Raw genomic sequence first — 57408 nt, 5'->3', positions numbered from 1 at the left:
CGACGCCGACGTCGACGCGCTGGCCAACTCCGCCACCGTCGCGACGCTGCTGCCCGGCGCGGAGTTCTCCACCCGCGCCACCTGGCCCGACGCGCGCCGCCTGCTGGACGCCGGGGCGACCGTCGCGCTCTCCACGGACTGCAACCCCGGCTCGTCCTTCACCTCGTCGATGCCGTTCTGCATCGCCCTCGCCGTACGGGACATGCGGATGACGCCCGACGAGGCGGTGTGGGCGGCCACGGCGGGCGGTGCGCAGGCGCTGCGCCGCACCGACGTGGGCCGGATCACCCCCGGTGCCCGCGCCGACCTCACGCTGCTGGACGCACCCTCCCACGTCCACCTCGCCTACCGGCCCGGCGTCCCGCTGGTGTCGGGCGTCTGGCGCAAGGGCGTCCGGGTGGCCTGAGACGCCGCACAGGGGCCTCTACGGGCCTCACACACGAAGGAGGGCCCGCCCCGAGTCGCCCGGGGCAGGCCCTCCTTCGCGCGGGCGGGCACCGGCCGGTGGACCGGTGGCGACCGCGGAATGTCACTCGTCGATCATCAGACCCTTGCGCAATCGCACCAGGGTGCGCGAGAGCAGCCTGGAGACGTGCATCTGGGAGATGCCCAACTCCTCGCCGATCTCGGACTGGGTCATGTTGGCGACGAAACGGAGCGACAGGATCTTGCGGTCGCGCGGCGGGAGTTCGGCGATCAGCGGCTTGAGGGATTCGACGTACTCGATGCCTTCGAGTCCGTGGTCCTCGTAGCCGATGCGGTCCGCCAGCGCGCCTTCGCTGTCGTCCTCCTCGGGCTGGGCGTCGAGCGAACTCGCGGTGTACGCGTTGCTCGCCGCCATGCCCTCCACGACCTCGTCCCGGCTGATGCCGAGACGCTCGGCCAGTTCGCCGACCGTGGGTGCACGGTCCAGCTTCTGGGCCAGTTCGTCCCCGGCCTTGGCGAGGTCGAGGCGGAGCTCCTGCAGCCGCCGCGGCACACGCACCGACCAGCTGGTGTCGCGGAAGAAACGCTTGATCTCGCCGACGATCGTCGGCATCGCGAACGTCGGGAACTCGACGCCGCGGCTCAGTTCGAACCGGTCGATCGCCTTGATCAGACCGATCGTGCCGACCTGGACGATGTCCTCCATCGGTTCGCTGCGGGAGCGGAACCGGGAGGCCGCGAACTTGACCAGGGCGAGGTTGAGTTCGACCAGGGTGTTACGGACGTAGGCGTATTCGTGGGTGCCTTCCTCAAGCGATTCGAGCCGCTCGAAGAGGGTTTTGGACAGGGCCCTCGCGTCGACCGGACCCACCTCGTCGAACGGCGGGATCTCGGGCAGCCCGTCAATTTCGGGCACCACCGGCAATTCGGGTTCGGCGGCGGCCGGCTGGGAAGGGATCTGTCCGGTCGGGTCGGACGGGGGTGTCGACGAGGTGTGCTGCCGGGTGTCGTCGGTGCGCATTTCGTCGAGCCGGGGTGACATGGTCTCCTCCATCGTTCTCGGCATATGGCTGCCGATGCCTCTACGTGAAGCTGCGGTGTGCGGCGCCTCCAAAGCCGGCCGTGGCGAATGTGTCTGCATCTACGCCTACCTGCCTTTGCCGGAAGATGGCAAGTGTGCGATGTCCGTATTTGGTGTTATATGCGGATTGTTCAGCTACCCCTGTGTGAAGCGAAGGCGTAGGGTTCGATGAGCGCAGTCATAGGCAAAACGACGTCGAGACAGCAAGAGGGGTGCGCGCGCATGGACCGCGGGACGGTCGGCAGTGCGAGCCGGGGCCGGCTTCACGTCGCGATCCGGCATCACGGCGCCAGCGCGGTCGTGACGGCGGCGGGCGAGCTGGATCACCACACCGCCGATCTGTTGCGTGACGCGTTGGAGGGGTGCGTGGCGGAGGGGCGCGCCCGCCTGGTGGTCGACTGCGAGCCCCTGGAATTCATGGACTCCACCGGACTCAACGTCCTGCTCGGCGCCCGGCTCAAGGCGGAGGCCGCCGGGGGCGGGGTCCATCTCGTCGCGATGCAGCCCGTGGTGGCTCGCGTCTTCGAGATCACCGGCGCGGAGGCGGTTTTCACGGTGCACGACTCACTCGACGCGGCACTGGCCGACGAGGGGTGACGGAGGGTGCTCCGGGGGATGGTGTTCCGGGCGCGTAGTCCGCGTCACATCTTCCGTTCCCAAGAAGTGGGTGTTCTCACGGTCCGGTCGGGCAGGAGACATCTGAATCCGTTGAATCTGTCAGTTATCCGTTTTCCGTGAAAAGGCGAATCGGTGAGGTGAAGCGCTGATGAGCACCACCCGGCCGTACCCGCCGGGCGACCTCGGCCCGGAGTCGGGCAGCGCCGGTGCTTCCGCCGCGGCCCCCGCCGCCGCCCCGGTCGGCCAGGTCCGCAGGCTGCGCCTGAGCGGCACCCGGGGAGCCGTCGCGCGCGCCCGGGACTTCGCCCGTGAGGCCCTCCAGGACTGGGGCTGGCTGCCGGCCGCCACCGCCGATCAGCGTGCGGCCGCCGAGGACGTCCTGCTGGTCGTCTCCGAGCTGGTCACCAACGCCTGCCTGCACGCCGAGGGCCCCGAGGAGCTGCGGCTGCGCTGCACCGCCAAGGTGCTGCGCCTGGAGGTCGGCGACCTCGGCGCGGGATCGCCCGCCCCGCGCACCCCGCACCGCGCCGGACGCCCCGGTGGGCACGGCATGTTCATCGTGCAGCGGCTCTGCCTGGACTGGGGCGTCGTCCGTAACGCCGACGGCCCGGGCAAGACCGTCTGGGCCGAACTGGCCGCTCCGTCCTGAGCGGTGACGGGCGGCGCGCGCCGCCCGGGCGCCCGGTGCGGCCGGGAGATGAGGGCGTGGACCGATGGGTCCGCGCCCTCCGTGCATCGCGCCCCGATCCGCCCCGCGCAGTGCCTTCCCCCTTCGCGGTCCCCGGCGTACCTTGAGCCACCCATCTGATGTGCCGTCAGCAAAACGGACGGCGCCCAGGGACGGTACGGGGCCGCCGGGCCCGCGGCCCGCACGGGCCCCGCCGCGCCCCTGGACCGGGAGAAGGGAACGAGAGGTGGCCCGCTTCCACGCACCGCAGATCCGCCGCCCCCGCCGCGCGGCCCGGCCCGCCGTCGCCGTGGCGCTGACCGGAGCGGTCGTGCTGCTGTCCGCACCGGCCGCGCACGCCGAGGTCGTCGACGTCAACTACCAGTGCAAGACCCCGATCGGCAACAAGGGCGCCGTCTCGCCCATCGACATCAAGTCCACCCCGAGCGGGGGCGGGTACCGGCTCGTCATGTCGTTCCAGAAGGGTGTCTCGTCCAGCCCCGTCGAGCTGGGCAAGGGCGCCATGAAACCGTCCGCCGTCATCGAGCTGGGCGGCGCGGACAAGGGGACGGTGCCGGTGACGGGGCCGCCCAACGACCAGGCCATCCCCGCCAACAGCCCGATCAAGATCAGCGACCTGAGCGGTACGTACACGCCCAAGGCGAGCGGCAAGGTGACGTTCACGGCGGGCGTGCTCACCATCAAGGCGCTCGGCACCACGACCACCTGCACCCCCGCCAACAGTCCCAAGCCGTCGCTCAGCCTGGACGTCAAGGGCGGCTCCGGAGGAGCGGGCGGCGCGTCCGGATCCTCCTCCGGCGGCGCCTCGGGCGGGGGTGCGTCCGGCTCCGGCGGGCAGCTGCCGCAGACCGGACCCGCGGACTCCGCCGTCGCCCTCGGCACCTTCGGCGGCACCGTTCTGCTCGCCGGTGCGGCCGGCGCCCTCTGGCTCGGCCGCCGCCGCACCGCCTGACCCGCCGCCCCGGGGCGCGCGCCCGCACCGCGCCGCCCCATCCGTACGCGTACGAGCACCAGGAGCAGCCGATGCCGTTCCGTACCCGCGGCGCGTCCGTGGCACTCGCGACGGTCGCCGCGCTGACGTGCTGGCCCCCGGGCGCCGCGGCGGCCGACGCCAGGACCGGCTGGTCGGCCGCGCCCGCGCCCGGCGCCGGGAGCCGCCCGACCGGCGACGACCGGCCGTTCTTCTACCTGGAGGGCGCGCCCGGCACCGTCCTGGCCGACCGGCTCGCGGTGACCAACCCGGCCCGACACCCCGTCACCGTCCGGCTGCGCGCCGCCCCGGCACCGGGCGGTACGGACGCCTCCGCCTGGCTCGCGCCCGGCGAGGCGCAGGTCCGCGTCCCGGCGCGGACCCGGGCGGCGGTGCCGTTCACCGTCCGGGTGCCCCGGGACGCCGCACCGGGGGAGCGCACCGCCGTACTCCGTGCCGACGGCCCCGGGGGCGGGCGGAGCGTCCCCGTCCATCTGCGGGTGACCGGGCCCGCGCTCGCCGCGCTGACCGTCGAGGAGGTCGCGGTGGTCCGGGGCGGCGGCGGTGCGGAGATCCGCTACACGCTGGTCAACCGCGGCACCACGGTGCTCCGGCCGCGCCTCGCGGTACGCGCCGACGGCGTCCTCGGGACCGCGCTGCGGCGCCCGGCCCGCGCGCTGCCGGTCGCGCTCGCCCCCGGACAGCGCGTCCGGCGCACCGAGACCTGGTCCGATCCGCCCGCCCTGGACCCCGTCGACGTGACCCTCACCGTCACCGCCGCCGGGGGCGCACACGCCTTCGCGCGCGCCGGGTATGCACCCCTCTCCCGGGGCGCGCTCGGCGCCGGGGCGCTCGCCGTCGCCGCGGGCGCGGGCGGCGCACTGTGGCGACGGCGGCGCCGCGCCGGACGCACCGCCCCACCGGACCGACCCGCCTCCGACACAAGGGAGTTGACACGCGTGGGAGACCGACCGTGACCCGGGGAGCGGCCTGCCGCACCGTACGGGCCCGGCTGCGCCGCGCGGCCGCCGCCGTCCTCGTCCTGGGCGCGGTGCTGCTGCCCTGCGCGGCGACCGCGGCCGCCGCACCGGGCAGCAGCGCCGCCGGGGCGCCCACCGCCGAGGTCGGCACCGCGCAGGCCGGGACCGGCGGCACGGTGACCGTCTCCGGGCACGGCTGGCGCCCCAAGGCGCTGCTCACCCTGCTGATCTGCGGCCAGAACATGATCGGCGGCACCAACTCCTGCGCCAACGGCGACGGACGGGCGGTCACCACCGACGCCCACGGCGCGTTCCGGACCGCGCTGCCGGTGGCCGAGCCGCCCAAGCCCTGCCCCTGTGTGGTGCACGTGGCGACGGTGACCGGCCCGGCGGCCGCCGACGACGTCCCGTTCGCGGTCGCCGGGCACCCGGTCGCCCCGCTGCCGAAGCAGCGGACCGGCGCCCGTCTCGCCGTGGTCTCCGGGCCCGAACTGACCGGCGGCGACAACCTGCTGACCTGGTTCGGCGCGCCCCCGCGGCGGCGGCTGACCTTCACGGTCGGCAACACCGGGGCGGTACCGGCGAAGGACCCGGTCTTCTCGGTGGGCACCGCGCACGGCGTGTTCGCGCCCCGGTGGGAGGACCGGCAGTGGCACGGCACCGTGCCCGCCGGGAAGAAGGCCCGCGTCGCACTGGACGTGGAGCTGGCGGCCGGCGCCCACGGCGACTACCAGGTCTCGGCCAGGTACGGCGGCAAGCTGCTGGTCGAACAGGCGTGGGGCGTCGGGCGGCCCTGGGGCGTGACGCTCTTCTGGGTGCTGCTCTGCCTGGTGGTGTCCGCCGCCGTCTTCCGCGCCGGGATGGCCGTCGTCGACCGGGTACGGCCGCGGACCGCACCGGTGCCGCGCGCCGCGCCGTCCGCCCGCCGGGCCACCGGGCTCCGGGCGCCGGGCCGGTTCCGCGGCCCGCCCCGCACTCGTCGTGGCAGCCCGGACGGGGGGACCGCGGCGGCGGACCGCCCGGCCGCGCTGCCCTGGTACACCCCGGACACCGCACCGTCCGCGACCACATCCACCGCACCACCGACAGCGGAAGGGCCATCGTGATGAGGAAACGGAGGGGCGTGATGAGGCAACGCAGGAGAGCGGGGGTGGCTGCCGGGGCGGCGCTGCTGCTCGCGGGCGCGGGGCTGGTGGCCACGGCCCCGAGCGCGCAGGCGGCGGACACCGCGTACCGCACGGAGTGCACCCCGCCACCGATCTCGGGGCTGCCGCCGGTCGAGGGCACCACCACGGTGGCGCTGAGCGCACCGGCCACCGCGAAGGTCGGCGAGGAGATCGAGGTGGTGTGGAAGACGGTCACCGCCGCCTCGAAGAATCCGGACATCCTCGACCTGGACAAGGACACCGTGCAGCCCTCCGGCGTGGTGCAGCTGGCCGGGGCGCAGGCCGGTGAGCTGGCGATGAAGGGGCCGCGGAGCAATCCGCCGATCCCGAAGAACAGCCCGATGGTGCTGCCGGACATGAAGGGCACGCTGAAGCTGGAGAAGCCGGGGGAGGTGACGCTGACCCCCGGCGCGTACACGATCAACGTCAACAAGCCGATCTCCACGGACACCAAGTGCGTCCCGAAGGAGCAGGTGAAACCGGCCGTCACGATCAAGGTGACCGACGGCGGCGGTACGACCGGGGGCGGCGATTCAGGCGGGGCGGCGGCGGGCGGGACCTCGTCCGGCGGCTCCGGCGATACGGCCGCGGGCGGGACGTCCGCCGGCGGTACGTCCTCCGGCGGGACCGGTACCGGAGGCTCCGATTCCGGAGGAAGCGGCGGAAGCACGGGTGGCAGCGGCAGCACAGGCGGCACCGGCGGCTCGGGCGGCTCCGGCGGTGAACCCGACGGCACCGCGCACCAGGGCAAGCAGGTGCAGGTCCCGTACGCCTGCAAGACGCCGATCGGGGACAAGAAGGCCACCTCGCCGGTGCGGATCGACGCGGTGGCGAAGGGCGGTGGCTACGACCTGACGGTGAAGTTCGCCAAGTCCGTGATGGACAGCCCGGCGGACATCCCCAAGGGCTCCGTCAAGCCGTCGATGGCGGTCGCGCTGGGCGGTGCGGACAAGGGCTCCGTCAAGGTCGAGGGCCCGCCCAACGCCGCGCCCATCAAGTCCGGGCAGCCCATCGAGATCCCCGACCTCAAGGGCGTCTACACCCCGGGCGCCACCGGCCGGACGACGCTGACCCCCGGCGTCCTGACCGTCAACGCCCTGGGCACGACCACCACCTGCACCCCGGAGAAGGACCCGGGCGCCTCCCTGACCCTCGACACCGCGGCCCGGCCCGGCGGCGCCTCCGGCGGTACGGCCGCGGCGGGCGGCACGTCCGGCTCCGCGGGCGGCGCGGCCACGGCGGGCGGTACCTCCGGCTCCGCGGGCGGTCTCGCCGACACCGGCGCGAGCGACCACGGCGGGCTGACCGCGCTCGGCCTCTTCGCCGGCACCGTGCTGCTGCTCGGCGGCGCCCTGTTGCTCGGCACCCCCTGGCGCCGGGCCCGCCGCTGACCGGCCCCGTACGCACGAGGGCCCGGCACACCGAACGTGGTGTGCCGGGCCCTCGCGGTGGGCCGGGGGACGCGTCAGCGCACGTCGCCCATCAGCCCGAGGATCTTCTTGCGGTTCAGCCAGATCGCCAGACCCGCCAGGACCGCCAGGGTGGCCTCCGCGGCGAGGACGCCCACACCGCTCAGGTCGGCACCGGCCGTGGAGAGCAGGCTGACGATGCAGTCGCCCGCGGTGACGGCGAGGAACCAGACACCCAGCATCTGGCTGGCGTACTTCTCCGGCGCCAGCTTGGTGGTGACCGACAGGCCGACGGGGGAGAGGCACAGCTCACCCATGGTCTGGATCATGTAGACCATGAGCAGCCACATCGGGCTGACCTTCGTGCCGTCGGACGACATCCCCATCGGGACGATGAAGACGAAGTACGAGATGCCGATCATCACCATCGCGATGGCGAACTTGATCGTGGTGCTCGGCTCCTTGAGGCGCTTGGCCAGCGCCAGCCACATCCAGGCGAAGACCGGGGCCAGCGCCATCACCCAGAGCGGGTTGACGGACTGGAACCACGTCGACGGGAAGTGCAGACCGAAGATGGTGTCGGCGGTGTTCTTCTCGGCGAAGCCGCTCAGCGTGGAGCCGGCCTGGTCGAAGATCATCCAGAAGACGGCGGCGGCGACGAAGAACCAGATGTAGCCGCTGACCTTCGTCTGCTCCTCGTCGGTCAGGTCCTTGTCGCGCTTGATCCGCGCCAGCACGGAGATCGGGATGATCAGGCCGAGCAGCGCGATCGGGATGAGCGCCCAGTTCAGGGTGAAGGTGCCGGTGCCGATGACGATGCCGTAGAAGACCGCGGCGATGGCCAGCCAGATCAGGCCCTTGCGCAGCCAGGAGTTGCGCTCCTGGACGGAGAGCGGGGTCGGCACGGTGCTGCTGATCGGCGAGAGGTGACGGGTGCCGATGGTGAACTGGATCAGACCCAGACCCATACCGACCGCGGCGGTCGCGAAGCCGAGGTGCCAGTTGACGCTCTGGCCGATGGTGCCGACGACCAGCGGGGCGAGGAAGCCACCGAGGTTGATGCCGATGTAGAAGATCGTGAAGCCACCGTCACGGCGCGGGTCCTGCGGACCGTCGTAGAGGTGGCCGACCATCGTCGAGATGTTGGCCTTCAACAGGCCGGAACCGAGCGCGACCAGTGCCATACCGGCGAAGAACATCGCCGTGCCGGGCACCGCCAGCGTGAGGTGACCGAGGATCACGACGCAACCGCCGATGATCACGGTCTTGCGCGGGCCCCAGACGCGGTCGGCGAACCAACCGCCGGGCATGGCCAGCAGGTAGACCATCGCGAGATAGACCGCGTAGATCGCCGAAGCCGTGGCCATCGTCATCGCGAGACCGCCGCCCTGGGCCCCGGGCTTGGCATCCGTGCCGCCGGAGATCAGGTACAGCACGAGAAGGGCCCGCATGCCGTAGAAGCTGAAACGCTCCCACATCTCGGTCATGAAGAGAGTGGCCAGTCCGCGGGGGTGGCCGAAGAAGGTCTTGCCGCCGGATGCAGGGTTCCCCTGCGCGGCGGTGTCCTTCGTCAGGCTGGACGCCATGGGTGCTTCCTTGGTCTGCTCGGGACGCGAGGGTCGAACGTCACGCCCGGTGGGAGTCGATGACCGGCGTCGGCGTAGACCTGCCCGCGCACCCCACGTCCGAGGGGATCGACGCCACCCGAGGGGGAGCCGGCGGGACGGTCGTACACCGCCTTCCACGCCCCCCGTCATTCTTGGCGCGGCGGAGACCCGGTCGACAGGTCAATCGCTGTGCACCGGGCGCGGTGTACCGCACCCTGTACACAACTGGGGACCGCGGACACCCGTGAGGTGCCGAGGGCCCCGGCGGTTGTGCGATGGACGTTCGGCCCACCATACGTCCCGTTCGACCGGCGTTGGGAGGGGTGAGACAACGCTCACATTCCCCATGGGGAACCATTCCTGCGTGTCGACGTACCGCGCCGTCCCTTGTCGCATATGTCGTCCCGCCCGCCCCGCTCGCCCCCTGGCCACGGTGCATCGGACTACCATCGGGCCATGACCCGTGTACTGCTCGCCGAGGATGACGCGTCCATCTCGGAGCCGCTCGCCCGCGCACTGCGCCGCGAGGGTTACGAAGTCGAGGTGCGCGAGGACGGCCCCACGGCGCTCGACGCCGGCCTACAGGACCACATCGATCTGGTCGTACTCGACCTGGGACTGCCCGGCATGGACGGCCTGGAGGTCGCCCGCAGGCTGCGCAACGAAGGTCATTCCTTCCCCATCCTGGTGCTGACCGCCCGCGCCGACGAGGTGGACACCGTCGTCGGTCTGGACGCCGGCGCCGACGACTACGTCACCAAGCCCTTCCGCCTCGCCGAGCTGCTCGCCCGCGTCCGGGCGCTGCTGCGGCGCGGCTCCTCCGCCGAACCGCAGCAGCCGCCGGCCACCCACGGCGTGCGGATCGACGTCGAATCGCACCGCGCGTGGATGGGCGACGAGGAGCTGCAGCTCACCGCCAAGGAGTTCGACCTGCTGCGGGTGCTGGTGCGGGACGCGGGCCGGGTCGTCACCCGCGACCAACTGATGCGCGAGGTCTGGGACACCACCTGGTGGTCGTCGACGAAGACCCTCGACATGCACATCTCCTGGCTCCGCAAGAAGCTCGGTGACGACGCCGCCAACCCGCGCTACATCGCCACCGTCCGGGGCGTCGGCTTCCGCTTCGAGAAGAGCTGACGCACCCGGGGCCCGGCCGCGGCCGCGGGCAGGCTCTGCCGGGCGGGACGCCGAGACAGACCACCGCAACCCCGCCCGGAGGGCACCGTGCGCCGCCGCCTGATCAACTCCACCCTCGCGGTGGTGCTCGTCGTGATCGCCGTCTTCGGCCTCTCGCTCGTCGTCGTCGAGACCCGCACCATCCAGGCGGGCGCCCAGGAGAGCGTGGCGTCCGAGGCGGTGCGGCTGGTCGGCATCGTCGAGAGCCGGATCGGCAGCGGCGAGAAGGTCACCCCGGACGCCCTCTCCGAACAGATCACCGTCCACCGCTACGCCCGGATCAAGGTGCCCGGCAAGGCGCCGATCGAGATCGGCACCCGGCCCACCGGTGACGTCATCCAATCGCAGGTCTCGGGCGACCGCGGGGAGCAGGTCACCGTCCAGGAGTCACGCGCCGCCGTCAACGAGGAGATCGGCCGCACGCTGCTGGTCATCCTGGCGGTGGCGCTGCTGGCGATCGTCGCCGCGGTGGGGCTCGCGATCCGCCAGGCCCGCCGGCTCACCGCGCCGCTCACCGACCTCGCCGAGACCGCCGAACGCCTCGGCTCCGGCGACCCCCGCCCCCGCCACCGCCGCTACGGCGTCCAGGAGCTGGACCGGGTCGCCGATGTGCTGGACGCCAGCGCCGAGCGGATCGCCCGGATGCTCACCGCCGAGCGCCGCCTCGCCGCCGACGCCTCCCACCAGCTGCGCACCCCGCTGACCGCGCTCTCCATGCGGCTGGAGGAGATCACGCTCACCGACGACCCGGACACCGTCAAGGAAGAGGCCACCATCGCGCTGGGCCAGGTCGAGCGGCTGACCGACGTGGTGCAGCGGCTGCTCACCAACTCCCGCGACCCGCGCTCCGGCTCCGCCGTCGCCTTCGACCTCGACGAGATCGTCAAGCAGCAGGTCGAGGAGTGGCGGCCCGCCTACCGCAGCGCCGCCCGCTCCATCGTCCGCTCCGGGAAGAAGGGGCTGCGGGCCGTCGGCACGCCGGGTGCGGTGGCGCAGGTGCTCGCCACCCTCATCGAGAACTCGCTGATGCACGGCGACGGCACGGTCGCGCTGCGCACCCGGGTCACCGGCAACCAGGCGGTGGTGGAGGTGACCGACGCGGGGCCCGGCGTCTCCGCCGACCTCGGCTCGCGGGTCTTCGAGCGGACCGTCTCCGGCCGCAACTCCACGGGGCTCGGCCTCGCCGTCGCCCGCGATCTGGCGGAGGCGGACGGCGGTCGGCTGGAACTGCTCCAGCAGCGCCCGCCGGTCTTCGCCCTCTTCCTGGCCCGGGAGGCCGAGCCGTCCGAGGAGTGAGTGGGCGCTGTGTCGCGGGTTCGAGTCCCGTTACTCGCCGGGTCCGCTGCGTCAGCCGCGCGGGGCGCCCTGCGCCTGCGGCTGCCGCTCCCGCGGCTGCTCGGCTCCGTGGGGCCGGGCGTCCGGCAGCGGCTCGGCGCCGTCCGGGGTGCGGAAGACCCAGGTGCGGTACGACCAGAAGCGGAAGAGGGTGGCGACGCCGATGCCGAGGAACTTGAAGACGTTGCTCTGCAGCGGGGTGTCCCAGCCGAAGCCGTACGTCGCCGCGTAGAGCATGCCGTTCTCGATGATCAGTCCGGCGATGCTGAACAGCAGGAAGAGCGAGAGTTCGCGGGTGCGGCCCTGCTTGTCGCGGTCGCGGTAGGTGAAGTAGCGGTAGCCGAGGTAGTTGGTGCCGGTGGCCACGACCGTCGCGATGACGCTGGCCCGCACGACCGGCAGCTCCGTCAGATGCCGTACGAGGTTGAAGACCGCGAAGTTCACGATCACCCCGGCGCCGCCGACGGCCCCGAACTTGGCGACCTCCCGCAGGAGCTGCTCCAGCCGCGACCGCAGCGCGCTCCGTTCACTCATGGTGATCGTCTTGCTCCCTGTCGGTGGCGGCCGGCCCGGCCGGTCGTCCCGGACCGCCCCTCATGCTAACCAGCGTTTCCCAGGGCCCGCCGCCCGCGGGCGCGCGCAGCGACGCCCACCCGCAGTGGTACGGAAGATCACGCTCCGCACACCGGCCCCGCCGTACGGCCACCCTCGGATGATCCTCCAAACACCACCCGTCGGGGTGGCACGCCCGTACGGATACGCTGGGGGCGTGACGTTCCCGGTAGTCGGCATGGTCGGTGGCGGTCAGCTCGCCCGTATGACCCACGAGGCGGGCATCCCCCTCGGCATCAAGTTCAAGCTCCTCAGCGACACCCCGCAGGATTCGGCGGCCCAGGTGGTCAGCGAAGTCGTCATCGGCGACTACCGCGACCTGGACACGCTGCGTTCCTTCGCGCGTGGCTGCGATGTGATCACCTTCGATCACGAGCACGTACCCACCGAGCACCTGAAGGCGCTGGAGGCGGACGGCATCCCCGTACGCCCCGGCCCCGACGCGCTGGTGCACGCCCAGGACAAGGGGGTGATGCGGGCGAGACTGGACGCGCTGGGCGTGCCCTGCCCCAGGCACCGCATCGTCTCCGATCCGGAGGATGTGGAGGCGTTCGCCAACGAGGGCGAGGGGTTCCCGGTCATCCTCAAGACCGTCCGTGGCGGCTATGACGGCAAGGGTGTCTGGGTCGTACGTTCCTCCAAGGAGGCGGCCGAGCCGTTCCGGGCCGGGGTGCCCGTGCTGGCCGAGGAGAAGGTCCCCTTCACCCGCGAACTGGCCGCCAACGTCGTCCGCTCGCCGCACGGCCAGGCCGTCGCCTACCCCGTCGTGGAGTCGATCCAGGTCGACGGCGTCTGTGACACGGTCATCGCCCCGGCGCCCGGTCTGGACCCCGATCTCGCGGCGCGCGCCCAGGAGATGGCGCTGCGGATCGCAGCGGAGCTGGGCGTCGTCGGCCACCTCGCGGTCGAGCTGTTCGAGGTCCCCGGCCCCGACGGTGAGCCGCAGGTGCTCGTCAACGAACTGGCGATGCGCCCGCACAACTCCGGCCACTGGACCCAGGACGGCGCGATCACCTCGCAGTTCGCCAACCACGTCCGCGCCGTGCTCGACCTCCCGCTGGGCGATCCGCGTCCGCGCGCCCCGTGGACGGTGATGGCCAACGTCCTCGGCGGCGACTACCCGGACATGTATTCCGCGTACCTCCATTGCCTGGCACGGGATCCGCAGCTGAAGATCCACATGTACGGAAAGGACGTGAAGCCCGGCCGGAAGGTCGGTCACGTCAACACCTACGGCGACGACCTTGCCGACGTGCGCGAGCGCGCCGCGCACGCCGCCGGCTACCTGCGAGGAACGATCACCGAATGAGCAGTAGCTCCCCTCTTATCGGCATCGTCATGGGCTCCGACTCCGACTGGCCCGTCATGGAGGCCGCCGCCAAGGCGCTCGACGAGTTCGAGATCCCCTACGAGGTCGACGTCGTCTCCGCGCACCGGATGCCGCACGAGATGATCGCGTACGGCGAGGAGGCCGCCGGGCGCGGCCTCAAGGCGATCATCGCGGGCGCCGGGGGAGCCGCCCATCTGCCGGGCATGCTCGCCTCCGTCACGCCGCTGCCGGTGATCGGGGTGCCGGTGCCGCTGAAGTACCTCGACGGCATGGACTCGCTCCTCTCCATCGTGCAGATGCCCGCCGGGGTGCCGGTCGCGACCGTCTCCGTCGGCGGCGCCCGCAACGCCGGGCTGCTCGCCGCGCGGATGCTCGCCGCGCACGACGAGGAGCTGCTCGGCCGGATGCGGGAGTTCCAGCAGGAGCTGAACGACCAGGCCACCGAGAAGGGCAAGCGGCTGCGGAACAAGGTCGCCTCCCCGGCCGGCTTCGGCTTCGGGAGCAAGTGATGACGGCCGCCGCGGTGGACCCGCGCCTCGCCGCCCTGCTCGCCGAACACCCCGTCGTCGACGGCCACAACGACCTGCCGTGGGCGCTGCGCACCCAGGCCGACTACGACCTGGACCGCCGCGACCTCGCCGGGGACCAGTCGGAGTTCCTGCACACCGACATCCCGCGGCTGCGGGCCGGCGGCGTCGGCGCGCAGTTCTGGTCGGTCTACGTCCGCGCCGACTTCGCGGGCGACACGGCGGTCAGCGCCACCCTCGAACAGATCGACGTGGTGCGGCGGATGGTCGCGCGCCACCCCGAGGCGCTGCGGCTCGCCTTCACCGCCGACGACATGGAGGCGGCGCGCGCCGACGGCGTCATCGCCTCGCTGATGGGCGCCGAGGGCGGCCACTCCATCAACAATTCGCTGGCCACCCTGCGGGCCCTGCACCGGCTGGGCGTCCGTTATCTGACGCTCACCCACAACGACAGCCTGGCCTGGGCGGACTCTGCGACGGACGAGCCCTGGGCGGGCGGGCTCAGCGCCTTCGGCGAGGAGGTCGTGCGGGAGATGAACCGCCTCGGCATGCTCGTCGACCTCTCGCACGTCGCCGCCACGACCATGCGGGACGCGCTGCGGGTCTCCACCGCGCCGGTGATCTTCTCGCACTCCTCGTCCCGCGCGGTCTGCGACCACCCGCGGAACATCCCCGACGACGTCCTGGAGCGGCTGCCCGCCAACGGCGGCACCGCGATGGCCACCTTCGTGCCGAAGTTCGTGCACCAGGAGGTCGGCCCCTGGGTGCTGCGGGCCGACGAGAACATGCGGGCCCACGGCTTCCACCACCTGGACACCACGACCGAGGCGATGGCGGTGCAGCGGGAGTTCCGGGCGGCGAACCCGATGCCGGAGGCGACCGCGGCGACCGTCGCCGACCATCTCGACCACATGCGGGAGGTCGCCGGCGTCGACCACATCGGGCTCGGCGGCGACTACGACGGCACCGCCTTCACCCCGACCGACCTGGCGGATGTGGCGAGCTACCCGAACCTGCTCGGCGAGCTGCTGGACCGCAAGTGGTCCACCGCCGACCTCGCCAAGCTGACCTGGCGCAACGCGGTCCGCACGCTGCGGGACGCGGAGGACGTGGCCCGCGCCGAGCAGGCCCGCCGCCCGGAGTCGATCGCCACGATCGAGCAGCTGGACGGCTGAGCGGCACCCACTTCACGCACCGGCGGGCCCTGTCACGGGCGGGGCCCGCCGGTGCGTTCTCCGCGTCCGGGCGGCGGCCGGAGCGCCGGGTCAGTCGCGGAAGCAGAAGCAGAACGGGTGCCCGGCCGGGTCCAGGTAGACCCGCCAGCTCTGCCGGGCGTCGTCCTGCTGGACCAGCTTCGCGCCGAGTGCCAGGGCCTTCTCCTGCGCCGCCTCGGCGTCCGCGCGCCGTACGTCGAGGTCGAGATGGCACTGCTGCGGCTGCTCCTGCCCCGGCCACTGCGGCGGCCGGTACCCCGGCACCTCCTGGAACGCGAGCCGCCGCCCCTGCGGCCCGACGGCCTCGAACCAGTCGCCCTCGCCCGTCACCCGCCAGTCGAGCAGTTCGGCGTAGAAACCGGCGAGCGCCCGCGGATCGGGACAGTCCAGCGCGACGACACCCAGCTCGATCAGCGCCATGTCGTTACCTCCTGAAGCGGTGTACGGGTAACTGCGTTACTGCATGATGGCGGTCGGCCGGTAACGTGGCAAGGGTGGCGGACCGAACGGCGCCGGTGTCCCTCCTCCCGGTGCAGGACCTGGTGAACACCCTCGACATCGAGACCGGCGCGGACGCGCTGACCGCGGACGGAGGGCTCGACGCCTTCCTCGCCGCGCACGGCCTGCCCCCGCTCGCCCCGGCGGACGGCGGCCCGGCGGCCCTGCGCACCCTGACCGAGCTGCGGGAGGCGCTGCGCACCGTCTGCCTCGCGCACACCGCGGGCACCACGCCGGAACCGGCCGACGCCCGGGCCCTGGACCGGCTGCTGGCCCGCGGCCCGCTCGTCCTCGCCCTCGCCCCCGACGGCGCCCCCGCGCTCCGCCCGGCCGCCGGACTGCGCGGCGCCGACCGGCTCGTCGCGCTGGTGGCCGCCGGTGTCGCCACGGCCGCCGCCGACGGCACCTGGCCGCGCCTCAAGGCGTGCGAGGCCCACGACTGCCGGTGGGTGTTCTACGACCGGAGCCCGGCCGGGCGCAGCCGCTGGTGCTCCATGGCGGTCTGCGGCAGCCGGGCGAAGATGCGCAGCTACCGGGCCCGCCGCGCGGAATCCGGCTGAAACGCACGACCGCCCGGCCGGAACGGGCCCGGCCGGGCGGTATGCGGAGAAGAAGGGGCTACGCCTGCGGACGCCCCAGCGCCCGGTAGGTCCAGCCGGCCTTCCGCCACAGCTCCGGGTCGAGGGCGTTGCGGCCGTCCAGGATGCGGCGTTCGGCGGCCGCCTCGCCCAGCACCGCCGGGTCCAGCTCCCGGAACTCCCGCCACTCGGTCAGATGCAGCACCGCGTCCGCACCGCGCACCGCCTCCAGGGCGCCGGCCGCGTAGCCCAGCGTCGGGAACAGCCGCCGGGCGTTCTCCATGCCCTTCGGGTCGTAGACGGTGACCTGGCCGCCCTGGAGGTGGATCTGGCCGGCGACGTTGAGGGCGGGGGAGTCGCGGACGTCGTCGGAGTCCGGCTTGAAGGTGGCGCCGAGGACGGCGATCCGCTTGCCGAGGAAGCTGCCGCCGACCGCGTCCCGGGTCAGCTCGACCATGTGGCCGCGGCGCCGCATGTTGATCGAGTCGACCTCGCGCAGGAAGGTCAGCGCCTGGTCGGCGCCCAGCTCACCGGCGCGGGCCATGAACGCCCGGATGTCCTTGGGCAGGCAGCCGCCGCCGAAGCCGACGCCGGCGCGCAGGAACTTCTTGCCGATCCGCTCGTCGTGCCCGATCGCCTCGGCCAGCTTCATCACATCGCCGTCGGCCGCCTCGCACACCTCCGCCATGGCGTTGATGAACGAGATCTTCGTCGCCAGGAAGGAGTTGGCGGCGGTCTTCACCAGCTCGGCGGTCGGGTAGTCCATGACGACGAACGGCGAGCCCTCGGCGACCGGCTTCTCGTAGACCTCCCGCAGCAGCGCCTCGGCCCGCTCGCTCGCGACACCGACGACGATCCGGTCCGGGTGCAGGGTGTCGTTCACGGCGAACCCCTCGCGCAGGAACTCCGGGTTCCACGCCAGCTCCGCCGCCTCGCCCGCCGGTGCCTGCGCGGCCAGCAGCCGAGCCAGCCGCGCCGCGCTGCCCACCGGCACCGTCGACTTGCCGACGACCAGCGCCGGCCGGGTCAGATGCGGGGCGAGCGAGGCGAAGGCGCTCTCGACGTACGACATGTCACAGGCGTACTCGCCGTGCTTCTGCGGGGTGTTCACGCAGACGAAGTGCACATCGCCGAAGGCCCCGGCCTCCTCGTAGGAGGTGGTGAAGCGCAGCCGGCCGGTGGAGCCCTCGATGCCGTCGATGTGGCGGCGCAGCAGCTCCTCCAGTCCCGGTTCGTACATCGGGACCTCGCCGCGCCGCAGCATCTCGATCTTCTCGGGGACGACGTCCAGACCCAGGACCTCGAAGCCGAGCTCGGCCATGGCGGCGGCGTGGGTGGCGCCGAGGTAGCCGGTGCCGATCACGGTGATCTTGAGGGCCATGGGTGCTCCAAACCAGTTTTCGGCGCGGCGCGCCGGGGTGCGGTGTGCAGGTCGGTGACGGACGGGCGAAAAGGCGCTGACCGAGCATAGTCGGGCCCCCGCGGGCGGGCGTCGGCCACCGGCCACCGGGGAACGGATGGTCTGTCGGCAACCTCACGTATCCCGCCGGGCCCGGGGCGCCTAGAATCCGGAGCGAAACGGGTTACTTAACGGTAGTTAGCACAGCTCTCAGGGGAGTGAGAAACCTTGGCGGGAACCGCTGATTTCGATCTGTACCGGCCGTCGGAGGAGCACGACATGCTCCGGGAGTCGGTGCGTGCCCTCGCCGAGGCGAAGATCGCACCGTTCGCCGCCGCCGTCGACGAGGAGGCCCGCTTCCCGCAGGAGGCGCTCGACGCGCTGGTCGCCAACGACCTGCACGCCGTCCACGTACCGGAGACCTACGGCGGCGCCGGCGCCGACGCGCTCGCCACCGTCATCGTCATCGAGGAGGTCGCCCGGGTCTGCGGTTCGTCCTCGCTGATCCCGGCGGTCAACAAGCTCGGCTCGCTGCCGGTGATCCTCTCCGGCTCGGAGGAGCTGAAGGCGAAGTACCTCGGCCCGCTGGCCAAGGGCGACGCGATGTTCTCGTACTGCCTGAGCGAGCCGGACGCCGGTTCGGACGCGGCGGGCATGAAGACCAAGGCCGTCCGCGACGGCGACTTCTGGGTCCTCAACGGCGTGAAGCGCTGGATCACCAACGCCGGCGTCTCCGAGTACTACACGGTCATGGCCGTCACCGACCCGGAGAAGCGCTCCAAGGGCATCTCCGCCTTCGTCGTCGAGAAGGGCGACGAGGGTGTCTCCTTCGGCGCTCCCGAGAAGAAGCTCGGCATCAAGGGCTCGCCGACCCGCGAGGTCTACCTCGACAACGTCCGCATCCCCGCCGACCGCATGATCGGCGCCGAGGGCACCGGCTTCGCCACCGCGATGAAGACCCTCGACCACACCCGCATCACCATCGCCGCGCAGGCGCTGGGCATCGCCCAGGGCGCGCTGGACTACGCCAAGGGCTACGTCCGCGAGCGCAAGCAGTTCGGCAAGCCGATCGGCGACTTCCAGGGCGTGCAGTTCATGCTCGCCGACATGGCGATGAAGGTCGAGGCCGCCCGCCAGCTGACCTACGCCGCCGCGGCGAAGTCCGAGCGCATCTCGGCCGGCGGCAAGGACGAGGACCTCACCTTCTTCGGCGCCGCCGCCAAGTGCTACGCCTCCGACGCCGCGATGGAGATCACCACCGACGCCGTCCAGCTCCTCGGCGGCTACGGCTACACCCGCGACTACCCGGTCGAGCGCATGATGCGCGACGCCAAGATCACCCAGATCTACGAGGGCACCAACCAGGTCCAGCGCATCGTGATGGCGCGGAACCTGCCGTAAGGCGGCACCTGCTTGCAGCTGACGGCCCCCGGCGCTCGTGCCGGGGGCCGTTCGCCGTCTCTGGCCGCGTGTGGTGGGCGGGACTACATTGGTTGAGGTCAAGCAAGTGAACGTCCCGGTGGGAGTGGTCCCCGTGGGAAATTCCGCTGACGATCCGGTGCCTTCGGTCGCCGTGGGCCGTGAGCCGCGGTGGGTTCCGGGGCCGGGCTACCGATGGGTCGCGCTGTCGAACACGACCCTCGGGGTGCTGATCGCCTCGATCAACATGTCGATCATGCTCATCGCGCTGCCCGACATCTTCCGCGGCATCGGCGTCGATCCCCTGCAACCGGGCAACACCGGGCTGCTGCTCTGGCTGATCATGAGCTATCTCGTGGTGACCGCCGTGCTGGTGGTCAGCTTCGGGCGGCTCGGCGACATGTACGGGCGCACCCGGATGTACAACCTCGGCTTCGCCGTCTTCACGGTCTTCTCGGTGCTGCTCTCCGTGACCTGGATGCACGGCACGGCCGGGGCGCTGTGGCTGATCGGGATGCGGGTGCTCCAGGGCGTCGGCGGGGCGCTGCTGATGGCGAACTCCAACGCGATCCTCACCGACGCCTTCCCCGCCCGGCAGCGCGGTCTCGCCCTCGGGCTCAACCAGGTCGCCGGGATCGCGGGCTCCTTCGTCGGGCTGGTGCTGGGCGGACTGCTCGGGCCGGTCGACTGGCGGCTGGTCTTCCTCGTCTCGGTGCCGTTCGGCGTCTTCGGGACGGTCTGGGCGTATCTGAAGCTGCGCGACACCGGCATCCGCACCCCCGCACGGCCCGACTGGTGGGGCAACGTCCTCTTCGCCGCTGGACTCGTCGCCGTCCTCGCCGGGATCACCTACGGGATCCAGCCCTACGCGGGGCACACCATGGGGTGGACCAACCCCGGGGTGCTGGGGGCGCTGGCCGGCGGGGTGGCGCTGCTGGTCGTCTTCTGCCTCGTCGAGTCGAGGGTGGCCGAGCCGATGTTCCGGCTGGGGCTGTTCCGGATCCGGGCGTTCACCGCGGGCAACCTCGCCAGCCTGCTCGCCTCGCTGGGCCGCGGCGGACTGATGTTTCTGCTGATCATCTGGCTCCAGGGCATCTGGCTGCCCCGGCACGGCTACGGCTTCGCCGAGACCCCGCTGTGGGCCGGTATCTACATGCTGCCGCTGACGCTCGGGTTCCTGGTGGCGGGGCCGGTCTCGGGGTGGGCCTCGGACCGGTTCGGGGCCCGGACCTTCGCCACCGGCGGGATGCTGCTGGCGGCTGCGACGTTCGTGGCGCTGGACCGGCTGCCGGTCGACTTCGACTACCGCGTCTTCTCCGTGATCCTGCTGCTCAACGGCGTCGGCATGGGCCTGTTCGCGGCGCCCAACCGGGCCGCGGTGATGAACAGCCTGCCGCCCGACCAGCGCGGCGTCGGCGCCGGGATCTCCACCACGTTCCAGAACTCCGCGATGGTCCTCTCCATCGGCATCTTCTTCTCCCTGATGATCACGGGCCTGGCCGCCTCGCTGCCGCACGCCCTCACCGGCGGCCTGACCGCGCAGGGCGTACCGGCCGCGGACGCCGCCAAGGTCGCCGCCCTGCCACCGGTCGGCGTGCTCTTCGCCTCGCTGCTGGGCTACAACCCGATCCGTACGCTGCTCGGCCCGCAGGTTCTGGACGGGCTGCCGCACGGCCACGCCGCGTATCTGACCGGCCGGGAGTTCTTCCCGCAGCTGATCTCCGGCCCGTTCTCCCAGGGCCTGTCGGTGGCGTTCGGCTTCGCCCTGGTCGCCTGCCTGATAGCCGCGGTGGCCTCGCTGCTGCGCGGCGGGCGGTACGTGCACGACGAGCGGGCCGGGGGCCGCGGGGCGGTGGCTTCGGCCGGGACGCCATCCGAAGGCGCAGCCGCGGCCCGGCGCCCCGCCGCCGTACGGTCCGGGGGCCCGGCCGGCGCGGACGAGCCGCCCGACCCGTCCCCGGCCGCCGGATCCTCGGCACCCGGCCGCCCGCCGGGCCCCGCCCCGCACCCCGGCCGGGGCGCCGCGCCGCCCGGCGGCGGCACCTCCCCGCCCCCGCCCTCGGGAGGCCCCACATGACCACCGACGATCCGGCCGGCAGCGCCGACCCCGCCGAGGCCGCGGGCCGTCTCCGTGCCGCCCTGCTGCGGCTGCTCCCCGTCGTCCGGGGCGACCGGGCCCACCCCGACCTCACCCCGAGCCGTCTCGCGGCGCTCGCGGTGCTCGACGCGTACGCGCCGCTGCGGATCAGTGAGCTGGCGGCGCGGATGGACATCGCGCTCTCCACCACCTCCCGCATGGCCGATCTGCTCGACTGCTCCGGGTGGCTCGTCCGCCGCCCCGACCCCGAGGACCAGCGGGCCAGCCTGCTCGCCCTCAGCGACGCCGGGCGCGCGCTGCTGCACTCCGTACGCCGGGAGAGCACCAGCCGCCTCGCCCTGGAGATCGCCGCCCTGCCGCCCGCCCGGCGCCGCCTGCTGTGCGAGGCGCTCCCGGCGCTGGAGGAGCTGGCCGAGCGGGCCCGCTCCCCGCGCCGGGGCGCCGGGCCCGCCCCGGGCCGCTGACCGTCCTGTATGCGACGACGGCCCCCGGCGCGGTGTCGGGGGCCGTCGTGGCGTACGAGGAACGGAAGAGGTCAGCTGCCGTCCGTGACGGTGACCTTCTCGTCGTTGTTGAGCTGCTGGACGAGCTGGTGGAGCTTGGTCTGGTCCCACATGACGAAGCCGTTCGTGATGCCGGACATCGGCATGTTCAGCGAGGTGCCCTCACCGCTGTTGACGCCCTTCATCGCGAAGAACATGTTGGCCAGGCTCCACAGGCTCATGTCCTTGTCGACGATGACGGTGTCCAGGCCCGCGCCCAGCGTCGGGTAGAGCTGGAACGGGTTGAGCAGCGTGCCCGGCGACGCCGCCTGGCTGGCGAGCGCGGCGAGGAACTTCTGCTGGTTCTTGGTGCGCGCCAGGTCGCTCGCGGCGAACGCGTGCCGGGCGCGGACGAAGGCCAGCGCCTGGGCGCCGTCGAGGGTCTGCTTGCCCGCCTGGAAGTCGGAGCCGGAGTCCTTGTCCTTGAACGCCTTGGGGATGTCCAGCTCCACGCCGCCGATCGCGTCCACGATGTTCGCGAAACCGGCGAAGCCGATCTCGACGTAGTGGTCGATGTGCAGCTTGGTGTTGTACTCGATGGTCCGCACCAGCAGCTCGGCGCCGTCCTCGGCGTATGCCGCGTTCAGCTTGGTGCGGCGGCCGGTGGCCGGGTACTTCTTCCCGGACTCGGAGCCGACGAAGGACGGTATCTCCACGCCGGAGTCGCGCGGCAGCGAGATCAGCGTGGGGCCGTTGCTGCCGTCGTGCAGGATCATCATCGAGTCGGTGCGCTTGCCCTCGGCCGACCCGGTGTGCAGCTTCTTCTTGTCGTCCGCGGTCATGCCCTCGCGGCTGTCCGAGCCCACGATCAGGTAGTTCGTGCCGTCGCCCGCCTCGGGCCGGTCGATGACCTTGCTCAGGTCCACCTCGCGGCGCAGCTTGCCGTCGGCCCAGAAGTACGTGGCGACGGAGGCGACCGCGAAGACCACCACGACGGTCAGCACCGTCCACTTGATGCGGCGGCCCCAGTTGGGGCGCGGCCGGGAGCCGTACCCGCCCTGCTGCGGGCCGCCGGGCCCGCCGCCGTAGACCTGGCCGGTGTTGTAGTCGTCGTAGCCCTGCGACTGCTGCGGCGGGACGGAGCCGCGGTAGGGGCCCGCTCCCGCCGCCGGAGGGCCGTAGCCGGGCCCGGCGTCCCGCCGTACCTGCGGCATCGCGCGTGCGCCTTCCGGCCGGGCGCTGCCACTGCCGCGTCCGTACCCGCGCTGGTCGCGGGAGGGTCCGTTCCCGTGCCACTCATTCATACGAGGAGTGTGCCTGGCGCAGTACGGGGTCTTACAGGGCGGGGGCGGATTCGAGGCGTGGCTGTTGCAGAGCTGATGCAAAGCGTGCGGGCACACCCCAAGCGGATGTGACTATTCCGACGTGGCGGAGGAAAACCGCATGACGGACACCCGCGGCGGCACCGGACGGCCGCCGAAGGCCCGTCCTCCCGGTCGGGCCGGAACCGCCACCGCTTAGGGTGGACGCATGACCGAACTCGTGACCGACGACGCGGAGGGCGCCCCCGCGGGCAAGCCCACCCACGTCTCCCGCACCACGCTGTCGCACATCATGACCGCCGCGGACACCAACCTTCTGGGCACGGTGCACGGCGGCGTGATCATGAAGCTGGTCGACGACGCGGCGGGTGCGGTCGCAGGACGGCATTCCGGCGGCCCCGCCGTCACCGCCTCCATGGACGAGATGGCCTTCCTGGAGCCGGTCCGGGTCGGTGACCTGGTGCACGTGAAGGCGCAGATCAACTGGACCGGCCGGTCCTCCATGGAGGTCGGCGTCCGGGTCATGGCCGAGCGGTGGAACGAGTCCACCCCGGCCACCCAGGTCGGCTCCGCCTACCTGGTCTTCGCCGCCGTCGATGCCGAGGGCAAGCCGCGCCCGGTGCCGCCGGTGATCACCGAGACCGAGCGCGACCGCCGCCGCTACCAGGAGGCCCAGATCCGCCGCACCCACCGGCTCGCCCGCCGCCGCGCGATCATGGAGCTGCGCGCACGGCACGCCGCCGAGGGCCTGAACGACGCATGACGGCGGCGGCCCACCGGGCCAGTGCCGCCAGTCCCAGGCCCAGGGCCGCCCCCGCCACCCCGCTCAGCACGTCGTTCACATCGGCGATCCGGCCCGCGCGCATCACCGCCTGCGCCGCCTCGACCGCCACACACAGCGCCACGCTCAGCCAGAAGGCCCACGCCGCCGGGCGGCGCACCACCGCGAAGCGCAGCAGCAGCGGCAGCGGCAGATAGAGCGCCGCGTCCGTCAGCCGCTCCCGGACCAGCGCCGACGCCTCGTCCGGCAGCAGCAGCGCACCCGGGTCGAACAGCTCCGCACCGGGCAGCCACCACACCGTCGCATCGCCCGACCCGATCGGCTGCACCGGTGCCAGCGTCGCCACCAGCAGCAGCGCCAGCCACCCGGCCAGCAGCACCCCGGCCGTCCGGCGGGGCCCCGGGGCCGCCGGATCGCGGCCCTCCCACAGCGCCAGCCCGGTGGCCAGGGCCACCGCCCCCAGCAGGTGGAGCGCCACCGTCGTGGGGGTGATGCCCCAGATCAGCTGCCGCACGATGCGCCCTCCGGAAACCGCCGCCGCCGACCCCGGGGTCAGCCGCAGCTCCACTTGGTGACGTAGACCCGCTCGCCGTGTTCCATCACACCCCGGATGCACTCCCCGGCCGCCATCCCCACCCGGCCGCGCAGGGTGGCCACGCCGCCGGTGGTGCGGACGGTGCCGAACCACCCGGGGAACGCGGTGATCCGGGAGTCCTTGCGCTGGTAGCCCAGGCGGACCGCGATCTCGCCGGACGCGCGCTCGCGCCGGTAGCGCGCGGTGTAGACGCCGGGGCGGCCCACCGGACCGCGCAGACACAGCAGCCCGCCCGCCGGACCGCCGCAGCCGACCGGAGCCGCCGGGGCCGGGGGTGCGGCCGCCGCCACCGTCGCCACCAGGCAGAGCGCGGCCGTCAGGCCCGCCCGCCGGGCGTACGGGCGGCGGGGCCGCACCGGTCCGGTCATGGGCATGTGGCCTCGTCGCCGGTGACCGCCGCGATGCCGGGGGTGCCGGGCGCCGGTTCCTCGGCCCGTACCGGGTGCACCCCGGTGTAGTCCTGCCCGGCCGTCACCCGCAGCACCGGGCCCTGACCTGGGACCTTGCGCAGCTCGGCGCCGGGCAGCGCGGCGGCCAGGCTCTGCGCCGAGCGGTCCCAGCGCGGGTCGTAGGAGATGAGCGTCTTCGGGTGCGGGCCGTCCGGCGCGTCCCCGGGGACGCCCGTGGGGACGAACCCGGCCGACTTCAGCGCCTTGACGACGGACCGGGCCAGCCCGTGCCGGCCGGTGCCGTTGTCGACCCGGACCCGGATCTGGTCCGGCGGGACGTCCACCACCGTCGGCTTCGGCCCGGCCGCCTTCTTCGGCGCGGTGAGCGGCTTGTCGTCCCGCAGCGCCCGGAAGACCTGTTCGGCGGCGACCGGGTCCCAGCGCACCGCCGTCCCGCCGCCCGGCAGCCGTACCTCGTCGCGGGCCAGCGGCACCGACAGGAACTCCGACGACGCGGGGGTGAAACCGCGCATCGCCTGTCCCAGATCGACCAGGTCGTCGGCGGTGAAGTCGGAGTCGGCGCGGACCGATGTCAGCATCGAATCGGCGACCTGCCGGAACCGCACCGGGTTCATCAGCACCCCGGACGAGGTCACCTTGTGGATCAGCGACGCCAGGAACCGCTGCTGGCGCTGCATCCGGCCGAGGTCCGCGGAGCCGTCGATATGGCGGGAGCGGACGTACTGGAGGGCCTGCCCGCCGTTGAGCGTCGCCTTCCCGGCGGGCAGATCGAGGCCGGTGTAGCTGTCCTTCAGCGGCCGTACGGTGCAGATGTCCACCCCGCCGACGGCGTCCACGCTCCGCATGAAGCTGGTGAAGTCGACCTCCAGATAGTGGTCGATGTGCACGCCCGTCATGTGCTCGACGGTGCGGACCGTCAGCCCGGGACCGCCCTCGGCGTACGCCGCGTTCAGCTTGACGGCGTGCCGGGGCCGCTGCCGTCCGGTCGCCTCGTCCTTGTGGGCGGGCACCTCGGCGTACGAGTCGCGCGGCAGGCTGACGACGCTGGCGTGGTCCCGCCCGGCGGAGAGGTGCACCAGCATCAGGGTGTCCGTGCAGTGGCAGGGCGCCCCGCCCAGGTGGTACTTCCGCTTCTCCGCCGGCGTGATCTTGTCCCGGCCGTCGGTGCCGACGACCAGGAAGTTCAGCCCGTCACCGCCGGTCGGCCGCTCCTGCTCCGGCATCCCCTGGAACGGATGGACCCGCCCGATGCCCTCCTCCACGCCGGTGACCATGGCGTGCCCGACGCCGCTCGCGGTCATCAGCAGCACCGAGGCGACGGAGGTGATCCGCAGCCCCCAGCGCCTGCGCGGTGCGCGCCCGCGGTCCCGGGCGGTGCGGCGCGCGGCGGAACGGGCGGGGCGGGACGGAACGGACAACGGGGGACACCTCCGTGGCGGGACGGATGTGAGCGGTGGAGCGTCCGCCACGGCCCCGCCACGGCGGGCGGTGCGGGGGCGGAGCGATCCGGCGGTAACTGCGGGAACACAGTAAGTCGATACGATCTACTGCAAAGTGCCACACGCCGGGCCCCGGCCGCCCCACCACCCGCCTGCCGTCCGGTGCCGTCCCCCATAAGCGGTAACGTGAGCCGGGATATCGCACTCTCCCGGCGAGCGCTGCCGTCCGCGATGGCGGCTCCGCCGCGGGCCGTCCCCCCGAGGAACCATGCCCCAGCAGCAGCCCCCGGCCGTCTCCGTGATCATGCCGGTGCTCAATGAGGAACGTCATCTGCGCAACTCGGTCCGGCACATCCTGGAGCAGGAGTACGCCGGCGAGATGGAGGTGGTGATCGCCGTCGGCCCGTCCGCGGACCGTACGGAGGAGATCGCCGCCGAGCTCGCGGCCGAGGACCCGCGGGTGCGCACCGTCGCGAACCCCACCGGCCGCACCCCCGCCGCGCTGAACGCCGCGATCAAGGCGTCGAGCCACCCGGTCGTGGTCCGCGTCGACGGCCACGGCATGCTCTCCCCGAACTACATCGCCACCGCCGTCCGGCTCCTGGAGGAGACCGGCGCGCAGAACGTCGGCGGCATCATGCACGCCGAGGGCGAGAACGCCTGGGAGGACGCGGTCGCCGCCGCGATGACCTCGAAGATCGGCGTCGGCAACGCCGCCTTCCACACCGGCGGCCAGGCCGGACCCGCCGAGACCGTCTACCTCGGCGTCTTCCGCCGCGAGGCGCTGGAGCAACAGGGCGGCTACAACGAGGAGTTCATCCGCGCCCAGGACTGGGAGCTGAACTACCGCATCCGCGAGGCCGGCGGCGGCGTGTGGTTCTCGCCCGAGCTGAAGGTTCAGTACCGCCCCCGGCCCAGCGTCAAGGCGCTGGCCAAGCAGTACAAGGACTACGGCAAGTGGCGGCACGTCGTCGCGCGCTACCACTCCGGCTCGATCAACCTGCGCTACCTCGCCCCGCCGACCGCGGTCTGCGCCATCGCCGCCGGTGTCGTCGTCGGCGCCGCCGTCACCCCCTGGGGCTTCGTCGTCCCGGCCGGATATCTGGCCGCCATCGCCGCGGGCTCCGTCCCGGCGGGCAAGGGCCTCTCCCTGAAGGCGCGCGCCCAGATCCCCCTCGCGCTCGCCACCATGCACATGGCCTGGGGCGTCGGCTTCCTGACCAGCCCCCGCTCGCTGGCCCGCAAGGTCATCGCCAGCCGCCGCCCGGCGGTGAAGCCCGCGACGCCGTGACCGTACGGGCATGACGTACGCGAGAGGGGCGGGCCACGGCGGCCCGCCCCTCTCGTGTGTCCGCCCGCGGCGGCGTCAGAACGTGTAGCTCGGATTGACGTGCATACACGCCTTGTCGTTCTCGCCGTTGAGCACGCTGTCGTTCTTGGGCGCCTTGCCGGAGTCGTCGTCGCTCCCGGTGGACTTCGGGTAGGCGGTGCCGGTGCGCCAGTCGTTGCCGACGACCATGCGCAGCCCCTCCGCCGAACCGCTCTCGCGCACCGCGCTCTTCGGCAGCCCCAGCTCCTTCGCCAGCGCCAGCGCATCGCCGCGCAGCTTCTTGTCGCTGTACTCGACGGTGGTGTCCGCCTGGCTGATCAGCTGGGAGTCGGTACCCGCGGCGGTGTAGCCGAGCTGCGCGAGATGCTGCTGCACCACGGCGGCGCGGCCGGGGGCCGGGCCGAGGACGGTGCTCTGGGTGCCGTTCTGGACGGTGACGTGCAGCTGGTCCTTGGACATCGACGGCTTCGGGTCCGGCGCCTTCTTCTTCTTGCCGATGTCCTTGCCGTCCAGCGAGGTGTCGTTGCGCAGCAGCGCGAAGGTCTGCTCCGCGTCGCCCGGCTTCGGCAGCACGTACTTCTCACCGGGGCCGTACTCCCACGGCATGGTGAGCATCGTGATCCGCTTGGTGGGCACCTCCCGGAGCTGGCCCGCCAGGTCGTAGAGCTTCATGGGGGTGCCCAGCTCGTCGTCGACGGTGAGCGCCTTGGTCGCGGCCTCGGCGAGATCGCGCAGCTTGCCCGGGTCGGTGAGCTTGGTGCCCGCCTTGAGCTGACGGACCATCGAGTTCATGTACATGTGCTGGGCCTTGGCCCGGCCGATGTCGGTGTTGTCCTCGAAGCCGTAGCGGGTCCGCAGCCACTGGAGCGCCTGGACGCCCTTGACGGAGTGGGTGCCCTTGGTGAGCTTCAGCCCGCTGCCGTGACCGTCGCTGCGGTTGTGCGAGTAGATGTTGTTGTCCACGCAGACGGGGACGCCGCCGATGGCGTCGGCCATGTCCACCACGCCGCCGAAGTCGACCATCATGAAGTGGTCGATGTAGACGCCGGTCAGCTCTTTCCAGGTGGCGACGGTGCAGCCCGGACCGCCGTGCTGGAGCGACTGGTTGATGGCCGCGGTGGTCTGCGGATAGACGTGGCCGTCGTCCGGGTCGGTGCACTTGGGGATCGGCACACGGGTGTCGCGCGGGATCGACATCACCGACATGTTGCTGCGGTCCGCCGAGACGTGCAGCAGCATCTGGACGTCGCCCAGCGGCTTGCGGTCCCGGTCCTGCGCGGCGCCGCCCAGCTCGATGTTCTTGTCGTTGTTCCGGCCGTCGGAGCCGATCAGCAGGATGTTCAGCGGCGTCTGCCCGAACGCGTTCGGCTCCGGCTTGCGCAGCCCGCCCTCGCCCAGATCCAGCTTGTCCTTACGGATGTTGGCGGTCAGATGCTGGTAGTAGAGGTACCCCGCCCCGGCGCCGCCGACGAGCAGGAAGCCCAGGCCCAGCGCGGTCCAGCGCAGCACACGGCTTTTGCGCCGCCGCCGCCGGCCGCCGTGCGCGGAGGCTTCGGCGGCCCTGCGCCGCCCGCCGCGTCCGCCTCTGCCGCCTTTGGCAGCCGCGGGGCTCCTGCCGTCGTTCTTGTCACCGGTGGTGTCGCTCTTGCCCTCGCCGGCGCCGTTCGCGGACACGGCGTCGGCGCCGGGTATCCAGCCGGGGGCGTCCGGCGGCGGGCCGGCGTCCTCGTAGCGGCTGTCGTCCCAGCCCAACTGATCTGCGTCCGGCTGCTGTTGTTCGTTGCCGGACCGGCGTCGGCGCGGTCGCTCGCCGCGCACACTGCTCTGCCGCATCGGGCCCTCTCCCCGGGTCGGTAAATGGTGCGCTCGGCGCCTGTGCGGGGCGGCCGCTGCTCGTTCAGGTCACTTGGCGCAGACGTTCTTGTCATCTGCATTGACGTTCTGCACGCCGTCCGGGGTTTCGGTCGGCGCCTCAATAGGGGTTCCGGGGGCGGTGAAGTCCTTGCCGAGGGTCAGCTTCATCGGCACCCGGTCACCGGCGTCCGCGGTGGACTCCTTGAGCGCGCTCTTCGGCAGACCCATCCAGTCGGCCAGAGTGGCGGCCTGGTCGGCCTGGTTGGGGGCGTATTCAAGGCGGGTGGCGGCCAGCTTCGACGGTGCGTTGCCCGCGTTGGTGGAGAGCTTGGCGGCCTTCATGTTCTGCAGCCAGTCCACGGTCTCCTGCGCCGCGCCCAGCGGCCCGCCGCCGTTCATGACGTCGACGCGGACCAGCTCCGGCGGCGCCTTCTTCACCGGTGCCTTCTTCTTCCCCTTCCCCTTGCCCTTCTTCGCGAGCATGTGATCGGCCTGAACCATCTTGAACAGCGGTTCGGCCTTGCTCTTGTCGAGTATGACGGTGGCGGCGTCCTGTGGGTTGTCCAGGACGGGCACAGTGGCGAAGGTAATTTTGTCGATGTCGACCTGCTTGAGGTCGGTGCCCAGGTCGAGCAGCTTCTTCGCGCTGCCGATACCGGTGTCGACGGTCAGCGCCTTGGTCGCGGCCTGGCTGATGTCGTAGAGCTTGGACGGGCTGCTGAACGCGTCCGACTTGATCTTCCGGATCATCGAGCTGAGGAACTGCTGCTGCAGTTCGATCCGGCTGAGGTCGCTGCCGAAGCCGACGGTGTGCCGGGTACGGACGAACGCCAGCGCCTGCTCACCCTTGACGATGTGCCGGCCGGCCTTCAACTTCAGGTGCGACTTGGGGTCGTTGATGTCCTTCGCGGCGCAGACCTCCACGCCGTTGACCGCCTCGGACAGCTGCTTGACGGCGTTGAAGTCCGCCATCATGAAGTGATTGATCTTCAGGCCGGTCATCTGCTCGACCGTCCGCCAGGTGCAGCCGGGGTCCCGCCCCTCCTGCCCCAGGCTGGTGTTGAACCGCACGTTGCTCTCGCCGGGGATGGTCTTCGTCGAGCCGTCCTTCTGCTTCGTCGGGCACGGCGGGATGCTGGTGATCATGTCGCGCGGAATGCTCAACGCGGTCGCGTTCGTACGGTCCTTGGAGATGTGCATCAGGATCGTGGTGTCCGCATGGCCGACGCTGCCGTCGTCGCCGTAGCCCTCGTTGCCCTTGCCGGAGCGGGCGTCGGTGCCGATGATCAGGATGTTCACCGGGCCGTCGGAGACCGCGTCGTTCTCGATGCCGACGTCGACCTTGGCGATGTTCCCGTTGAGCTGCTGGTAGAGGTACAACGCCCCGCCGCCGCCCACCAGCACCACGAAGCCGAGCACACCGGACGTCCACAGAAGCGCCTTCTTCTTCCCGGACTTCCTCGGCTTGGCCTTACGGCGGCCGGACGTGGCGGGACCGCCGCCGCGGGCGGCCTTACGGGCCGCGGCGCGGCCACCGGTGCGCGGTGCGTCCTCCGCAGCGGAGGCGGAGCGGCGGTCGCGCTGCGTCGGCAGCGGACGGGTGTCGGTGTCGCCCTCCGGCGCGGTGGGGGCGCGCCGGGAGCGTCTGGGGGAGGGATCGGGGGCTGCCGGTTCGGGTGCGGCGTCGAGCCGCAGCTCGTATTTACCGGTGTCGGGATTGAGTACCCACTGATCGGCGGGATCGACGTTGTCCCCCGCCCGCCCACGGCCTTGCGCGTCCACGGTGCCCTGCATCCTCCGTCGGTGCCACGCGGCGCCTCCCCTCGGGCGCACGGTCGGACCTGTGTTTCACGTTCGTTCGTCCGGCTGGTCTGCGGACCGGATCACTCACACTATCCGCCAAGTTCAGCGTGGAACGCCGCCCGTGACAAATTCCACTTCCCTACAACTGGGCAATCCGCCCAATCCATTCGACTCGTTGACAGGACCTTTGCGGCATTTTTATTCGCAGATCCCGCGTGCTGCGGTGGCTCCGGGAATGGGCGGCCGTGAAGGTGCCGACGGCGCAGGGGAACTGGCCGTCTTCTCACCGGAGGATGCCGTATCCGAGGCGTTCGGTGAAGGGGTACGACCGGAGTTGCCGAAGCCGCCCGCGCCGCCGGACGGCGGGGCGGCGGGCGCCGCGAGGCCCCGCGGCGGCGGGCGGAAGGGCTGGTCGGCAGCGGGGCGCCGCGGCGGTACCCGGTATGCGGCACGGTCATGAACTGCATGTGTCCGGCAGGAATGGCGCGCATCCCGCGGACCAATTCGTGGAGACCGGTGAGGGAAGCCGCTGCCTTGTCGGCGGTGCGGGAACTCGTGGCGCCATCCGGCAACGGATAGCGCCGGACCGGATTGAACAGCACACCATTGCTCTGCACTTTCTTCACACGGGAGTCAAGGAAGTGCGTCGTTGGTGTTCCGTACGCTGCGTGTCACTTCCGTTACCCGGACTCTTGCGGGCGCGGAAAATCCGAGGGCTTCTCCGCCGCGCGGGATCTGCCGTCCGGCCGGGAGAACGGGCCGCGTACACCGGTGGCCTTTTCTGCGGTCGATGCGGAGGGCGCGGGCGGCGTTCGCGGACGCGAAGACTGAGGGGAACGGCCGGAGCTGCGGCCCGGTGGGCCGGTTGGGCGGCCCACCGGGTGGCCGGGGGTGCGCGGGGGCGTGCGGGAGCGCGCGTCGGGGCGCGCTCCGGCGCCCGGCCGGGGAGCGGCCAGGCAGGGGCCGGGCGGCGGTCAGAGTGCGGCGGACGGTGCCTGGAAGGTGATCTGTTCGCTCTGCGCGCGGGCCGCGGCGGCGGTCTCGTCCAGCTGCTCCGCATGGCGGCAGAGCACCACCGAACCGCCGGTGGCCAGCGGTGCGTACAGCCCGTAGGACAGGCCCGGCCAGCCGTCGTACGCCAGGCTCGACAGCACCCGGGGCGTGGCCGGCATCCCGGCGGCGCGGGCGTCGGCCAGCGCACGGTCGACGACCTCGGCGCCGGTCAGCTCCGCGCCGTCCACGGACAGCGCGGGATCGTCCGCGGCCACCGGGGCGAACGGTGCGAAGCGGTCACCCTGGGACGGCACCTCCACCGCGTAGTCGGCGAACCCCGCCGGGGCCTGGGGGAACCGGCCACCCAGCGGCCGCAGGGCCAGCGCCACCCGCTCGCCGGTGCAGGCGCGCGCGGTCTCCAGCCGGTCCGGGCCGCTGACCACCACATCGGCGGCGGCCGGGTCACCGTCGACATCGACCAGCACCCCCACGGAGGAGGCGGCCACCAGCCACACCGCGGTCTGCCAGTGGGCGGGCAGCAACAGCGCGAGGCGGTCGCCGGGTCCGGCGGCCAGATCGCCCTGGAGGTAGTTGGCGGTCTTCGCCACCCAGTTGGCGAAGGTCGCGACGGACAGCTCCACGCGCTCACCGGTGGCGTCGTCGTAGAAGGTCACGAGGGGGCGGGCCGGATCCGCGGCGAGCGCGGAACGCAGCAGGCCGGCGGGGGTGCGTTCGGTGGCGTTCACGGTCGCAGGGTACGGGACCCGTACGGGGGGAGCCGGGCCCGCGGCGGACGGGGCGTGAACCCGTGGGGGAGGGGGAGCGGTCCCGTAAGGGGGAGCCGCGGGGACGGCCGTCATCCCGTACGGGACGGGTGGTGCCCCTACGGGACGCCATGTCGGCCCGTACGGGATGCCGATGCGGCGTCAGCGGGTGCGGGGCGTCGCGATGGTGACGGAGTTCCCGCCGGAAGCGGGCGCCCGGGCGCGGGGGAGCGCGGGGCGCGGGCCGGGGCGGGCCCGTCCGCCCGCCGCGCCGGTGGCGCCGTGCCCGGTAACACCGCACGTCAACCCGTACGTCACCCCGTGCGCCGCCCCCGGTCCTGGCCGCGGAACCGTCTGCCTACACTGGTCGGCCGATCGGCCGACCCCAGCAGGAAGCAGAGACGACAAGGTGACTGAAGCGATCCTCCTGGTCGGCGGCAAGGGCACGAGGTTGCGCCCGCTGACGGTGCATACGCCCAAACCGATGGTGCCGGCGGCCGGTGTGCCGTTCCTGACCCACCAGTTGGCGCGGGCCCGCGCCGCGGGCGTCGAGCACATCGTCCTCGCCACGTCCTATCTCGCCGAGGTCTTCGAACCGCACTTCGGCGACGGCTCCGACCTGGGCCTGCACCTGGAGTACGTGACGGAGGAGGAACCGCTGGGCACCGGCGGCGCGATCCGCAACGTCGCCTCCCGGCTGCACTCCGCCCCCGGCGACCCGGTCCTCATCTTCAACGGCGACATCCTCACCGGGCTCGACATCCCGGCGCTCGTCGACACCCACCGCACCAGCGGCGCCGATGTCTCGCTGCATCTGTCGCGGGTCGAGGACCCGCGCGCCTACGGGCTGGTGCCCACCGACGACTCCGGCCGCGTCACCGCCTTCCTGGAGAAGCCGCAGACGCCGGAGGAGATCGTCACCGACCAGATCAACGCCGGTGCGTACGTCTTCAACCGCGCGGTCATCGACACCATCCCGGCGGACCGCCCGGTCTCCGTCGAGCGCGAGACCTTCCCCGGGCTGCTCGCCGACGGCGCCCACCTCCAGGGCATGGTGGATTCCACCTACTGGCTCGACCTGGGCACCCCGCAGGCGTTCGTCCGCGGCTCCGCCGACCTCGTCCTGGGCCGCGCCCCGTCCCCGGCGGTGCCCGGCCGCTGCGGTGAGCACCTGGTGCTGGACACCGCGCAGGTCGCCGTGGACGCCAAGCTCACCGGCGGCACCGTCGCCGGTCCCGGCAGCCGGATCGGCGCCGGGGCCCGGGTCGAGGGCAGCACGGTGCTGCGCGACGCGGTGATCGAGGAGGGCGCGGTGGTGCGCGACTCCCTGATCGGTGCGGGTGCCCGGATCGGCGCCCGGACGGTCCTGGACGGCGCGGTCATCGGCGACGGCGCGGTCATCGGCGCCGACAACGAACTCCGCGACGGCATCCGCGTCTGGTGCGAGGCGCACCTCCCGGACGGGTCGGTGCGGTTCTCGTCGGACCAGTAGGGGTCGGGGCCGGAACCGTGGGGCCGGGCCCGCTCCCTTAAGGGCTCGGGGCCGGACCTTACGGGGCGTGAGCCGGACCCGTACGGGCACCGGGCCGGACCCTTACGGGGCGTGCCCGCTCCCGCAGGGCTTCCCGGGCGCCGGGCCCGTAGGGCCTCCGCCGGGTCCGGGAAGGCGGTCCGCCCGCCGCCCGCACCACGTCCGGCCCCGCTGTCACCCCCATCGCCTACGCTGGCGAGATGCCCACCCGTACCTGGGTGCCACCCGGCCCCTACGATCTGCACCGCACGCTCGGCGTGCTGGGGCGCGGGCCCGGTGATCCCGCGTTCGCGGTGCGCGGCGGCGAGATCTGGCGGGCCAGCCGCACCCCGCAGGGGCCCGGCACCCTCCGGCTGGCGGCCCGGCCCGCCGACGGCGCGGTCGCGGCCGAGGCGTGGGGCCCCGGCGCAGACTGGCTGCTGGAGCAGCTGCCCGTACTCCTCGGCGCGGAGGACGACCCGGAGGCGTTCACCCCGCGCCACCGCCTCGTCCACGCCGCCCACCGCCGCCACCGCGGCGTCCGGCTCGCCCGTACGGGGCTGGTCCTGGAGTCGCTGATCCCCTCCGTCCTGGAGCAGAAGGTCACCAGCGACGAGGCGTACCGCGCCTGGCGGCTGCTGCTCCAGCGGCACGGTGAGCCGGCACCCGGCCCCTGGGACCGGCTGCGGGTGATGCCCGATCCGCGCGGCTGGGCCCTGATCCCGTCCTGGGAGTGGCACCGCGCGGGCGTCGACGCCAAGCGCTCCGACACGGTCGTGCGGGCCGCGCGGGTCGCCCGGCGGCTGGAGGAGGCCGCCGCGATGGGGCTCACCGACGCCACCCGCCGGCTCTGCGCGGTCCCCGGCATCGGCCCGTGGACCGCCGCCGAGACCCTGCAACGCGTCCTCGGCGCCCCGGACGCCCTCACCCTCGGCGATCTCCATCTGCCGAAGATCATCGGCTATGCGCTCACCGGCCGCCGGGGCACCACCGACGCGGAGATGCTCGACCTCCTCACGCCGTACGAGGGCCAGCGGCACCGCGCGGCCCGGCTGATCCTGCTCTCCGGCACGGTCCCGCCGCGCCGCGCCCCGCGCTTCCCCGTCGGCGACATCGCCCGCCTGTGACCGACGGGCGGGGGCGCAAAAGGCCGACGGTGAACCCGTAAGGGCCGCCCCCGGACCCGTACGGGCCGGACACGCACCCCTACGGGCCGAAGGCGACCCCTTACGGGCCGACGGGAAGACTCACTCCCCGCTCACCGCGCCTCGACTCACCGCACCTCGATGAAGTCCGCCCCGTCCCGCGCCGGGCGTTCCCGCGGCGGGGCGGCGGGCCGCCCGATGGCGACCGCGCCCATCGGGTCCCAGTCGGCGGGCAGCTCCAGGACCTCGCGGACCACGTCGCGGCAGAACATCGTCGACGAGATCCAGGCCGAACCCAGCCGCTCCCCGGCCAGGGCGACCAGGAAGTTCTGGATCCCGGCGCCGCCCGCGACCACGAACATCTCCCGCTCGGCCGTCGACCGGCGCGCGTCCGGGTAGGCGTGCGCACCGTCCGCCACCAGGCACGGCACGGCCAGGTATGGCGCGTTGCGCAGCACGTCGCCGCGGCGCAGCCGGCGGGCGACGGACTCCTCGGAGAAACCGTCGGCCCGCAGGTCCGCGGCCCAGGCGTCCCGCATCGCGTCCAGCAGCCGGGTCCGGGACTCCGCCGACTCCAGCAGCACGAACCGCCACGGCGTGGTGTGGTGCGGCGCCGGGGCACACAGCGCCGCCGCGACCGCCCGGCGCACCGCGCCGCCGTCCACCGGATCGTCGGTGAACTCCCGGACCGTGCGCCGCAGCGTCACCGCCTCCCGCACCGCCTCGGAGGTGCCGAGCCGGAACATGTCGTCGGCGCCGTCCCGCACCAGCGCCCGCGCGCCGACGTCGTCCGCGCCGTCCGCCGCGTCCGGCCCCGTGACGACGTGCGGCAGCCCGCGCACCACCGCGACCGGCAGCGCCGCCGCCTTGCCTTTCACCAGGTCGCCCGCGGCGGTGAGTTCATCGGCGGTGGCCACCACCGTCGCGCTGAGCGGATTGCCGTACGCGTCGGTGCCGCCCCGCAGATCGTCCAGGACGCGGACGCCCGCCGCGCCGATCGCCACATCCGTCAGGCCCGCGCGCCACGGCCGCCCGAAGGTGTCGCTGATGACGACGCCGACGTCGACGCCGAGCGCGGTGCGCAGCCCCGCGCGGAGCGCGCGGGCCGACGCATCCGGGTCCTCGGGGAGCAACAGCACCGTCCCGTAGGGGGTGTTGGAGGCGTCGACCCCGGCGGCGGCCATGATCAGACCCTGCCGGTTCTGCACGATGCGCAGGGTGCCGCGGCGCGCCACCACCCGGACCGTCTCCCGGTCGATGGCCTCCTCGCGGTCGGTGGCCTCGATGATCCGGCCCTCGGCCTTGCTGACGATCTTCGAGGTGACGAGCAGGACGTCGCCGTCGGTGAGCCCGGGGAGCCCGTCGGCGGTCGCGGCGTCCGCGATGAGCTTCACCAGGTCGTCGCCGGGGCGGACCTCGGGGATGCCGGGCAGCGCCCAGACGCGGTAGCCGGGAACGGTGGCCCCGGTGTCGGTGCTCATGCCCGCGCCTCCCCGGCCAGCGTCAGCGCCGCGCGGGCCATGGCGGCCGTCGCGTCGAGGTCCGTCATCATCAGCGGCACCGCCCGGCAGCGGATCCCCGCGGCCTCGACGTCGGCGACCGCCGCGGCGTCCACCTCGTCGACCAGCCAGCCGTCCAGCAGCCCGGCGGGGACGCCGTCCGCCGCCGCGCGGCCCTTCGGCCCGTAGTGCCGGGCGACCGCCGCGGCCGTGGCGTCGACGCCGATCGCGGCCAGCACCTTGTCGGCCATCCCGCGCACCGGCGCGCCGCCGACGATCGGGGAGAGGCCGACCACCGGGGCGTCCGCCGCCGCGACGGCGTCCCGGATGCCGGGCACCGCGAGGATGGTGCCGACGCTCACCACCGGGTTGGACGGCGGGAGGAGGATGACGTCCGCCGCGGCGATCGCCTCCAGCACGCCGGGCGCCGGGGCGGACTGCTCGGCGCCGACCGGCACCACCGCGAGCGCGTCCACCGAGGCGCGCATCCGCACCCAGTACTCCTGGAAGTGGATCGCCCGCCGCTCCCCGTTCTCCTCGACGGCGACATGCGTCTCGACGCGGTCGTCGGTCATCGGCAGCAGCCGGACGCCGGGCCGCCAGCGGTCGCAGAGCGCCTCGGTGACGGCGCTGAGCGGATATCCGGCGCCCAGCATCTGGGCCCGGACGAGGTGGGTGGCGACGTCCCGGTCGCCCAGCCCGAACCAGTCGGGCCCCACGCCGTACGCCGCCAACTCCTCCTTCACCTTGAAGGATTCGTCGTCGCGGCCCCAGCCCTTGTCCTCGTCGATGCCGCCGCCGAGGGTGTACATCACGGTGTCGAGGTCGGGACAGACCTTGAGCCCGAAGAGATGGATGTCGTCGCCGGTGTTGCCGATGACGGTGATCTCCGCCTCGGGCCGTGCTGCCTTCAGTCCCCGCAGGAAGCGGGCGCCGCCGATACCGCCGGCCAGAACCACAATGCGCATGCCCCCAGTCTGGCAGCCGCCCGGATGAGGCCGGCGGGCACCGTCGACGGTCCGTCAGCGCGCGGCGGCCTCGGCGGCGACGGCGTGCTGCGAGGGGTGCATCTCCATCTCCGTGAGCCCGGGGAAGTAGATGTGCAGGCTGACCGCGGGCGTCAGCGCGTCGTTGACGACCTCGTGGACGTACCCGGGGGCGAAAACCCGCTGCGCACCGGGGCGCAGCGCATGCCGCACCTCGCCGCCGCCGGACGTCGCGTGCTCCGTCAACTCCCCTTCCAGCACGGTCAGTACACCGGACGAGCGTCCGTGGTCGTGGCGGCCGCTGCCCTGCCCCGGCAGCCAGCTCAGCAGCCACACCTCGTACCCGGCGGACGGGACCGAGCGCAGCCGGTGGTACCAGCGGGTGGTGGCGTCGTAGCGGACCAGCGGTTCCCAGGAGGCGCGGTCGGCGGCGAGGGAGCGGGCCAGTCCGGCGAAACCGGCGACGGTGGAGGGGTGCGCGGGGACGGGCGGCAGGAGGTGGGCGACGGAGAGCAGGTCACCGGCGATCTGGACATCGCTGTTCATGTGCTTCGGGTTCCTCGAAGGACGAGCGGGATGACGCGAACGGGGTGCGACGGCGCGCGGTGGTCTCCCGGTGGGGGCACCGCGGGTGCGCGTGGAGCGGAGGCGCTGCGGGGGTGGTGCGGCTAAGAGGGCTGGAGCTCGGTGGCTTCAACAGCTGGAACAGCGACAGCGAGCGTGCGCAGCGCGCAGCGACCCGTGGCAACGGGTCGAGCGGGGTGCGGAGGTCGCTGGCATGCGACCTAGGAGAACGGTTCGCGTCCGCGATGTCAACCGGACGCCTGCCGCGCCGGCGGGCTTCACCCCATCCGGTCGCACCGTCCGGCGAAAGGTTTGTGCCCCGCCCTGCCGGAGAAGGGGCCCGGCAGCCGCGCCCGCGTACGCCGTCGCGGCCCGTGGACCGGGCTGTGATCTCTCCCGCTCCGACGCGCGAGGTGCAACGGCGCTGCGGTCGGTCACGTCCCTGTGGGTAAAGGGGCGTACCTCAGGAGTGCGCCCCCAGGGAAGTGTCCGAGTTTTTCACGATTTCAACACTTTCCGTGTACGTTTGGTTCGGCAGGGTGAATAAGGGGCGCAATAGCAGATCTTGGCTTGACTGGCCCGGATCCCCGCACTTGTAATTTCACTCGTGTCGTTCGGCCGTCATCGATCACGGTCGCATCACGGGGACGTCAAGCAGACGAGGGGCGCACATGACCGAGCTGTTCGAAGAATTGCTGGTCGAAGAGGCGGAAGAGGAGCTCGGCTGGCAGGAGCGCGCACTGTGCGCGCAGACCGACCCCGAGTCCTTCTTCCCGGAGAAAGGCGGCTCCACCCGCGAGGCCAAGAAGGTCTGCCTCGCCTGTGAAGTCCGCTCCGAGTGCCTCGAATACGCCCTCGCCAACGACGAACGCTTCGGAATCTGGGGCGGTCTGTCGGAGCGCGAGCGGCGTCGGCTGAAGAAGGCCGCCGTCTGAAGGCGGCGCGGAAGTCCGCCGGACGGACGGTGCGTGGCCCCGCGGGCCCCGTGGCCGTATCCCGTCAACTCCCCATATCCCCCTATAGCGAACCCACCGCCTCCAGCGCACTCCACGCCGGGGGCGGTCCGCTGCGTGAGGAGCCGGTGGGCGCGGGCGGGTGAACCATTAGTGTGGGGCTCCGTCCGAGACGTGCCGCCGACCCCGGGTGGGCGCGCGCGTCCCTAGGGGGTGTCGTCAACGTCCCGTCCGGCTCGCGGCGCCCGGCGGTGACGCTTCCCCTAGTAGTCCGTCGCAGTGTCTTCCGGGGGCGCCGGTCCGCGCGGCTTCGCCGCCGGCCCCGAACTCCCGGGTCCGGAGGGCCCGTACCTCGATGTCCGTGCACAGCCAGTCGGCGGCCCAGACCGCCACAGATCCCGCAGGCACCCCAGAGTTTCCACGGCATGTCGTCACCGCCGTGATCGTCTCCCACGACGGTGCCCGCTGGCTGCCCGACGCGCTCGCCGGTCTGCAGGGCCAGGAACGCCCGGTGCAGAACGTCATCGGCGCCGACACCGGCAGCGCGGACGACTCCGCCCAACTCCTCGGCGCCGCCCTCGGTGACGAGCGGGTGCTGCACCTCGCCCGCCGCTCCGGCTTCGGCACCGCCGTCGACGAGGCGGTCCGCACCGCCCCCCGGCTCACCCCCGACGACCTGCCGTACCTGCGGCGCCCCAGCGGCTGGGACCCCGTCAGCCGCACCTGGCGCGACGACGCGTACGACATGCCGGAACTCCCGCACGGCGAACCGGTCCAGTGGCTCTGGCTGCTGCACGACGACTGCGCGCCCGAGCCGACCGCCCTCGCCGAACTGCTGCGCGTCGCCGACGCCAGCCCCTCGGCCGCCGTCATCGGCCCCAAGCTGCGCAGCTGGTACGACCGCCGGCAGCTGCTGGAGGTCGGCGTCTCCCTCGCCCGCAGCGGCCGCCGCTGGACCGGCCTGGACCGCCGCGAACAGGACCAGGGCCAGCACGACCAGGTCCGCCCGGTCCTCTCCGTCTCCAGCGCCGGCATGCTCATCCGCCGCGACGTCTACGAGGAGCTGGGCGGCTTCGACCGCCGGCTGCCGCTGATGCGCGACGACGTCGACCTGTGCTGGCGCGCCCAGGCGGCGGGCCATCAGGTCCTCGTCGCCCCCGACGCCGTCCTGCGGCACGCCGAGGCCGCCGCCCGCGAACGCCGCACCGTCGACTGCGTCGGCCGCAATGTCGCAAGCCCCCACCGCGTCGACAAGGCGGGTGCCGTCTACACCCTGCTCGCCAACACCCGCGGCGCGCTCCTCCCGTACGTCCTGATCCGGCTGGTCCTCGGCACCGTGCTGCGGGTCCTCGCCTACCTCGTCGGCAAGGTGCCGGGGCAGGCGCTCGACGAACTCGCCGGGCTCTTCGGCACCCTGCTGCGGCCCGGCCGCATCCTCGCCGCCCGTAAACGCCGGGGCCGGCCCGCCGTCGAGGCGTCCGAACTGCGGCCGCTGTTCCCGCCGCCGGGCGCCACCGTCCGCGTCACCGTCGAGCAGATCGCCGGCAACCTCACCGGACGGGCCGCACCCGATGTGGCGTCCTCCGGGCGGCACGGCGCGGTGGAGTCCGGGCCGGGCGGTGACGACGCCGATTTCCTGGAGGTCGAGCAGTTCGCCCGGCTCAAGCGGATCGCCCGCCGCCCGGCGCCGGTCCTCTTCGCCGTGCTGCTGCTGGTCTCGCTGATCGCCTGCCGCGACCTGCTCGGCTCCGGTTCGCTGACCGGCGGCGCACTGCTGCCCGCGCCCACGCACGTCTCCGAGCTGTGGTCGTCCTACCTCGACAGCTGGCACCAGGTCGGCACCGGCTCCACCGCCGCGGCGCCGCCCTACCTCGCCGTCCTCGCGCTGCTCTCCACCCTCTTCCTGGGCAGCACCGGCTTCACCCTCACCCTGCTGCTGGTCTGCTCCGTCCCGCTGGCCGGACTCTCCGCCTACTTCGCCTCCCGCCCGCTGGTCGCCTCCCGGCTGCTGCGCGCCTGGGGCAGCGTCGTCTACGCGTTCCTGCCCGCGGCGACCGGCGCACTGGCCGGCGGCCGCCTGGGCACCGCGGTGCTGGCGATCACCCTGCCGGGGATGGCCCGCGCGGCCGTCGCGGCGGGCGGTCTGCGGCTGGCGCCGGGCACCCGCCCGAGCTGGCGCGCCACCTGGGCGCTGGCGCTGCTGACCACCTTCACCATGGCCTTCACGCCGGTCGTCTGGCCGCTCGTGGTGGTGCTCGGCCTCGCACTGCTGGTCCTGCGCGCCCTGGACGGCAACCGCGCGCTGCTCACCGGGTACGCCCTGCGGTACGTGGCCGTGGCGCTGGCACCGCTGGTCGTCCTCGCCCCCTGGTCGCTCTCGCTCTTCGCGCACCCCGCGAACTTCTTCCGCGAGGCCGGTCTGGCGTACGGCACCGGCTCCGCGTCCGCGTTCGACCTGCTCTCGATCAGCCCCGGCGGCCCGAAGACCTCGGGCGGTCTGCTGCTGCTCGGCATCGTCCTGGCCGCGCTCGGCGCCGCGCTGCGCGACACCCGGCAGCGGACGATCCGTACCGCCTGGGCGGTCGCCTTCGTCGCGCTGCTCCTCGCCGCACTCGGCAACGGCCACGGCTGGACCGGCCCGCTGATGCTCGCCTACGGCCTGGCGCTGCTGACCGCCGCGGCCGTCGGCGCGGAGGGCATCCGCACCCGCATGATCGCCCTCGGCTTCGGCTGGAAGCAGCCGGTGGCCGTACTGATCGCGCTCGCCTCCGCGCTGGCGCCGCTCTACGCCGCCGTCACCTGGATGATCACCGGCGCCGCCGGACCGCTGGAGCGCCGCGACCCGGTGCAGGTCCCGGCGTTCGTCGCCGAGGAGTCGTCCACCGCCGACCGCGCCCGCACCCTGGTGCTCGACGGCGGCGACGGCCATGTCGGCTACAGCCTGGTCCGCGGCTCCGGCGCCGTCCTCGGCGACGCCGACCTGGCCCGCGAGGCCGGGGACGACCCGCGGCTGGGCACCATCGTCGCCCACCTCGTCGCCGGCTCCGGCGCCGACCAGACCAGCCAGCTCGGCGGCTACGCCGTCCGCTACGTCCTGGTCCGTGACGGCGCCCCGCGCCAGATGGGCCGGGTCCTGGACGCGACGCCGGGCCTGACCCGGCTCAGCCAGGACGACGGCAGCGCCCTGTGGCGTGTCGACCGGCGGGTCTCCCGGGTGTCGATCGTGGCGGGCGACGCCACCGACGGCACCCACGCCGGGGACGCCGCCGCACCCGTCGCGGTCGCCGCCGGTCCCGTCGAGGCGCACACCCGGGTGCCCGCCGGGTCCGAGGGCCGGGTGCTGCGGATCGCGGACGCCGCGGACCCGGGCTGGCAGGCCACGCTGGACGGCAAGCCGCTCAAGCCGGTCACCGTCGACGGCTGGGCGCAGGGCTTCGCCCTCCCGGCCGGCGCCGGCCGCCTCGACCTCACCCACGAGAACCCGCTCGGCCACACCCTGTGGACGGCCGCACAGGGCCTGCTCGCCGTCGTCCTGGTGGTCCTGGCGCTGCCGGGCCGCCGCCGGGAGATCGACGACGACCTGCCGGAGGAGGCCGACGCCGAGGCGCAGGCCGCGGCCGCCACCGGCGACGGCCGCCGCGCCCGCCGCCTGCGCGCCGCCGCCCGGGCCGAGGAGACCCCCGCCCCGGACGCGGCCGAGACCGCCGCCCCGGACGCCGGAACCCCGGACCTGGGCCAGGAACAGGCAGGGACCCTGTACGAACCGGCCGCCCACGACCCGTACGCGGTGCCGCAGCAGCAGCCGTACGACCCGTGGGGCGCCGCCCCGCAGCAGCCCGGCGACCCGGCGGCGGTGCCGCAGCAGTTCGGCCACGACGGCGGCGACCCCGCGGCCGTACCGCAGCAGTTCCCGCACGGCGGCGCCCACGACCCGTACGGGTACGGGCAGCCCGACCCCTACCAGCAGCCCGGTGGCTACCCGGCCGACCCGTACGGGACCGGCGCCCAGCAGATGGGCGGCTACGACCCGTACGCCTACGGGCAGCAGCCCTACCCGGGGCAGCAGCCCTACGACGGGCAGCAGATCCCGGCCCAGCAGCCCTACGACGACGGCACGACGTACCCCGGCCCGCCCGCCGGACCGCGCCGTGACGGGAGCGAGCAGCAGTGAAGCGCACGATGATGACCCTGACCGCCGCGGTGGTCGCGCTCGCCGCGGCGACCGGCGTCGCCGCCGTCGCCGCCCCCGGGGGCGCCCCGCAGGCGGCGCCCGGCGCGGCCCGCAAGCCGGTCGAGCGCTCCGCGCTGCTCTGCCCGACGCCGACCTCCTCGGACGTCGGCGAGACCACGTACACGGCGTTCTCGCCCAAGGGCGCCACCGGCAAGGGCACCGCCGCGCTGCAGCCCGCCGGGACGGTCCAGGAGGACACCGGCGGCAAGGGGAAGGGCAAGGGGGACAAGGGCGACGACGGTGGCGGCGGGCAGCGGGCCGTGCCGCCGCACGACACCAAGCCCGTCGCACCGCTGAAGTCCGCGGGCACCCCCGTCACCGCCACCACCAACCGCTCCGACGCGCCCGCGCTGACCGGCGAGGCCGACGGCGCGTTCGCGCCCGGCTGGACCGTCCAGCAGACCACCGCGGTCGCCGCGGGCGCCGGGCGCGGCCTGCTCGGCCTGAGCTGCACCGCGCCCGACACCACCTTCTGGTTCCCGGGCGTCAGCACCGGCAAGGACCGGCAGGACTACGTCCACCTCACCAACCCGGACGCCACCCAGGCCGTCGTCGACCTCGAACTGCGCGGCAAGGACGGCGCGCTGAGCGGCGACGCGGGCGAGAACATCGCCGTCCCGCCGCACACCACCGTCCCCGTGCTGCTCTCCACCCTCACCACCTCCCCGCAGCCCGACGCGGCGCTGCACGTCACCGCCCGCGAGGGCCGGGTCGGCGCCTCCGTCCAGGCCACCGACGCCCACAAGGGCGGCGACTGGCTCCCGGCCGCCGCCGACCCGGCGCCCGGCGCGGTCCTCCCCGGCATCCCCGCCGACGCCACCGCCGTCCGGCTGGTCGTCCTCGCGCCGGGCGACACCGACGCCGACCTGAAGGTCCAGCTGGCCACCCCGACCGGTTCGATCACCCCGGCCGGTCTGGAGTCGCTGCACGTCAAGAGCGGGATGACGACGGCGGTCGACCTCAAGCCGCAGGGTGAGGCGGGCTCGCTGGTGCTGTCGCCCGCCGACGGCGGCTCCCGCGCCCCGATCGTCGCGGCGCTCCAGGTGGTCCGCGGCAAGGGGGCCAACCAGGAGATGGCGTTCATCCCGGCGACCCGCCCCATCGAGCAGCGCGCCACCGCCGCCGACAACCGCGCCAAGGGCAGCATGGTGTCGCTGGTCGCCCCCGAGAAGGGCAAGGACGCCAAGGTCACCCTCACCGCCTCGGCGGGCAGCGCGGGCGGTGAGCCGGTCAGCAAGACGTACACGGTCAAGGGCGGCACCACCCTCGCCGTCGACCCGCCGCGCCCGCAGGGCCTCAAGGGCAGCTACGCGCTGACGGTGGAACCGGCCGCCGGCAGCGGCCCCGTCCACGCGGCCCGCACCCTGGCCCAGCCGCAGGGCGGCGTCCCCGCCTTCACCGTCCAGACGCTGCCGGACGACCGCGGCACGGTGGTCGTCCCGACGGCCGGCCAGGATCTGTCGCTGCTGACGGACTGACGGACCGGGCCGGTGGGCCCGCGCGGCGGTCAGTCCTGGCCGTAGCGCGGGTCGACCGACTCCGGCGCCAGACCGAGGAGTTCGGCGACCTGCTCGACGACGATCTCGTGCACCAGCAGCGCCCGCTCGTCGCGGTTCTTGGTGCGGATCTCGACCGGGCGGCGGTAGACGATGACGCGGTCGCGGTGCGGCCCGGCGGCGAGCTCCGCCCGGCCCAGCGGCACCGTCCCGTCGTCCGGCTCCGCCCCGTCCTCCGGGCCGAACAGCGGCACCTCCTGGACGAGGAAGTCGACGCCGGACAGCTGCGGCCAGCGCCGCTCCAGCCGGTCGCGCGCATCGTGGACCAGATCCTCGAAGGCGTCGGCGCGGCTGACGGCGAGCGGCACCTGCGGCGGGGCGACAGGGCCGCGCATGCCACGGCCGTGGCGGTCACGGCGGCGCGGGCGCGGCTCCGTCGGGCGGGGCGGTTCGGACGTGTCCATCACCTCCGAGCGTAGCCGCCGCGGCCCGTCCGGGGAGGCGGAGCGAGGCATCCGGGAACACGGGGGCGGATGACCGGTCCGATAACGATTGTGTTCATTTGGCGCGCCCCCACCCGGCGCCCGCCACCCGATCCGCGGCGCTCCTCTCCTATGCTCCGCTCCACGGCCTGCCCGCACCCATTTGTCCCTTTCCTCCGCATCCTCGTCCGGAGATTCACGCGATACCGCCTCCGAGCGGCGTCCGCTCCGGCCTCGCGCGGCCCTTTCCGTGCCGTCCGGCGCAGGCCGCCGCGAGCGGGTGCAGGTCAGACGCACCGGACGAACTGGGACGACACGGTCGGGTGAGCGGGAGGTGAGTCGTCGCGGCCCGGTCAAGAGTGCGGTACCGTCCAACGTCGTGAGCCCTGTACGTCGCTGTTCGCGCACTGCGTGCGGCCGCCCCGCCGTCGCAACGCTGACGTACGTCTATGCGGATTCGACCGCCGTGCTCGGGCCGCTCGCCACCTACGCGGAACCCCACTGCTACGACCTGTGCGCCGAGCACTCCGAGCGCCTGACCGCCCCCCGCGGCTGGGAAGTCGTCCGCCTGGCCATCGACCCCGGCCCGGCCCGCCCCAGCGGCGACGACCTCGAAGCGCTCGCCAACGCGGTACGCGAGGCGGCCCGTCCCACCGAGCGCCCCGCCGCCCCGGAGCGCCCCGAAACCCGCGAGACCCCCCAGCAGCCGGGCACCGCCCGCCGCGGACACCTCCGCGTGCTGCGGTCACCGGACTCCTGACAGCGGAATTCTGACGCCGGGCCGGATTCCCGGCGTCGGCTCGACCTCTGGCGCGGGTCCGAACTTCCGGCACCGGTCGGCCTCCTGACGCGATCTCCGGCTCCGGCACGGCTCCCGACGCCGCTGCCGTACCCGGCCTCCGCTCCGCACCCGCCACCCACGGAGCGTGGACGCCCTCGTACGGAGGGTTGACGCCGCCGTGGAGCCGCCCGGACCATGCCTCCACTCCCTCCTGATCACATTCCGCATCGTGGAACGGTCCGCGGCGCGGAGCGGTCGGGGGATTCCCGTCTGGAGGCCCCGTGTTCGTCCAGCACCTGGCTCCCGTGGCCGACTCGCCCGCGCTCTCCGCCCTCGTCGCCGCGCTGCCCCTGATCACCGTCCTCGTCCTGCTCGGCGCCGTCCGGATGCGCGCCCACCACGCCGGGCTCACCGGTCTCGCCGTCGCCCTGGCCGTCGCCGTCCTCGTCCACGGCATGCCCCCGGGGCAGGCCCTCTCCGCCGCCGCCCAGGGCGCCGTCTTCGGCCTCTTCCCGATCCTGTGGATCGTCGTCAACGCCCTGTGGGTGTACCGGATGACGGTCCGCACCCGCCACTTCGACGTCCTGCGCCGCTCCTTCTCCCGCCTCTCCGACGACCCGCGCATCCAGGCGCTCGTCATCGCCTTCTGCTTCGGCGCCCTGCTGGAGGCGCTGGCCGGGTTCGGGGCGCCCGTCGCCATCAGCGCGGTGATGCTGGTCGCCCTCGGCTTCGACCCGGTCAAGGCGACGGTCGTCGCGCTCGTCGCCAACACCGCGCCCGTCGCGTTCGGTGCCATGGGCACCCCGGTCGTCACCCTCGCCCAGGTCACGGGCGTCCCGCTGGACCGCCTCGCCGCCGTGGTGGGCCGTCAGACACCGCTGCTCGCCCTCGTCGTCCCGCTGCTACTGGTGTTCCTCGTCGACGGGCGGCGCGGGCTGCGCGAGACCTGGCGGCCCGCACTCGCCTGCGGACTCGCCTTCGCCGCCGTGCAGTTCGCCGCCGCCACCTACGTCTCCGCCCAACTCGCCGACATCGGCGCCGCACTGGCCGGCGCCGCCACCCTCGCCGCCCTGCCCGCCGCCCGCCGCCCGGCCACCGCGGAGGTCCGCGCCGCCGTCCTGACCGGCGCCCGCAGCGCCGAGCCGGACCGCCACGACCCCCGGCGCACGGTCCTGCGCGCGTACGCCCCCTACGCCCTCATCGTCGTGATCTTCTCGGCGGCGCAGATACCCCTGGTCAGGGACGTCCTGGCGCGGGCGACGCTCGCCGTCGACTGGCCGTTCCTCGACGTCGCGGACGCGGACGGCACCAGGGTCGGCGGCAACGTCCTCACCCTGCCGCTCCTCGCCACCGGCGGCACCCTGGTCCTCCTCGCCGGGGTGCTGACCGCCGCCGTCCTCGGGGTCCGCACCACCGACGCGGTCCGCGAATGGGCCGCCACCGTCCGCGAGTTACGGCACGCCGTCCTCACCGTCACCGCCGTCCTCGCGCTCGCCTACGTCATGAACCTCTCCGGGGCGGCCACCACCATCGGCCACGCCGTCGCCGCCGCCGGCGCCGGGCTCGCCCTGCTCTCCCCGGTACTCGGCTGGTTCGGCGTCGCCGTCTCCGGCTCCGACACCTCCGCCAACGCGCTCTTCGGCGCCCTCCAGGTCACCGCCGCCCGCCAGTCGGGCCTGGCACCCGACCTCCTCGCCGCCGCCAACAGCTCCGGCGGCGTCCTCGGCAAGATGATCTCCCCGCAGAACCTCACCATCGCCTGCGCCGCCGTCGGACTCGCCGGCCGCGAGGGCGACCTGCTCCGCCGCGTCCTGCCGTGGAGCCTGGCGTTGCTGCTGGTCATGTGCCTGATCGTGGTCGCACAGAGCACCGCCGTGCTGGGCTGGATGCTGCCCTGACGCCCCGCCACCGGGGGCGCGGCGGACCGGCCCGCCCCGGGTGGCGCGCCCGCCCGCGGACCGCCTGGCGTGTACCCGACGTCCGCCCGGACCGCTGTCGGTACCTCCGGGTAGGTTGGATCTCCCGTACCGAATCCAGGAGGCTGACCGTGGCTGATCTGTCGCAGCTCGTGAAGGCGTACGACGTGCGCGGTGTGGTGCCCGATCAGTGGGACGAGTCGCTGGCGGAGCTGTTCGGCGCCGCCTTCGCCGAGGTGACCGGCGCCGACGCGCTCGTCATCGGGCACGACATGCGCCCCTCCTCGCCGGGGCTGGCCACCGCGTTCGCGCGCGGCGCCGCGGCGCGCGGTGCGGACGTCACCCACATCGGCCTCTGCTCCACCGACGAGCTGTACTTCGCCAGCGGCGCCCTCGGCCTGCCCGGCGCGATGTTCACCGCCTCGCACAACCCCGCGCAGTACAACGGCATCAAGATGTGCCGCGCCGGTGCCGCCCCCGTCGGCCAGGACACCGGGCTCGCCGAGATCCGGGCCCTGGTGGAGGGCTGGATGGACGGCGGCGCCCCGGAGCCCGCCGCCACCCCCGGCACCGTCGGCGAACGCGACGTCCTGGGGGAGTACGCCGCCCACCTGCGCTCCCTCGTCGACCTGTCGGGCATCCGCCCGCTGAAGGTCGTCGTCGACGCGGGCAACGGCATGGGCGGCCACACCGTCCCCACCGTCCTCGCCGGGCTGCCCCTGGAGGTGGACGCGCTCTACTTCGAGCTGGACGGCTCGTTCCCGAACCACGAGGCCAACCCCCTCGACCCGAAGAACATCGTCGACCTCCAGGCCCGCGTCCGCGCCACCGGCGCCGACCTGGGTCTCGCCTTCGACGGTGACGCCGACCGCTGCTTCGTCGTCGACGAGAAGGGCGACCCGGTCTCCCCGTCCGCGATCACCGCGCTGGTCGCCGCCCGTGAGCTGGCCAAGCACCCCGGCGGCACGGTCATCCACAACTGCATCACCTCCTGGTCGGTCCCCGAGGTGGTGAAGGAGAACGGCGGCACCGCCGTCCGCACCCGCGTCGGCCACTCCTTCATCAAGGAGCAGATGGCGAAGACCGGCGCGATCTTCGGCGGCGAGCACTCCGCCCACTACTACTTCCGCGACTTCTGGAACGCCGACACCGGCATGCTCGCCGCCCTCCACGTCCTCGCGGCCCTCGGCGGCCAGGACCGCCCGCTCTCCCAGCTGGTCGCCGCGTACGACCGCTACGCCGCCTCCGGCGAGATCAACAGCACCGTCGCCGACCAGACGGGCCGCCTCGCCGCCATCAAGACCGCCTACGCGCACCGCGACGGCGTCACCCTTGACGAACTCGACGGCCTCACCGTCACCGCCGCCGACTGGTGGTTCAACCTCCGCGCCTCCAACACCGAGCCCCTCCTCCGCCTCAACGTCGAGGCCCGTGACGCGGAGACGGTGGCCCGGGTACGGGACGAGGTGCTGGCCGTGGTCCGGGCGTAGGAGCGCGGCCCGGCGCGGTCCCGTCGACGCCGGTGGGCGGCGGGACGGCGCCTTGGCCGTGCGGCGTGCCGCCGAGGTGGCCGGGGCTCGCGGTACTGCCCGGTTCGGCCTCCGCCTGGTCCGGCCTGCGGTCAGGCCCATCGCCCGGGCCGGATGGCGTGCCGCCGAGGCGGCCAGGGCTCGCGCGGCCACCCGACTCGCCACTGCCCGATCCGGCCCGGCCCACCGACGGCTTCGCCCGGCGCCGAGCCGCCGGACCGCACACCACAGGCCCGGCCGCCGCCCGTCCGACCCCCGGCCGGGGTGCGGGCCGCCCCGCACCCGGCCCCCATCCCACCGACGGCCCCACCCGTACGCCCCCCGCCCCCGACGACAGGCCCCCGGCCCCCGCCCGGCGGTAGGCTGGCGGGGCCGCAACCATCGAAGGAGCAAGCCCCCATGCCGGTCGACGCCAGCCTCATCGAGATCCTCGCCTGCCCCGCGTGCCACGCCCCGCTGGCCGACCGGACCGCGGACGACCCCGCCGAGCTGGTCTGCACCTCCGCCACCTGCGGTCTCGCCTACCCGGTGCGGGACGGCATCCCCGTACTCCTCGTCGACGAGGCCCGCCGCCCCGCCTGACCGGACGCCGCCGGGGTCCGCCCCCGGCACCGCCCGGCGAGTCCCGCCCGCACCGGCGATCGGAGGCCGCGCCCCATGCTCGACGAGTCACTCCTCGACAACCCCGAGGCGCTGGCCCGCGCCGACCGCTTCGGTCTGCTGCGCGGCGTCGCCGAATCCGGCGCCCGGGTCCGCACCGCCGCCCGCGGCGCCGCCGAGGCCGGTATCGCCGACCTCGTCCCCGAGGGGCGGCCCCGCGCCGTCCTCGTCGCCGGGCCCGGCCCCGTCGCCCCCTGCGTCGCCGACCTCTTCGGCGCCCTCGGCGGCGGCAGCTGCCCCGTCACCCACATCCCGCCCACCGGCGTCGACGCCCGCCCCGGCGCCCTGCGCTGGACGCTGCCCGGCTGGTGCGGCCCCCTCGACCTGATCCTCATCGTCGGACCCGACGGCTCCGACCCCGGCCTCGCCGAGCTGGTCGAGGGCGCCTACCGCCGCGGCTGCTCCGTCGTCGCCGTCACCCCCGCCGACGCCCCGCTCACCGAGGCCGTCCGCCAGGCCCGCGGCCTCGCCGTCCCGCTGGCGACCACCGCGTACGACGCCGAGTTCGACGTCGAGGGCGCCCCGCCCGCCGCCCCCGGCACCCTCTGGTCGCTGCTCACCCCGATCCTCGCGCTCGCCGACCGGATCGGCCTGCTCAGCGCCCCGCCCGAGGCGCTCGCCCGCCTCGCCGACCGCCTCGACCAGCTCGCCGAGAGCTGCGGACCGACCCTCGCCACGTACACCAACCCGGCCAAGACCCTGGCCGCCGAGGTCGCCGACGCCCTCCCGCTGATCTGGACCGAAGGCCGGGTGGCCGGCGCCGTCGGCCGCCACTTCGCCGCCGAACTCGCGAGCCTCGCCGGGCGCCCGGCCCTCGCCGCCGAGCTCCCCGAGGCGCTCACCGCCCACCGCACCCTGCTCTCCGGCGCCCTCGCCGCGGGCGCCGACCCGGATGACTTCTTCCGCGACCGCGTCGATCAGCCCGCGGCCCTCCACGCCCGCGTCGTCCTCCTGCGCGAGAACGCCCCCGGTCCGCTCTCCGCGACCCGCGCCGCCCACACCCTCGCCGAGGAACGCGGCACCGCCGTCAGCACACTGGAGCCCCCGGACGGCACGGACCTGGAGACCGCCGCCGAACTACTCGCCATCGTGGGTTTCGCCGCCGTTTACCTCGCGCTCGCCGACACCGAGTGATCTGTGAGGGGCGCCCCGCGGCCACCGCCCGGGACCCCTCCCGTACGCCCCACAGGCACCGTCGCCACGCCGGAACTTGTACGCCACGCAGGAAGCAGCAGCCCCATGGACCGCCTCGTCAACACCGTGCGCCCCTACGCCTGGGGCTCCGTCACCGCCCTGCCGGAGCTGCTCGGCACCGAACCGACCGGTGAACCCCAGGCCGAGATGTGGATGGGCGCCCACCCCGGCGCCCCCTCCCGCATCGACCGCGGCGCCGGACCCGTCTCCCTGGCCGACACCATCGCCGCCGCCCCCGAGGCCGAGCTGGGCGACGCCACCGTCGACACCTTCGGCCCCCGGCTGCCCTTCCTCCTCAAACTCCTCGCCGCGGGCTCCCCGCTCTCCCTCCAGGTCCACCCCGACCGCGCCCAGGCCGAGGCGGGCTACGCCGACGAGGAGCGCCGCGGCGTCCCCCTCGACGCCCCGCACCGCAACTACAAGGACCCGCACCACAAGCCCGAGCTGCTCTGCGCCCTCACCCCCTTCGAGGGACTCTGCGGCTTCCGCCACCCCGCCGAGGCCGCCGACCTGCTGGCGGGCCTGGACGTCGACGCGCTCACGCCGTACGTCGACATCCTGCGCGCCGCACCCGAGGCCGACGCGCTGCGCGAGGTCCTGACCGCCCTCCTCGGCACCGACCGCGCCGCCCTCGCCGACTCCGTCGACCGCGCCGCCGCGGTCGCCGCCCGGCGGGGCGCGGAGGACGGCCCGCACGCCCCCGCCTATGCCGCCTACGCCGCCCTCGCCCACCATTACCCGGGCGATCCCGGCATCCTCGCCGCGATGCTGCTGAACCACGTCACCCTCCAGCCCGGCGAGGCGCTCTTCCTCGGCGCCGGCATCCCGCACGCCTACCTCGGCGGCCTCGGCGTCGAGCTGATGGCCAACTCCGACAACGTGCTCCGCTGCGGCCTGACCCCCAAGCACATCGACGTCCCCGAACTGCTGCGCATCGTCCGCTTCACCCCCGGCGACCCCGGCATCCTCCGCCCCGAGGAGACCGACGGCGAGGAGGTCTACGACACCCCCGCCGACGAATTCCGCCTCTCCCGGTACGTCCTCGCCCCCGGCGCCGCCCCCCGCCCCCTGGACGCCCGGACCCCACAGGTACTCCTCTGCACGGCGGGCACGGTCCTGGCCCGCCCGGCCACCACCGAACCCCCTGCCACGGAAGGCGAGTTGCAGCTCAGCCCCGGACAGTCGGCCTTCGTCCCGGCCGGCGAACACGTCACCGTCTCCGGCGAGGGCACGCTCTTCCGCGCCACGGTCGCCGTGTGACGCACGCCCGGGACCCGGGCACGTACCGCCGGACGCCGCCCGGGGACGAGCCCGCGACCACCGGCCCCCGCCGCCCTCGATCCGCCTCCTGACCTGCCACGACCACCGAGGCCACCGTCCACCGGCCGGGCACCACGAACCCCCCTCGGACCGGGCTGCAAGAATGACGCCCCACATCGCTAAAGGGGCAGTAAAGCCCGGCCGACGGAAGGGACATACGGCACTCATGAGTGCATCAGGCGGAACCAAGGCGATCGTCGCGGCGCTGGGCGCCAACCTGGCGATCGCCGTAGCGAAGTTCGTGGCGTTCGCCTTCAGCGGCTCGTCGTCCATGCTCGCCGAGGGCGTGCACTCGATCGCCGACTCCGGCAACCAGGGCCTGCTCCTGCTCGGCGGCAAGAAGGCCAAGCGCGCCGCCACCGAGGAACACCCCTTCGGCTACGGCCGCGAGCGCTACATCTACGGCTTCCTCGTCTCCATCGTCCTCTTCACCATCGGCGGCGTCTTCGCGCTCTACGAGGGCTACGAGAAGATCCACGAACCGCACACCCTCGACAACTGGTACTGGCCGGTCGGCGTCCTCCTCTTCGCCGTCATCGCCGAGGGCTTCTCCTTCCGTACGGCCATGAAGGAATCCAACGCGCTGCGCGGCCAGCAGAGCTGGGCGCAGTTCATCCGCCGCGCCAAGGCCCCCGAGCTGCCCGTCGTTCTGCTGGAGGACTTCGGCGCGCTCATCGGTCTCGTCCTCGCCCTGTGCGGCGTCGGCCTCACCGTCGCCACCGGCAACGGCATCTGGGACGGCATCGGCACCATGTGCATCGGCGCGCTGCTGGTGCTGATCGCGCTGGTCCTCGCCGCGGAGACCAAGTCGCTGCTGCTCGGCGAGGCCGCCGGCGCCGACCAGGTCGCCCAGATCCGCGAGGCGGTCGTCGACGGCGACACCGTCACCCGCGTCATCCACATGCGCACCCTCCACCTCGGCCCCGAGGAACTGCTCGTCGCTGCCAAGATCGCGGTGGAACACGACGACACGGCCCGCGAGGTCGCCGACGCGATCAACGCCGCCGAGGAACGCATCCGCGCCGCCGTCCCGATAGCCCGGGTCATCTACCTGGAGCCCGACATCTACGACGAGGCCGCCGCAGCCGCCGGCGCCGACCCGGAGAAGTCCCCCGGAGGCCGCTGACCACGGCAGGCACCGCCTCCCCGAAGGCCTCGCTCCCCGGAGCGGGGCCTTCGCGCGCCCAGGGCGTACGCGAGCGACGATCCCGGCGCGGGGGAGGACACCGGCCCCGCGCCCTCCGGAAACCGCACGATCTCAGCCCCGATCGGCCTCCCCGCCCCACCCCTTGCGCCGCCCCCACCGAGGCGCCGTCCCGCGCAGCCACCCGCACCGGCCCCTCCCCGCGCCCCCGTACGTCCCGGTCGACGCGCCCCGCACCACCGCACCCCCAGCGCACAGAATGAGCCGAGGCGGGCTGGGGCCGCCGGGCCGGTCGGTGTAGATTCGTCCCCAGTGCCAGACGTCGCTGCTGATGGCGGTCGGGCGGCCCGCACCGCGGACCGGCCGAGGGAGAGAGGGCCTCCGACGGACTGCGCTGCGGCCAGGGGAGAGGTGCGCCCGCTTCCGCGTGCGCTTCTGCCTGCCCGCGCCGCAGACTGCCCAGCCCGACATCCACCTCGCCATACGAGGAGCAGCCCGTATGACCACCGCAAACGGCCAGGACTTCAAGGTCGCCGACCTCTCCCTCGCCGCCTTCGGCCGCAAGGAGATCACCCTCGCCGAGCACGAGATGCCCGGCCTGATGGCGATCCGCAAGGAGTACGCCGCGGCCCAGCCCCTGGCCGGCGCCCGCGTCACCGGCTCCCTGCACATGACCGTGCAGACCGCCGTCCTCATCGAGACCCTGGTCGCCCTCGGCGCCGAGGTCCGCTGGGCGTCCTGCAACATCTTCTCCACCCAGGACCACGCCGCCGCGGCCATCGCCGTCGGCCCCAACGGCACCCCGGACAACCCCCAGGGCGTCCCGGTCTTCGCCTGGAAGGGCGAGTCCCTTGAGGAGTACTGGTGGTGCACGGAGCAGGCCCTGACCTGGCCGAACTCGCCCACCGGCGGCCCGAACATGATCCTCGACGACGGTGGCGACGCCACCCTCCTCGTCCACAAGGGCGTCGAGTACGAGAAGGCCGGCAAGGTCCCCTCCGTCGACACCGCCGAGAGCGATGAGCACCGCGCCATCCTGGAGCTGCTCACCCGCACGGTCGCCGAGAACCCGCAGAAGTGGACCCGCCTCGCCTCGGAGATCCGCGGCGTGACGGAGGAGACCACCACCGGCGTCCACCGTCTCTACGAGATGCACCGCGACGGCGACCTCCTCTTCCCGGCGATCAACGTCAACGACGCCGTCACCAAGTCGAAGTTCGACAACAAGTACGGCTGCCGCCACTCCCTCGTCGACGGCATCAACCGCGCCACCGACGTCCTCATCGGCGGCAAGACCGCCGTGGTCTGCGGCTACGGCGACGTCGGCAAGGGCTGCGCGGAGTCCCTCCGCGGTCAGGGCGCCCGCGTGATCATCACCGAGATCGACCCGATCTGCGCACTCCAGGCGGCGATGGACGGCTACCAGGTCACCACCCTGGACGAGGTCGTCGAGACCGCCGACATCTTCGTCACGACGACCGGCAACAAGGACATCATCATGGCCTCCGACATGGCCCGGATGAAGCACCAGGCCATCGTCGGCAACATCGGCCACTTCGACAACGAGATCGACATGGCTGGCCTCGCCAAGCTCGACGGCATCGTCAAGGACGAGGTCAAGCCGCAGGTCCACACCTGGACCCACCCCGACGGCAAGGTCCTGATCGTCCTCTCCGAGGGCCGCCTGCTGAACCTCGGCAACGCGACCGGCCACCCCTCCTTCGTGATGTCCAACTCCTTCGCGGACCAGACCCTGGCCCAGATCGAGCTGTTCACCAAGCCGGAGGAGTACCCGACCGACGTCTACGTCCTGCCCAAGCACCTGGACGAGAAGGTCGCCCGCCTCCACCTGGACGCGCTGGGCGTCAAGCTCACCACGCTCCGCCCGGAGCAGGCCGCCTACATCGGCGTCGAGGTCGAGGGCCCGTACAAGCCCGACCACTACCGCTACTGAGCAGCCGCGTCACACGCACAGCAGCCGGTGAAGCCAGGCCCTCGCCCCACCGGGCGAGGGCCTGGCCCGTACCGCCCCACCGGCCCGCACCCGCCCGCTCCAAGGACCCCCATGCCCCGCGGCCACTACTCCCTGCACGATCCGCACGACCACACCCCCCTCGGCGAAGAACACTTCCACTGCGCCACCGGCCCCTCCGGCTGGCGCTACGTCTCCCAGATCACCGCCCCCTCCGGCGACCACATCGGCTCCGTCGACCTCACCCTCGACGAACGGGGCCGCCCCCTCCGCCTCGAACTCCACGCCGGCGGCTGGCAGGTCCGCGGCGCCGCACTCGACGGCGTCACCTGGGTCCGCACCGACCCGACCGGCGAACACGCCACGGAGGGCAACGTTGCCGCTCACGCCTTCACCGGCGCGTCCCCGGCCTTCCTCATCGCCACCGCCCGGCTGCTGTGCCCCGCACCCGGCGCCGGAGCGGTCCGCACCCGACTCGTGGCCTTCACACCCCCCGTCCTCGCCCCCCGCACGCTCGATCAGTCCTGGGCGCTGGTCTCCAGCACAGCACACGCCACTGACAACGCCCCGCTGATCGACGACGCGTACCAGGTCAACGACCTGGAGACCGGTGAACAGCACACCGTCCACCTCGCCGGGGACGTCGTCCTCGCCGCACCCGGCATCGAGCTCGAATCGCTCGATTCCCCGCCGTCGACCTTCGCGTAGCCGATGCCCGGCGCCCCCGATGTGCGTCCGGCACAGCTGACCTGCTAGTCTCCATACCTCCCCAGGAAACCCGTTGACACGGGCGTCTAGGGGAGGTAGATTCGAACGGTTGCCAGGAGCTGGACAGGCTCCATCGCAACGGTTAGTCTCATATCTCGCTCCGGCCAGAATTCAATTCGGCGGGGCCACTCGAATTACTTAGCGGAAGCTTCCAACCGATTACTCGGTCGAAATACTTCTGATAATGTTCGGGTCAGCCGAAAGGCAAACCCCTCCGACGGGTAATCGGAAACGAATTCGGACCGGAAACGGCGAGAATCGGATCTGATAGAGTCGGAAAGGCCGGAAAGCGAAAGCAGAAGGCCAACCCCGCTCCAACAGGGGGCCGGAAACGCCCAGCGGATCTGGTAAGGT

The 57408-nt window shown here is 73.3% G+C and carries 48 protein-coding genes (1 of these 48 only partly in view); 32 read left to right on the top strand and 16 right to left on the bottom strand.

What is annotated here, in order from left to right; translation table 11 throughout:
- Nucleotides 1-406: the final stretch of an imidazolonepropionase gene (gene hutI / locus ACZ4U4_RS09865; RefSeq protein ID WP_467871069.1), read on the top strand. Its footprint begins 764 nt before the window's first position; 406 of the gene's 1170 nt are visible here — the last part of the coding sequence; its start codon lies off the left edge, out of view; it ends in the stop codon at nt 404-406.
- A gap of 123 nt (nt 407-529) precedes the next feature.
- On the opposite strand, the gene ACZ4U4_RS09860 is transcribed toward hutI, so the two are convergent.
- Complete coding sequence (locus ACZ4U4_RS09860; RefSeq protein WP_467871067.1) at nt 530-1480, bottom strand: RNA polymerase sigma factor SigF; 951 nt, start codon at nt 1478-1480, stop codon at nt 530-532.
- Nucleotides 1481-1729: 249 nt separating this feature from the next.
- Between ACZ4U4_RS09860 and ACZ4U4_RS09855 the strand changes: the two genes are divergently transcribed.
- The 6 genes from ACZ4U4_RS09855 to ACZ4U4_RS09830 all read left to right on the top strand — a co-directional run bounded on the left by ACZ4U4_RS09855 (nt 1730) and on the right by ACZ4U4_RS09830 (nt 7320).
- The gene (locus tag ACZ4U4_RS09855; protein ID WP_467871064.1) at nt 1730-2104 is read left to right on the top strand and encodes an STAS domain-containing protein; all 375 of its coding nucleotides are present in this window, start codon (nt 1730-1732) and stop codon (nt 2102-2104) included.
- 169 nt (nt 2105-2273) lie between these two features.
- A complete protein-coding gene (locus tag ACZ4U4_RS09850; protein ID WP_467871061.1) occupies nt 2274-2774 on the top strand; it encodes an ATP-binding protein in 501 nt (166 codons plus the stop codon).
- Nucleotides 2775-3039: 265 nt separating this feature from the next.
- Complete coding sequence (locus tag ACZ4U4_RS09845; RefSeq protein WP_467871058.1) at nt 3040-3765, top strand: LPXTG cell wall anchor domain-containing protein; 726 nt, start codon at nt 3040-3042, stop codon at nt 3763-3765.
- Nucleotides 3766-3836: 71 nt separating this feature from the next.
- Complete coding sequence (locus ACZ4U4_RS09840) at nt 3837-4760, top strand: COG1470 family protein (RefSeq protein ID WP_467871056.1); 924 nt, start codon at nt 3837-3839, stop codon at nt 4758-4760.
- Nucleotides 4757-5869 carry a hypothetical protein gene (locus tag ACZ4U4_RS09835; protein WP_467871054.1) on the top strand — a complete coding sequence of 371 codons (1113 nt, stop codon included), beginning with the start codon at nt 4757-4759 and terminating at the stop codon, nt 5867-5869. Before ACZ4U4_RS09840 ends, ACZ4U4_RS09835 begins: the two co-directional genes overlap by 4 nt.
- A 20-nt stretch (nt 5870-5889) precedes the next feature.
- Nucleotides 5890-7320: a hypothetical protein gene (locus tag ACZ4U4_RS09830; protein WP_467871052.1), complete on the top strand. Its 1431-nt coding sequence runs from the start codon at nt 5890-5892 to the stop codon at nt 7318-7320.
- Nucleotides 7321-7394: 74 nt separating this feature from the next.
- Here the strand turns inward: ACZ4U4_RS09830 and ACZ4U4_RS09825 are convergent, their stop codons facing one another.
- Complete coding sequence (locus tag ACZ4U4_RS09825) at nt 7395-8924, bottom strand: peptide MFS transporter (protein WP_467871050.1); 1530 nt, start codon at nt 8922-8924, stop codon at nt 7395-7397.
- 477 nt (nt 8925-9401) lie between these two features.
- On the opposite strand from ACZ4U4_RS09825, the gene ACZ4U4_RS09820 reads away from it, so the two are divergent.
- Nucleotides 9402-10082: a response regulator transcription factor gene (locus ACZ4U4_RS09820; protein WP_467871048.1), complete on the top strand. Its 681-nt coding sequence runs from the start codon at nt 9402-9404 to the stop codon at nt 10080-10082.
- Nucleotides 10083-10169: 87 nt separating this feature from the next.
- A complete protein-coding gene (locus ACZ4U4_RS09815) occupies nt 10170-11417 on the top strand; it encodes an ATP-binding protein (RefSeq protein WP_467871045.1) in 1248 nt (415 codons plus the stop codon).
- Nucleotides 11418-11468: 51 nt separating this feature from the next.
- On the opposite strand, the gene ACZ4U4_RS09810 is transcribed toward ACZ4U4_RS09815, so the two are convergent.
- Nucleotides 11469-11990: a GtrA family protein gene (locus ACZ4U4_RS09810; RefSeq protein ID WP_467871043.1), complete on the bottom strand. Its 522-nt coding sequence runs from the start codon at nt 11988-11990 to the stop codon at nt 11469-11471.
- A gap of 256 nt (nt 11991-12246) precedes the next feature.
- Between ACZ4U4_RS09810 and ACZ4U4_RS09805 the strand changes: the two genes are divergently transcribed.
- The 3 genes from ACZ4U4_RS09805 to ACZ4U4_RS09795 are packed head-to-tail and all read left to right on the top strand — an operon-like array spanning nt 12247 to nt 15100.
- Nucleotides 12247-13377, top strand: coding sequence for a 5-(carboxyamino)imidazole ribonucleotide synthase (locus tag ACZ4U4_RS09805; RefSeq protein ID WP_467872066.1), 1131 nt, complete (start codon nt 12247-12249; stop codon nt 13375-13377).
- On the top strand, nt 13374-13907 hold the full coding sequence (gene purE, locus ACZ4U4_RS09800) for a 5-(carboxyamino)imidazole ribonucleotide mutase (RefSeq protein WP_467871040.1): 534 nt from the start codon (nt 13374-13376) through the stop codon (nt 13905-13907). The genes ACZ4U4_RS09805 and purE overlap by 4 nt, the downstream gene beginning before the upstream one ends.
- Nucleotides 13907-15100: a dipeptidase gene (locus ACZ4U4_RS09795; RefSeq protein WP_467871038.1), complete on the top strand. Its 1194-nt coding sequence runs from the start codon at nt 13907-13909 to the stop codon at nt 15098-15100. The genes purE and ACZ4U4_RS09795 overlap by 1 nt, the downstream gene beginning before the upstream one ends.
- A gap of 90 nt (nt 15101-15190) precedes the next feature.
- Here ACZ4U4_RS09795 and ACZ4U4_RS09790 read toward each other — a convergent pair whose 3' ends face one another.
- Nucleotides 15191-15559: a VOC family protein gene (locus ACZ4U4_RS09790; protein ID WP_467871035.1), complete on the bottom strand. Its 369-nt coding sequence runs from the start codon at nt 15557-15559 to the stop codon at nt 15191-15193.
- A gap of 74 nt (nt 15560-15633) precedes the next feature.
- Between ACZ4U4_RS09790 and ACZ4U4_RS09785 the strand changes: the two genes are divergently transcribed.
- Nucleotides 15634-16197, top strand: coding sequence for a CGNR zinc finger domain-containing protein (locus ACZ4U4_RS09785; RefSeq protein WP_467871033.1), 564 nt, complete (start codon nt 15634-15636; stop codon nt 16195-16197).
- Between the two features lie 58 nt (nt 16198-16255).
- On the opposite strand, the gene ACZ4U4_RS09780 is transcribed toward ACZ4U4_RS09785, so the two are convergent.
- Nucleotides 16256-17596, bottom strand: coding sequence for a UDP-glucose dehydrogenase family protein (locus tag ACZ4U4_RS09780; protein ID WP_467871031.1), 1341 nt, complete (start codon nt 17594-17596; stop codon nt 16256-16258).
- Nucleotides 17597-17842: 246 nt separating this feature from the next.
- On the opposite strand from ACZ4U4_RS09780, the gene ACZ4U4_RS09775 reads away from it, so the two are divergent.
- The 3 genes from ACZ4U4_RS09775 (at nt 17843) to ACZ4U4_RS09765 (ending at nt 21595) form a co-directional block, all read left to right on the top strand.
- Nucleotides 17843-19015, top strand: a complete 1173-nt coding sequence (locus ACZ4U4_RS09775; protein WP_030282242.1) for an acyl-CoA dehydrogenase family protein — start codon at nt 17843-17845, stop codon at nt 19013-19015.
- Between the two features lie 265 nt (nt 19016-19280).
- Nucleotides 19281-21110: an MFS transporter gene (locus ACZ4U4_RS09770; RefSeq protein ID WP_467872063.1), complete on the top strand. Its 1830-nt coding sequence runs from the start codon at nt 19281-19283 to the stop codon at nt 21108-21110.
- Nucleotides 21107-21595, top strand: coding sequence for a MarR family winged helix-turn-helix transcriptional regulator (locus ACZ4U4_RS09765; protein WP_467871028.1), 489 nt, complete (start codon nt 21107-21109; stop codon nt 21593-21595). Before ACZ4U4_RS09770 ends, ACZ4U4_RS09765 begins: the two co-directional genes overlap by 4 nt.
- Before the next feature lie 71 nt (nt 21596-21666).
- Here ACZ4U4_RS09765 and ACZ4U4_RS09760 read toward each other — a convergent pair whose 3' ends face one another.
- Nucleotides 21667-22917, bottom strand: a complete 1251-nt coding sequence (locus tag ACZ4U4_RS09760; RefSeq protein ID WP_467871026.1) for an LCP family protein — start codon at nt 22915-22917, stop codon at nt 21667-21669.
- Between the two features lie 226 nt (nt 22918-23143).
- Here ACZ4U4_RS09760 and ACZ4U4_RS09755 point away from each other — a divergent pair, with 226 nt between their 5' ends.
- The gene (locus tag ACZ4U4_RS09755; RefSeq protein WP_467871024.1) at nt 23144-23698 is read left to right on the top strand and encodes an acyl-CoA thioesterase; all 555 of its coding nucleotides are present in this window, start codon (nt 23144-23146) and stop codon (nt 23696-23698) included.
- Here the strand turns inward: ACZ4U4_RS09755 and ACZ4U4_RS09750 are convergent.
- Genes ACZ4U4_RS09750 through ACZ4U4_RS09740 form a run of 3 tightly spaced genes read right to left on the bottom strand, consistent with a single transcriptional unit; the run spans nt 23649 to nt 26139 of the window.
- Entirely contained in the window at nt 23649-24230 is a 582-nt protein-coding gene (locus ACZ4U4_RS09750) for a VanZ family protein (RefSeq protein WP_467871021.1), read from the bottom strand. The genes ACZ4U4_RS09755 and ACZ4U4_RS09750 overlap by 50 nt on opposite strands.
- 38 nt (nt 24231-24268) lie before the next feature.
- A complete protein-coding gene (locus ACZ4U4_RS09745; protein WP_467871018.1) occupies nt 24269-24685 on the bottom strand; it encodes a hypothetical protein in 417 nt (138 codons plus the stop codon).
- Nucleotides 24676-26139 carry an LCP family protein gene (locus tag ACZ4U4_RS09740; protein ID WP_467871015.1) on the bottom strand — a complete coding sequence of 488 codons (1464 nt, stop codon included), beginning with the start codon at nt 26137-26139 and terminating at the stop codon, nt 24676-24678. The genes ACZ4U4_RS09745 and ACZ4U4_RS09740 overlap by 10 nt, the downstream gene beginning before the upstream one ends.
- Before the next feature lie 289 nt (nt 26140-26428).
- Here ACZ4U4_RS09740 and ACZ4U4_RS09735 point away from each other — a divergent pair, with 289 nt between their 5' ends.
- On the top strand, nt 26429-27451 hold the full coding sequence (locus ACZ4U4_RS09735) for a glycosyltransferase family 2 protein (protein ID WP_467871013.1): 1023 nt from the start codon (nt 26429-26431) through the stop codon (nt 27449-27451).
- 75 nt (nt 27452-27526) lie between these two features.
- On the opposite strand, the gene ACZ4U4_RS09730 is transcribed toward ACZ4U4_RS09735, so the two are convergent.
- From ACZ4U4_RS09730 to ACZ4U4_RS09720, 3 genes are all read right to left on the bottom strand, one after another.
- The gene (locus ACZ4U4_RS09730) at nt 27527-29323 is read right to left on the bottom strand and encodes an LCP family protein (protein WP_467871010.1); all 1797 of its coding nucleotides are present in this window, start codon (nt 29321-29323) and stop codon (nt 27527-27529) included.
- Between the two features lie 69 nt (nt 29324-29392).
- Complete coding sequence (locus ACZ4U4_RS09725) at nt 29393-31126, bottom strand: LCP family protein (RefSeq protein WP_467871008.1); 1734 nt, start codon at nt 31124-31126, stop codon at nt 29393-29395.
- A gap of 995 nt (nt 31127-32121) precedes the next feature.
- A complete protein-coding gene (locus tag ACZ4U4_RS09720) occupies nt 32122-32886 on the bottom strand; it encodes a TIGR03089 family protein (RefSeq protein ID WP_467871005.1) in 765 nt (254 codons plus the stop codon).
- A 427-nt stretch (nt 32887-33313) separates the two neighbouring features.
- On the opposite strand from ACZ4U4_RS09720, the gene manB reads away from it, so the two are divergent.
- Nucleotides 33314-34396: a mannose-1-phosphate guanylyltransferase gene (gene manB / locus ACZ4U4_RS09715; protein WP_467871002.1), complete on the top strand. Its 1083-nt coding sequence runs from the start codon at nt 33314-33316 to the stop codon at nt 34394-34396.
- Between the two features lie 239 nt (nt 34397-34635).
- Complete coding sequence (locus ACZ4U4_RS09710; protein ID WP_467871000.1) at nt 34636-35541, top strand: DNA-3-methyladenine glycosylase family protein; 906 nt, start codon at nt 34636-34638, stop codon at nt 35539-35541.
- Nucleotides 35542-35687: 146 nt separating this feature from the next.
- Here ACZ4U4_RS09710 and ACZ4U4_RS09705 read toward each other — a convergent pair whose 3' ends face one another.
- The 3 genes from ACZ4U4_RS09705 to ACZ4U4_RS09695 are packed head-to-tail and all read right to left on the bottom strand — an operon-like array spanning nt 35688 to nt 38590.
- Nucleotides 35688-37040 carry a coenzyme F420-0:L-glutamate ligase gene (locus ACZ4U4_RS09705; protein WP_467870997.1) on the bottom strand — a complete coding sequence of 451 codons (1353 nt, stop codon included), beginning with the start codon at nt 37038-37040 and terminating at the stop codon, nt 35688-35690.
- Nucleotides 37037-38026 carry a 2-phospho-L-lactate transferase gene (gene cofD / locus ACZ4U4_RS09700; RefSeq protein WP_467870994.1) on the bottom strand — a complete coding sequence of 330 codons (990 nt, stop codon included), beginning with the start codon at nt 38024-38026 and terminating at the stop codon, nt 37037-37039. The genes ACZ4U4_RS09705 and cofD overlap by 4 nt, the downstream gene beginning before the upstream one ends.
- Nucleotides 38027-38080: 54 nt before the next feature.
- Nucleotides 38081-38590, bottom strand: coding sequence for a cysteine dioxygenase (locus ACZ4U4_RS09695; RefSeq protein ID WP_467870992.1), 510 nt, complete (start codon nt 38588-38590; stop codon nt 38081-38083).
- 689 nt (nt 38591-39279) lie between these two features.
- On the opposite strand from ACZ4U4_RS09695, the gene ACZ4U4_RS09690 reads away from it, so the two are divergent.
- The 3 genes from ACZ4U4_RS09690 (at nt 39280) to ACZ4U4_RS09680 (ending at nt 45270) form a co-directional block, all read left to right on the top strand.
- Nucleotides 39280-39543 (top strand): WhiB family transcriptional regulator, encoded by a 264-nt coding sequence (locus ACZ4U4_RS09690; RefSeq protein ID WP_030282286.1) that lies wholly within the window; start codon nt 39280-39282, stop codon nt 39541-39543.
- Nucleotides 39544-39916: 373 nt separating this feature from the next.
- On the top strand, nt 39917-43732 hold the full coding sequence (locus ACZ4U4_RS09685) for a glycosyltransferase (protein ID WP_467870988.1): 3816 nt from the start codon (nt 39917-39919) through the stop codon (nt 43730-43732).
- Nucleotides 43729-45270, top strand: a complete 1542-nt coding sequence (locus tag ACZ4U4_RS09680) for a DUF5719 family protein (RefSeq protein ID WP_467870986.1) — start codon at nt 43729-43731, stop codon at nt 45268-45270. The genes ACZ4U4_RS09685 and ACZ4U4_RS09680 overlap by 4 nt, the downstream gene beginning before the upstream one ends.
- A 29-nt stretch (nt 45271-45299) precedes the next feature.
- Here ACZ4U4_RS09680 and ACZ4U4_RS09675 read toward each other — a convergent pair whose 3' ends face one another.
- A complete protein-coding gene (locus tag ACZ4U4_RS09675; protein WP_467870983.1) occupies nt 45300-45752 on the bottom strand; it encodes a metallopeptidase family protein in 453 nt (150 codons plus the stop codon).
- Nucleotides 45753-46104: 352 nt separating this feature from the next.
- On the opposite strand from ACZ4U4_RS09675, the gene ACZ4U4_RS09670 reads away from it, so the two are divergent.
- The 9 genes from ACZ4U4_RS09670 (at nt 46105) to ACZ4U4_RS09630 (ending at nt 56994) form a co-directional block, all read left to right on the top strand.
- The gene (locus ACZ4U4_RS09670) at nt 46105-46530 is read left to right on the top strand and encodes a DUF3499 domain-containing protein (RefSeq protein WP_467870981.1); all 426 of its coding nucleotides are present in this window, start codon (nt 46105-46107) and stop codon (nt 46528-46530) included.
- A gap of 302 nt (nt 46531-46832) precedes the next feature.
- The gene (locus ACZ4U4_RS09665) at nt 46833-48449 is read left to right on the top strand and encodes an L-lactate permease (RefSeq protein ID WP_467870978.1); all 1617 of its coding nucleotides are present in this window, start codon (nt 46833-46835) and stop codon (nt 48447-48449) included.
- 149 nt (nt 48450-48598) lie between these two features.
- Nucleotides 48599-49957: a phosphomannomutase/phosphoglucomutase gene (locus ACZ4U4_RS09660; RefSeq protein ID WP_467870975.1), complete on the top strand. Its 1359-nt coding sequence runs from the start codon at nt 48599-48601 to the stop codon at nt 49955-49957.
- Between the two features lie 438 nt (nt 49958-50395).
- A complete protein-coding gene (locus tag ACZ4U4_RS09655; RefSeq protein ID WP_030282300.1) occupies nt 50396-50578 on the top strand; it encodes a Trm112 family protein in 183 nt (60 codons plus the stop codon).
- A gap of 75 nt (nt 50579-50653) precedes the next feature.
- Nucleotides 50654-51790, top strand: coding sequence for an SIS domain-containing protein (locus tag ACZ4U4_RS09650; RefSeq protein WP_467870971.1), 1137 nt, complete (start codon nt 50654-50656; stop codon nt 51788-51790).
- A 105-nt stretch (nt 51791-51895) separates the two neighbouring features.
- The gene (gene manA / locus ACZ4U4_RS09645) at nt 51896-53110 is read left to right on the top strand and encodes a mannose-6-phosphate isomerase, class I (protein ID WP_467870970.1); all 1215 of its coding nucleotides are present in this window, start codon (nt 51896-51898) and stop codon (nt 53108-53110) included.
- Nucleotides 53111-53336: 226 nt separating this feature from the next.
- A complete protein-coding gene (locus ACZ4U4_RS09640; protein ID WP_467870967.1) occupies nt 53337-54296 on the top strand; it encodes a cation diffusion facilitator family transporter in 960 nt (319 codons plus the stop codon).
- Nucleotides 54297-54813: 517 nt separating this feature from the next.
- On the top strand, nt 54814-56268 hold the full coding sequence (gene ahcY / locus ACZ4U4_RS09635) for an adenosylhomocysteinase (protein WP_467870965.1): 1455 nt from the start codon (nt 54814-54816) through the stop codon (nt 56266-56268).
- Between the two features lie 111 nt (nt 56269-56379).
- Nucleotides 56380-56994: a hypothetical protein gene (locus tag ACZ4U4_RS09630; protein WP_467870963.1), complete on the top strand. Its 615-nt coding sequence runs from the start codon at nt 56380-56382 to the stop codon at nt 56992-56994.
- Nucleotides 56995-57408: the final 414 nt, after the last annotated feature.

The organism is Streptomyces sp. NPDC029159 (assembly GCF_055564055.1).
The sequence above is the reverse complement of the archived record's forward strand: the minus strand, read 5'-3'. Positions and strand labels throughout refer to the sequence as shown.

Coding starts and splice junctions, on each gene's coding strand:
- ACZ4U4_RS09860 (WP_467871067.1), bottom strand. CDS start 1,480: ATGGAGGAGACCATGTCACCCCGGCTCGACGAAATGCGCACCGACGAC.
- ACZ4U4_RS09855 (WP_467871064.1), top strand. CDS start 1,730: ATGGACCGCGGGACGGTCGGCAGTGCGAGCCGGGGCCGGCTTCACGTC.
- ACZ4U4_RS09850 (WP_467871061.1), top strand. CDS start 2,274: ATGAGCACCACCCGGCCGTACCCGCCGGGCGACCTCGGCCCGGAGTCG.
- ACZ4U4_RS09840 (WP_467871056.1), top strand. CDS start 3,837: ATGCCGTTCCGTACCCGCGGCGCGTCCGTGGCACTCGCGACGGTCGCC.
- ACZ4U4_RS09830 (WP_467871052.1), top strand. CDS start 5,890: ATGAGGCAACGCAGGAGAGCGGGGGTGGCTGCCGGGGCGGCGCTGCTG.
- ACZ4U4_RS09825 (WP_467871050.1), bottom strand. CDS start 8,924: ATGGCGTCCAGCCTGACGAAGGACACCGCCGCGCAGGGGAACCCTGCA.
- ACZ4U4_RS09820 (WP_467871048.1), top strand. CDS start 9,402: ATGACCCGTGTACTGCTCGCCGAGGATGACGCGTCCATCTCGGAGCCG.
- ACZ4U4_RS09810 (WP_467871043.1), bottom strand. CDS start 11,990: ATGAGTGAACGGAGCGCGCTGCGGTCGCGGCTGGAGCAGCTCCTGCGG.
- ACZ4U4_RS09805 (WP_467872066.1), top strand. CDS start 12,247: ATGGTCGGTGGCGGTCAGCTCGCCCGTATGACCCACGAGGCGGGCATC.
- purE (WP_467871040.1), top strand. CDS start 13,374: ATGAGCAGTAGCTCCCCTCTTATCGGCATCGTCATGGGCTCCGACTCC.
- ACZ4U4_RS09795 (WP_467871038.1), top strand. CDS start 13,907: ATGACGGCCGCCGCGGTGGACCCGCGCCTCGCCGCCCTGCTCGCCGAA.
- ACZ4U4_RS09790 (WP_467871035.1), bottom strand. CDS start 15,559: ATGGCGCTGATCGAGCTGGGTGTCGTCGCGCTGGACTGTCCCGATCCG.
- ACZ4U4_RS09780 (WP_467871031.1), bottom strand. CDS start 17,596: ATGGCCCTCAAGATCACCGTGATCGGCACCGGCTACCTCGGCGCCACC.
- ACZ4U4_RS09770 (WP_467872063.1), top strand. CDS start 19,281: ATGTCGATCATGCTCATCGCGCTGCCCGACATCTTCCGCGGCATCGGC.
- ACZ4U4_RS09765 (WP_467871028.1), top strand. CDS start 21,107: ATGACCACCGACGATCCGGCCGGCAGCGCCGACCCCGCCGAGGCCGCG.
- ACZ4U4_RS09760 (WP_467871026.1), bottom strand. CDS start 22,917: ATGAATGAGTGGCACGGGAACGGACCCTCCCGCGACCAGCGCGGGTAC.
- ACZ4U4_RS09755 (WP_467871024.1), top strand. CDS start 23,144: ATGACCGAACTCGTGACCGACGACGCGGAGGGCGCCCCCGCGGGCAAG.
- ACZ4U4_RS09745 (WP_467871018.1), bottom strand. CDS start 24,685: ATGCCCATGACCGGACCGGTGCGGCCCCGCCGCCCGTACGCCCGGCGG.
- ACZ4U4_RS09735 (WP_467871013.1), top strand. CDS start 26,429: ATGCCCCAGCAGCAGCCCCCGGCCGTCTCCGTGATCATGCCGGTGCTC.
- ACZ4U4_RS09730 (WP_467871010.1), bottom strand. CDS start 29,323: ATGCGGCAGAGCAGTGTGCGCGGCGAGCGACCGCGCCGACGCCGGTCC.
- ACZ4U4_RS09710 (WP_467871000.1), top strand. CDS start 34,636: ATGCCCACCCGTACCTGGGTGCCACCCGGCCCCTACGATCTGCACCGC.
- ACZ4U4_RS09705 (WP_467870997.1), bottom strand. CDS start 37,040: ATGAGCACCGACACCGGGGCCACCGTTCCCGGCTACCGCGTCTGGGCG.
- cofD (WP_467870994.1), bottom strand. CDS start 38,026: ATGCGCATTGTGGTTCTGGCCGGCGGTATCGGCGGCGCCCGCTTCCTG.
- ACZ4U4_RS09695 (WP_467870992.1), bottom strand. CDS start 38,590: ATGAACAGCGATGTCCAGATCGCCGGTGACCTGCTCTCCGTCGCCCAC.
- ACZ4U4_RS09690 (WP_030282286.1), top strand. CDS start 39,280: ATGACCGAGCTGTTCGAAGAATTGCTGGTCGAAGAGGCGGAAGAGGAG.
- ACZ4U4_RS09685 (WP_467870988.1), top strand. CDS start 39,917: ATGTCCGTGCACAGCCAGTCGGCGGCCCAGACCGCCACAGATCCCGCA.
- ACZ4U4_RS09675 (WP_467870983.1), bottom strand. CDS start 45,752: ATGGACACGTCCGAACCGCCCCGCCCGACGGAGCCGCGCCCGCGCCGC.
- ACZ4U4_RS09655 (WP_030282300.1), top strand. CDS start 50,396: ATGCCGGTCGACGCCAGCCTCATCGAGATCCTCGCCTGCCCCGCGTGC.
- ACZ4U4_RS09650 (WP_467870971.1), top strand. CDS start 50,654: ATGCTCGACGAGTCACTCCTCGACAACCCCGAGGCGCTGGCCCGCGCC.
- manA (WP_467870970.1), top strand. CDS start 51,896: ATGGACCGCCTCGTCAACACCGTGCGCCCCTACGCCTGGGGCTCCGTC.
- ACZ4U4_RS09640 (WP_467870967.1), top strand. CDS start 53,337: ATGAGTGCATCAGGCGGAACCAAGGCGATCGTCGCGGCGCTGGGCGCC.
- ahcY (WP_467870965.1), top strand. CDS start 54,814: ATGACCACCGCAAACGGCCAGGACTTCAAGGTCGCCGACCTCTCCCTC.
- ACZ4U4_RS09630 (WP_467870963.1), top strand. CDS start 56,380: ATGCCCCGCGGCCACTACTCCCTGCACGATCCGCACGACCACACCCCC.